51 protein-coding genes, 1 pseudogene and 1 riboswitch (2 of these 53 running past the window's edge) are annotated in these 57051 nt (G+C 67.5%); of the genes and pseudogenes, 33 read left to right on the forward strand and 19 right to left on the reverse strand.

The window, feature by feature from the left end:
* From VGN62_RS06580 to VGN62_RS06615, 8 genes and pseudogenes are all read left to right on the forward strand, one after another.
* Window positions 1–209, forward strand: partial view of a class I SAM-dependent methyltransferase gene (locus tag VGN62_RS06580; protein ID WP_327452037.1) — the end only. It extends 529 nt beyond the left edge of the window; 209 of the gene's 738 nt are visible here — the last part of the coding sequence; the start codon falls outside the window, past its left edge; it ends in the stop codon at window positions 207–209.
* 133 nt (window positions 210–342) lie between these two features.
* Entirely contained in the window at window positions 343–1887 is a 1545-nt protein-coding gene (gene ubiB / locus VGN62_RS06585; RefSeq protein ID WP_327452039.1) for a 2-polyprenylphenol 6-hydroxylase, read from the forward strand.
* Window positions 1888–1976: 89 nt separating this feature from the next.
* Window positions 1977–3710, forward strand: a complete 1734-nt coding sequence (locus VGN62_RS06590; protein WP_327452041.1) for a hypothetical protein — start codon at window positions 1977–1979, stop codon at window positions 3708–3710.
* A 62-nt stretch (window positions 3711–3772) separates the two neighbouring features.
* Entirely contained in the window at window positions 3773–5035 is a 1263-nt protein-coding gene (gene coaBC / locus VGN62_RS06595; protein WP_327452043.1) for a bifunctional phosphopantothenoylcysteine decarboxylase/phosphopantothenate--cysteine ligase CoaBC, read from the forward strand.
* Window positions 5013–5459, forward strand: a pseudogene (gene dut / locus VGN62_RS06600) (dUTP diphosphatase); the annotation flags it as partial. The gene coaBC and the pseudogene dut, both read left to right, overlap by 23 nt.
* 99 nt (window positions 5460–5558) lie before the next feature.
* Window positions 5559–5900: a hypothetical protein gene (locus VGN62_RS06605; protein ID WP_327452045.1), complete on the forward strand. Its 342-nt coding sequence runs from the start codon at window positions 5559–5561 to the stop codon at window positions 5898–5900.
* Window positions 5897–6649 (forward strand): HesA/MoeB/ThiF family protein, encoded by a 753-nt coding sequence (locus VGN62_RS06610; RefSeq protein ID WP_327452047.1) that lies wholly within the window; start codon window positions 5897–5899, stop codon window positions 6647–6649. The genes VGN62_RS06605 and VGN62_RS06610 overlap by 4 nt, the downstream gene beginning before the upstream one ends.
* Window positions 6628–7002, forward strand: coding sequence for a DsrE family protein (locus VGN62_RS06615; protein ID WP_327452049.1), 375 nt, complete (start codon window positions 6628–6630; stop codon window positions 7000–7002). The genes VGN62_RS06610 and VGN62_RS06615 overlap by 22 nt, the downstream gene beginning before the upstream one ends.
* A gap of 9 nt (window positions 7003–7011) precedes the next feature.
* Here VGN62_RS06615 and VGN62_RS06620 read toward each other — a convergent pair whose 3' ends face one another.
* The 7 genes from VGN62_RS06620 to VGN62_RS06650 form a co-directional block, all read right to left on the reverse strand.
* Window positions 7012–7731 carry a class I SAM-dependent methyltransferase gene (locus VGN62_RS06620; protein ID WP_327452051.1) on the reverse strand — a complete coding sequence of 240 codons (720 nt, stop codon included), beginning with the start codon at window positions 7729–7731 and terminating at the stop codon, window positions 7012–7014.
* Window positions 7731–8858, reverse strand: a complete 1128-nt coding sequence (prfB, locus tag VGN62_RS06625; protein ID WP_327452054.1) for a peptide chain release factor 2 — start codon at window positions 8856–8858, stop codon at window positions 7731–7733. The genes VGN62_RS06620 and prfB overlap by 1 nt, the downstream gene beginning before the upstream one ends.
* A 73-nt stretch (window positions 8859–8931) precedes the next feature.
* Window positions 8932–11448 (reverse strand): penicillin-binding protein 1A, encoded by a 2517-nt coding sequence (locus tag VGN62_RS06630; protein WP_327452056.1) that lies wholly within the window; start codon window positions 11446–11448, stop codon window positions 8932–8934.
* Between the two features lie 62 nt (window positions 11449–11510).
* Window positions 11511–12134, reverse strand: a complete 624-nt coding sequence (locus VGN62_RS06635; RefSeq protein WP_327452059.1) for a TetR/AcrR family transcriptional regulator — start codon at window positions 12132–12134, stop codon at window positions 11511–11513.
* Window positions 12131–13276 carry a DSD1 family PLP-dependent enzyme gene (locus tag VGN62_RS06640; RefSeq protein ID WP_327452061.1) on the reverse strand — a complete coding sequence of 382 codons (1146 nt, stop codon included), beginning with the start codon at window positions 13274–13276 and terminating at the stop codon, window positions 12131–12133. Before VGN62_RS06640 ends, VGN62_RS06635 begins: the two co-directional genes overlap by 4 nt.
* On the reverse strand, window positions 13273–14526 hold the full coding sequence (locus VGN62_RS06645) for a D-arabinono-1,4-lactone oxidase (protein WP_327452063.1): 1254 nt from the start codon (window positions 14524–14526) through the stop codon (window positions 13273–13275). Before VGN62_RS06645 ends, VGN62_RS06640 begins: the two co-directional genes overlap by 4 nt.
* A 74-nt stretch (window positions 14527–14600) precedes the next feature.
* Complete coding sequence (locus VGN62_RS06650) at window positions 14601–15659, reverse strand: N-acetylmuramoyl-L-alanine amidase family protein (RefSeq protein WP_414713251.1); 1059 nt, start codon at window positions 15657–15659, stop codon at window positions 14601–14603.
* Between the two features lie 568 nt (window positions 15660–16227).
* Here VGN62_RS06650 and VGN62_RS06655 point away from each other — a divergent pair.
* The 7 genes from VGN62_RS06655 (at window position 16228) to VGN62_RS06685 (ending at window position 30171) form a co-directional block, all read left to right on the forward strand.
* Window positions 16228–18891: a ribonuclease E/G gene (locus VGN62_RS06655; protein ID WP_327452067.1), complete on the forward strand. Its 2664-nt coding sequence runs from the start codon at window positions 16228–16230 to the stop codon at window positions 18889–18891.
* Window positions 18892–19063: 172 nt separating this feature from the next.
* A complete protein-coding gene (locus VGN62_RS06660) occupies window positions 19064–20467 on the forward strand; it encodes a M48 family metalloprotease (RefSeq protein WP_327452070.1) in 1404 nt (467 codons plus the stop codon).
* Window positions 20468–20521: 54 nt separating this feature from the next.
* Window positions 20522–22144 carry a thioredoxin domain-containing protein gene (locus tag VGN62_RS06665; RefSeq protein ID WP_327452072.1) on the forward strand — a complete coding sequence of 541 codons (1623 nt, stop codon included), beginning with the start codon at window positions 20522–20524 and terminating at the stop codon, window positions 22142–22144.
* Window positions 22145–22155: 11 nt separating this feature from the next.
* A complete protein-coding gene (locus VGN62_RS06670) occupies window positions 22156–23970 on the forward strand; it encodes a tetratricopeptide repeat-containing sulfotransferase family protein (RefSeq protein WP_327452074.1) in 1815 nt (604 codons plus the stop codon).
* Window positions 23971–24111: 141 nt separating this feature from the next.
* The gene (locus VGN62_RS06675; RefSeq protein WP_327452076.1) at window positions 24112–26586 is read left to right on the forward strand and encodes a TonB-dependent receptor; all 2475 of its coding nucleotides are present in this window, start codon (window positions 24112–24114) and stop codon (window positions 26584–26586) included.
* Window positions 26587–26590: 4 nt separating this feature from the next.
* Window positions 26591–27919 carry an APC family permease gene (locus VGN62_RS06680; protein ID WP_327452078.1) on the forward strand — a complete coding sequence of 443 codons (1329 nt, stop codon included), beginning with the start codon at window positions 26591–26593 and terminating at the stop codon, window positions 27917–27919.
* Between the two features lie 251 nt (window positions 27920–28170).
* Window positions 28171–30171 (forward strand): ATP-binding protein, encoded by a 2001-nt coding sequence (locus VGN62_RS06685; RefSeq protein ID WP_327452080.1) that lies wholly within the window; start codon window positions 28171–28173, stop codon window positions 30169–30171.
* Here VGN62_RS06685 and VGN62_RS06690 read toward each other — a convergent pair.
* From VGN62_RS06690 to VGN62_RS06700, 3 genes are read right to left on the reverse strand one after another with little or no spacing between them, the layout of a single operon-like run.
* Window positions 30133–31737: an NAD(P)/FAD-dependent oxidoreductase gene (locus tag VGN62_RS06690; RefSeq protein WP_327452082.1), complete on the reverse strand. Its 1605-nt coding sequence runs from the start codon at window positions 31735–31737 to the stop codon at window positions 30133–30135. The genes VGN62_RS06685 and VGN62_RS06690 overlap by 39 nt on opposite strands.
* Window positions 31734–32954: an FAD-dependent oxidoreductase gene (locus tag VGN62_RS06695; RefSeq protein ID WP_327452084.1), complete on the reverse strand. Its 1221-nt coding sequence runs from the start codon at window positions 32952–32954 to the stop codon at window positions 31734–31736. Before VGN62_RS06695 ends, VGN62_RS06690 begins: the two co-directional genes overlap by 4 nt.
* Window positions 32951–34117 carry an aromatic ring-hydroxylating dioxygenase subunit alpha gene (locus VGN62_RS06700; protein WP_327452086.1) on the reverse strand — a complete coding sequence of 389 codons (1167 nt, stop codon included), beginning with the start codon at window positions 34115–34117 and terminating at the stop codon, window positions 32951–32953. Before VGN62_RS06700 ends, VGN62_RS06695 begins: the two co-directional genes overlap by 4 nt.
* A 33-nt stretch (window positions 34118–34150) precedes the next feature.
* Between VGN62_RS06700 and VGN62_RS06705 the strand changes: the two genes are divergently transcribed.
* Window positions 34151–34747 (forward strand): TetR/AcrR family transcriptional regulator, encoded by a 597-nt coding sequence (locus tag VGN62_RS06705; RefSeq protein WP_327452088.1) that lies wholly within the window; start codon window positions 34151–34153, stop codon window positions 34745–34747.
* On the opposite strand, the gene VGN62_RS06710 is transcribed toward VGN62_RS06705, so the two are convergent.
* Complete coding sequence (locus VGN62_RS06710; RefSeq protein ID WP_327452090.1) at window positions 34739–35128, reverse strand: cupin domain-containing protein; 390 nt, start codon at window positions 35126–35128, stop codon at window positions 34739–34741. The two genes, VGN62_RS06705 and VGN62_RS06710, sit on opposite strands and share 9 nt — an antisense overlap.
* Window positions 35129–35201: 73 nt before the next feature.
* Window positions 35202–35936, reverse strand: coding sequence for an SDR family oxidoreductase (locus tag VGN62_RS06715; protein ID WP_327452092.1), 735 nt, complete (start codon window positions 35934–35936; stop codon window positions 35202–35204).
* Window positions 35937–36099: 163 nt separating this feature from the next.
* Between VGN62_RS06715 and VGN62_RS06720 the strand changes: the two genes are divergently transcribed.
* Complete coding sequence (locus tag VGN62_RS06720) at window positions 36100–36999, forward strand: AraC family transcriptional regulator (protein WP_327452094.1); 900 nt, start codon at window positions 36100–36102, stop codon at window positions 36997–36999.
* 9 nt (window positions 37000–37008) lie between these two features.
* Here VGN62_RS06720 and VGN62_RS06725 read toward each other — a convergent pair whose 3' ends face one another.
* The 3 genes from VGN62_RS06725 to dapB form a co-directional block, all read right to left on the reverse strand.
* Window positions 37009–38379, reverse strand: coding sequence for a M20/M25/M40 family metallo-hydrolase (locus VGN62_RS06725; RefSeq protein WP_327452096.1), 1371 nt, complete (start codon window positions 38377–38379; stop codon window positions 37009–37011).
* 66 nt (window positions 38380–38445) lie between these two features.
* Complete coding sequence (gene nth / locus VGN62_RS06730) at window positions 38446–39105, reverse strand: endonuclease III (protein ID WP_327452098.1); 660 nt, start codon at window positions 39103–39105, stop codon at window positions 38446–38448.
* A gap of 4 nt (window positions 39106–39109) precedes the next feature.
* Complete coding sequence (gene dapB / locus VGN62_RS06735) at window positions 39110–39838, reverse strand: 4-hydroxy-tetrahydrodipicolinate reductase (protein WP_327452099.1); 729 nt, start codon at window positions 39836–39838, stop codon at window positions 39110–39112.
* An 84-nt stretch (window positions 39839–39922) separates the two neighbouring features.
* Between dapB and VGN62_RS06740 the strand changes: the two genes are divergently transcribed.
* The gene (locus VGN62_RS06740; RefSeq protein ID WP_327452100.1) at window positions 39923–40624 is read left to right on the forward strand and encodes an NAD-dependent deacylase; all 702 of its coding nucleotides are present in this window, start codon (window positions 39923–39925) and stop codon (window positions 40622–40624) included.
* On the opposite strand, the gene tadA is transcribed toward VGN62_RS06740, so the two are convergent.
* Window positions 40621–41076, reverse strand: a complete 456-nt coding sequence (gene tadA / locus VGN62_RS06745; RefSeq protein WP_327452101.1) for a tRNA adenosine(34) deaminase TadA — start codon at window positions 41074–41076, stop codon at window positions 40621–40623. The two genes, VGN62_RS06740 and tadA, sit on opposite strands and share 4 nt — an antisense overlap.
* Window positions 41077–41215: 139 nt before the next feature.
* On the opposite strand from tadA, the gene rpmB reads away from it, so the two are divergent.
* Complete coding sequence (rpmB, locus tag VGN62_RS06750) at window positions 41216–41509, forward strand: 50S ribosomal protein L28 (protein ID WP_093509717.1); 294 nt, start codon at window positions 41216–41218, stop codon at window positions 41507–41509.
* Between the two features lie 36 nt (window positions 41510–41545).
* Here the strand turns inward: rpmB and VGN62_RS06755 are convergent, their stop codons facing one another.
* The gene (locus VGN62_RS06755; protein ID WP_327452103.1) at window positions 41546–42544 is read right to left on the reverse strand and encodes an esterase-like activity of phytase family protein; all 999 of its coding nucleotides are present in this window, start codon (window positions 42542–42544) and stop codon (window positions 41546–41548) included.
* A gap of 161 nt (window positions 42545–42705) precedes the next feature.
* Between VGN62_RS06755 and VGN62_RS06760 the strand changes: the two genes are divergently transcribed.
* The 14 genes from VGN62_RS06760 to cobU all read left to right on the forward strand — a co-directional run bounded on the left by VGN62_RS06760 (window position 42706) and on the right by cobU (window position 56038).
* Window positions 42706–43107: a glycine zipper 2TM domain-containing protein gene (locus VGN62_RS06760; RefSeq protein WP_327452104.1), complete on the forward strand. Its 402-nt coding sequence runs from the start codon at window positions 42706–42708 to the stop codon at window positions 43105–43107.
* Window positions 43108–43298: 191 nt separating this feature from the next.
* A complete protein-coding gene (locus VGN62_RS06765) occupies window positions 43299–44390 on the forward strand; it encodes a Ppx/GppA family phosphatase (protein ID WP_414713252.1) in 1092 nt (363 codons plus the stop codon).
* Window positions 44387–45097: an RlmE family RNA methyltransferase gene (locus tag VGN62_RS06770; RefSeq protein ID WP_327452108.1), complete on the forward strand. Its 711-nt coding sequence runs from the start codon at window positions 44387–44389 to the stop codon at window positions 45095–45097. The genes VGN62_RS06765 and VGN62_RS06770 overlap by 4 nt, the downstream gene beginning before the upstream one ends.
* A 34-nt stretch (window positions 45098–45131) precedes the next feature.
* Window positions 45132–46601 carry a S41 family peptidase gene (locus VGN62_RS06775; protein ID WP_327452110.1) on the forward strand — a complete coding sequence of 490 codons (1470 nt, stop codon included), beginning with the start codon at window positions 45132–45134 and terminating at the stop codon, window positions 46599–46601.
* Window positions 46602–46653: 52 nt separating this feature from the next.
* A riboswitch (cobalamin riboswitch) is annotated at window positions 46654–46837 on the forward strand.
* A 142-nt stretch (window positions 46838–46979) separates the two neighbouring features.
* On the forward strand, window positions 46980–48938 hold the full coding sequence (locus VGN62_RS06780) for a TonB-dependent receptor plug domain-containing protein (protein WP_327452112.1): 1959 nt from the start codon (window positions 46980–46982) through the stop codon (window positions 48936–48938).
* Window positions 48938–49480 (forward strand): hypothetical protein, encoded by a 543-nt coding sequence (locus tag VGN62_RS06785; protein WP_327452114.1) that lies wholly within the window; start codon window positions 48938–48940, stop codon window positions 49478–49480. The genes VGN62_RS06780 and VGN62_RS06785 overlap by 1 nt, the downstream gene beginning before the upstream one ends.
* On the forward strand, window positions 49480–49887 hold the full coding sequence (locus tag VGN62_RS06790) for a DUF1636 domain-containing protein (protein ID WP_327452116.1): 408 nt from the start codon (window positions 49480–49482) through the stop codon (window positions 49885–49887). The genes VGN62_RS06785 and VGN62_RS06790 overlap by 1 nt, the downstream gene beginning before the upstream one ends.
* Window positions 49884–50900, forward strand: coding sequence for a nicotinate-nucleotide--dimethylbenzimidazole phosphoribosyltransferase (gene cobT, locus VGN62_RS06795; RefSeq protein WP_327452118.1), 1017 nt, complete (start codon window positions 49884–49886; stop codon window positions 50898–50900). The genes VGN62_RS06790 and cobT overlap by 4 nt, the downstream gene beginning before the upstream one ends.
* The gene (locus VGN62_RS06800) at window positions 50897–51466 is read left to right on the forward strand and encodes a histidine phosphatase family protein (protein WP_327452120.1); all 570 of its coding nucleotides are present in this window, start codon (window positions 50897–50899) and stop codon (window positions 51464–51466) included. Before cobT ends, VGN62_RS06800 begins: the two co-directional genes overlap by 4 nt.
* Window positions 51463–52182 (forward strand): adenosylcobinamide-GDP ribazoletransferase, encoded by a 720-nt coding sequence (locus VGN62_RS06805; protein WP_327452122.1) that lies wholly within the window; start codon window positions 51463–51465, stop codon window positions 52180–52182. Before VGN62_RS06800 ends, VGN62_RS06805 begins: the two co-directional genes overlap by 4 nt.
* The gene (locus VGN62_RS06810; RefSeq protein ID WP_327452124.1) at window positions 52179–53147 is read left to right on the forward strand and encodes an aminotransferase class I/II-fold pyridoxal phosphate-dependent enzyme; all 969 of its coding nucleotides are present in this window, start codon (window positions 52179–52181) and stop codon (window positions 53145–53147) included. Before VGN62_RS06805 ends, VGN62_RS06810 begins: the two co-directional genes overlap by 4 nt.
* A complete protein-coding gene (cbiB, locus tag VGN62_RS06815; protein WP_327452126.1) occupies window positions 53140–54078 on the forward strand; it encodes an adenosylcobinamide-phosphate synthase CbiB in 939 nt (312 codons plus the stop codon). The genes VGN62_RS06810 and cbiB overlap by 8 nt, the downstream gene beginning before the upstream one ends.
* On the forward strand, window positions 54066–55523 hold the full coding sequence (locus VGN62_RS06820; RefSeq protein WP_327452128.1) for a cobyric acid synthase: 1458 nt from the start codon (window positions 54066–54068) through the stop codon (window positions 55521–55523). Before cbiB ends, VGN62_RS06820 begins: the two co-directional genes overlap by 13 nt.
* Entirely contained in the window at window positions 55520–56038 is a 519-nt protein-coding gene (cobU, locus tag VGN62_RS06825) for a bifunctional adenosylcobinamide kinase/adenosylcobinamide-phosphate guanylyltransferase (protein ID WP_327452130.1), read from the forward strand. Before VGN62_RS06820 ends, cobU begins: the two co-directional genes overlap by 4 nt.
* Here cobU and VGN62_RS06830 read toward each other — a convergent pair.
* Both VGN62_RS06830 and VGN62_RS06835 read right to left on the reverse strand, forming a co-directional pair.
* Complete coding sequence (locus VGN62_RS06830; RefSeq protein ID WP_327452132.1) at window positions 56019–56423, reverse strand: PRC-barrel domain containing protein; 405 nt, start codon at window positions 56421–56423, stop codon at window positions 56019–56021. The genes cobU and VGN62_RS06830 overlap by 20 nt on opposite strands.
* A gap of 99 nt (window positions 56424–56522) precedes the next feature.
* Window positions 56523–57051, reverse strand: the 3' portion of a protein-coding gene (locus tag VGN62_RS06835; RefSeq protein WP_327452134.1) for a hypothetical protein. 74 nt of this gene lie beyond the right edge of the window; 529 of the gene's 603 nt are visible here — the last part of the coding sequence; its start codon lies off the right edge, out of view; its stop codon occupies window positions 56523–56525.

Below are 57051 nucleotides of genomic sequence, written 5' to 3' on the forward strand. Positions count from 1 at the left end.
ATGATGCCTATTCGCATCATCTGGTGCCCAAGCTCGGCAAGCTGATCGCCGATGACGAAGACAGCTATCGTTACCTGATCGAATCGATCCGCCGTTTCCCGCCGATGCCCAAATTCGCGGCGATGATCCGCGACGCGGGCTTTACCGCGGTGAAGGTCGAACCGATCCTCGGCGGGCTGGTCGCGATCCACAGCGGGTGGAAAGCGTGAGCATGCGACAGCATGCGAGCGCCCCCTCGCAGGGCGCTCAGAGTCACGTGCCTCTGAACGCGACCCACCACGGCAACGCAGTACGCTGGGTTCCCGCTTTCGCGGGGTTGACGACGTGGGGAGCGGTGGCCGAGTGACCCGACCCGTCACCCATATCGTCCGCCTGCTGAAGTGGGGGCGTATCCTCGCACGCCACGGCGCGCTGCGCGGGATCGAGAGTGCGCCGACGACCCCGCCGGGGGTCAAGCGCCTGTGCCGGATCGCGCGCTTCGGCACGATCCAGCCGAAAATCCCCGATTACGCCACCGCCTTCCAGGCGATCGGCCCCGCCGCGGTCAAGCTCGGCCAGACGCTCGCGACGCGCCCCGACCTTGTCGGCGAAGAGGCGGCGCGCAACCTGCTGAGCCTGCAGGACGCGCTCGCGCCCGTCGCGTTCGAGCGTATCAAACAGGAAATCGAGGCGGTCTTCGAAGTCCCGCTCGAAAGCCTCTACAGCGAATTCGACCCCGAACCCGTCGGCTCGGCGTCGATCGCGCAGGTCCACCGCGCGGTCACGACCGACGGCCGCACGGTCGCGGTCAAGGTGCGCCGCCCCGGCATCGACAAGCAGTTCGCGCGCGACATCGAAACCTATGAATGGGCGGCCGCGCATCTCGAAGCGCTCGGCGGCGAAGCGACGCGGCTGCGCCCGCGGCAAGTGATCGCCAATTTCCGCCGCTGGACCTTGCGCGAACTCGACCTCAGGCGCGAGGCCGCCTCGGCATCCGAACTCGCCGACGCGATGGTCGGGGTGCCGACTTACGAGGTGCCCGCGATCGATTGGGACCGCACCGCGAGCCGCGTGATGACGATGAGCTGGATCGACGGCATCAAGATCTCGCACCGCGACCGGCTGATCGCGGCGGGGCACGACATGGAGGCTTTGTCGGCGAACCTCGTCAACGCCTTCCTGCGGCAGGCGATCGCCGAGGGATTCTTCCACGCCGACATGCACCAGGGCAATTTGTTCGTGAAGGCCGACGGAACGATCGCCGCGGTCGATTTCGGCATCATGGGCCGGATCAACCGGCAGGCGCGCTACTGGCTCGCCGAAATCCTCTATGGGCTGACCACCGGCAATTACCGCCGCGTCGCCGAAATCCATTTCGAGGCGCAATATGTGCCCGCCTATCACAGCGTCGAGGAATTCGCGACGGCGCTGCGCGCGGTCGGCGAGCCGATGCGCGGCAAGCCGGTGAGCGAACTCAGCGTCGGACAGATGCTCGACGGGCTGTTCGCGATCACGCGCGATTTCGACATGCAGACGCAGCCGCACCTGCTGCTGCTCCAGAAGACGATGGTTATGGTCGAGGGCGTCGCGACGATGCTCAATCCCAAGATCAATATGTGGAACGTCTCCGGCCCGTTCGTCAGCGAATGGATCCGCGACGAGCTCGGCCCCGAGGCCGCGCTTGCCGACGGTTTGCGCGAACAGGGCAAGACGCTGGCGCTGATCCCCGACATCATCCGCCGCCTCGACGCGCAATTGCCGAAGCCGGGCGGCGCGCCGCCCGCGCCGCCGCTGCCCGACATTCCGCTGATGTGGGACAAGGGCGAACGCAAGCGCTGGTGGCGTTATGCGCTGACCGCGCTGGCGGGCGCCGCCGCCGGTGTCGGCGCGATGTGGTGGCTCGCCTGAATCGGTCCATTTTTGACGCATCGATCCTATCGGAGCCGATGATCACGCCCTAGTCCCTCTATTTCATGGGGCAAACATCGGGGGGTGTTATGGCAGGATGGACGCGCACGTCTGTGCGATCGGGGTTGTTGGCAGCGGGCACGAGCCTGGCATGTGCGGCATGGACAACGCCGGTCGGTGCACAGCCCGCCCCGCCAGCGCCCGCCGAAAATGCATCCGTATCGCTCGAGGCGCAGATCGCCGAACTGCGCAAGGCCGCCGAGCAGGCGCGCAAGGATGCGAAGGCAGCCGAAGAATCCGCGGCGAAGGCGGAGGCGCTGATCCGCGACCTGCTCGATCGGCAATCGGGATCATCCCCGCGCCCGGTCGAAACCGCGCAGGCCGATATCGCGCAATGCGCCAAGCCGGTGCCGCCGAGCCAATTGTCGTCGTCGCCCTATCTCGATTGCGATCACAGTTTCCGCGACTATGTCGAGCGCACCGACGCCAAGGAAGACCAGCTCCTCGGGCATCTGGCGACGAAAACCAAGGGGCCGGACGGGAAGGAGGTTTGGCGCACCGGCGGCCCGCCGCCCCGAAGCCTCGGAAGCTCGACCGGCAACTTCCGGGGCGCGATCACCGCCTCGAAAAAGGGCACGAACGTCAGCCTGGTCAACGATTTCCCGCTCAGCCGCCTGAAGGAGGACGACGAAGAGGGGAATCTGCGCGCGATCACGCGGACGCTTTCGCTCGGCGCGAGCGCGACCTTCGACGAGGATAATGGCGGCTATATCGGCGACTTCTCCGACCTGTCCGACAAGCCGCTGGGCCTGTCGCTGGGCTTCAGCATGCAATATTATCCATGGCGGCCGAAGTCCTCCGAAAAGAAGGACGAAGCGACGCTCGCGACGCTGGGCAAGGAGAAGGTTGCGGCGCTCGTCGCGCTGTGCCGGGCCGATCAGAAGAAAACGGCCGACGACGCGAAACTCCAGGCGGAAATTTTCGATCCGGAACGGGCGGACAGCGGGGCAACAAGCGCCGGTGCCGACGATCCGTGCCGCTACGAAAATTTGCTGCGCTGGGCATTCGCGACGAAAAAGCATGGCGCCTTCAAGCGGCCGGACGCGATCGACGCCTATAATGCCGGTTTCTGGATTACCCCCGGCAAGGAGGAACTCCCCGAGTTCGGCTTCGGCCTGTCGGGCGAATTCACGCGCCAGCGCTTTTCCTTCATCGACCCCGCGGGCTTTGCGCCCTCCGTGCTGCTGCCTGCGACGAATCCGCCCTTGCTCTCGACGCTGAAGTTCGAAACGCTCGGCGGGGACAGGAAGGTGACCTATGACTGGTCGCTCAACGGATATGTCTTTTATCACTGGCCCGTCGACCTGCGCCTGCTCGACGGCCTGACACTCATCCCGCGCGCCAAATTCGGTCGAAAATGGAGCATCGCCAAGGCGGCGAAGGATATCGAATTCTGCACGATCGACCCGCCGCTGGCCGGCAGCGTACCGGTCGCGGGGGCGAACAACCGGAAATGCGAGAAGTTCAACATCTTGCCGCCCTCGCGCGATTCGGGGTTCGAACTGGGTGCGGAAGTCCGGACGCGCATTCCGCTGACGCGCCTGCACCGCTATCTGCCCGAAATCGGCCTCGCCCCCTCCTTCACCTATAGCGAGATCGAAGATCGCTATAAGGCGGTCGCGCCTTTCTATGTCGCCTTCGACAAGGAAAACGGATTGAATGGCGGCTTGCAGCTCTCCCACGAATGGGGCGGCGGCGAGGACAAGGCGACGGTGATTTCGATCTTCTATTCGACCCCCTTCACGCTCGCGGGCAACAAATAGCCGATCGTGTCGCGGCGAACAGGGCCTAGTCGGCGGGGCTTTTTCACGCCATATGCAGGCGCGTGACCAAGCCTCGCATCCTGCTCATCGTCGGCGGCGGTATCGCAGCCTATAAATCGATCGAACTCGTCCGCCTGCTCCGCAAGGCGGGGTACATCGTCCGCTGCGTGATCACGCGCGCGGGCGAGCAGTTCGTGACCCCGCTGACGCTCGCGGCACTCAGCGAAAACAAGGCGTACACCAATCTCTTCGACCTCAAGGACGAGGTCGAGATGGGGCATATCCAGCTGAGCCGCGAGGCCGACCTCGTCGTCGTCGCGCCCGCAACCGCCGACCTGCTGGCGAAGATGGCCGCGGGTATCGCCGACGACCTTGCAACGACGCTGCTGCTCGCGACCGACAAGCCGGTGCTCGCCGCGCCCGCGATGAATGTGCGCATGTGGCTGCACGCCGCGACCCGCCGCAACGTCGCGACGCTGCGCGGCGACGGCGTCACGGTGATGGAGCCCGACGAGGGCGAGATGGCGTGCGGCGAATATGGCCCCGGCCGCCTGCCCGAACCCGAAGCGATCAAGGCCGCGATCGATGCGGCGCTTGCGAGCGCACCCGCACCGGTTCCGTTGACCGGCCAGCCCGATTTCGCGCCCGCGAACCATCGCCCGCTGTTCGGGCGCCGGATCCTCGTCACCGCGGGGCCGACGCACGAGCCGATCGATCCGGTGCGCTATATCGCCAACCGGTCGAGCGGGAAGCAGGGCTTTGCGATCGCGGCCGCCGCCGCCGCCGCCGGCGCCGAGGTGCTGCTGGTTGCGGGACCGGTCGACCTGCCCACCCCGCCCGGCGTGATTCGCGTCGATGTCGAGACCGCGGTCGAAATGGCGGCCGAGGTTGCAGAGGGCCTGCCCGTCGATGCCGCGATCATGGTCGCCGCGGTCGCCGACTGGCGCGCCGCCGACACCGCACCGCAAAAGATCAAAAAGGACGGCAGCGGACAGGTCCCGCCGCTCGCCCTCGCCGAAAATCCCGACATTCTGGCGACGGTCGCTCAAAGCCCCGACCGACCGCCGCTGCTGATCGGCTTTGCCGCCGAAACCAACGACGTCATCGCGCATGCGCAGGCGAAGCTCGTGCGCAAGGGCTGCGACTGGATCGTCGCCAACGACGTCGCCGCCGACCCGATGGGGGGCGCGAACAACCGGGTGCATATCGTTAGCAAAGACGGCGTAGACAGCTGGGACCGGCTGCCCAAGGACGCCGTCGCCCGCAAATTGATGGAAAAGATCGCCGATGAGCTCGACACAAATGCACCCCTTGAAAGAGATTGAAATCGCCATCCAGCGGCTGCCCAACGGCGGCGGCCTGCCCCTGCCCGCCTATGCGAGCGACGGCGCGGCGGGGATGGATGTCGTCGCGGCCGAGACGTTGACGCTCCGTCCCGGTGCGCGCCATGCGGTCGCAACGGGCTTCGCGATGGCGATCCCGGCGGGTTACGAGGTGCAGGTGCGCCCGCGTTCGGGCCTCGCGCTCAAGCACGGAATCACCTGCCTCAACACGCCGGGTACGATCGACAGCGACTATCGCGGCGAAGTGAAGGTGATCCTCGCCAATCTGTCCGAGGATAATTTCGAGATCGCGCGCGGCGACCGCATCGCGCAGCTTGTCCCCGCGCCCGTCCAGCGCGCCACCTTTGCCGAGGTCGAAACGCTCGACGAGACCGCGCGCGGCGCGGGCGGTTTCGGCTCGACCGGGGTTGCGAGCGCGAGCGGTGAAGAGGTGCCCGACGACGATTCCGTGCCCGACAATGTCGGATCGCTGTCCGCCATGAAGATACGGCAGCCGGGCGAATAGGTGGCGGTCGGCGTCGCCGTTCTGTTGCTCGCCGGATCGGTTCCGATCAAGGTCGAGCGGCCGTTCAACGACGCGGCCGCCCAGGAGAGATTCGTCGCGCGGCTGTCCGACCCGCTCGCCTTGCACGAAGACCGGCGGTGCGGTGATTATAATATGATGATCGGGATCACCCTGCCCCCGAAGGCTGCGCCACGCGACATCAGGATAGAGGCGCCCGACTGTGCATGGGAACGCGTCATCCATGTCAGAAAGTGGCTGCAAACAGCGCCGCGGACCTACTTCAAGCCTGTCCGTCACACCACGCGATATCGGTTCCGCGTTGCGATGCGGCTGCCACAATGAGCCTGAGCGACGCCGAACTCGACCGGTACGCGCGCCAGATCATCCTGCCGGCGTTCGGCGGCGCCGGGCAGGCGAAGCTGAAGAGCGCGCATGTCGCGATCATCGGCGCGGGCGGGATCGGCTGTCCGGCGATCACCTATCTGGCCGCGGCGGGCGTCGGCAAGCTGACGATCATCGACCATGACGTGATCGAGCTGTCGAACCTGCACCGCCAGCCGCTGTTCACCGATGCCGATATCGGCGCGCGCAAGGCCGATGTCGCGGCCGATGCGGCGCGGCGGATCAACCCGCATGTCGAGGCGGTCGCGGTCGCCGAACGGCTCGACGATGCGAACGCCGAAGCGCTGCTGTCGGACGCAAGCCTGATCCTCGACGGCTGCGACAATTTCGATACGCGGCTCGCGGTGAACCGCGCCGCGGTCGCGCTGCACGTCCCGCTGCTCAGCGCGGCGATCGGCGCGTTCGAGGGGCAGGTCGCGCTTTACGAAGGCTGGAGAGCGGGACAGGCCTGCTACGCCTGCCTCGTCGGCGGCGATCCAGACCGCGAGGGGATCAATTGCGCCGAAACGGGCGTGATGGGTGCGCTCGCGGGGATGGTCGGCACGATGGCGGCGCTGGAGGCGGTGCGCGCACTGACCGGCTGGGGCGCGCCGTTGACGGGCCGCCTCGCCATCGTCGACATGCTCGAGCGGCGCTGGCGCGAAGTCGGCGTGCCCGAGGATCCCGAATGCCCGATATGCCGAGCCTGAACATCATCGTCGCGGTCGCCGAAGGGCGGCGGCTATATGCCGCGCTCGAGGCCGGAATGGCGGCGGCGGCGCTCGGCCGCGCGGTGCGTATCTTCCTGCAGGGCGAGGCGGCGGCGCTGCTCCGCGATCCGGTCGCCTTCGCGGGCGACGAGGCGCGCCGCGCGGCGGGGCAGCCCGACCTCGCCTGGCTTGTCGAGGAAGCGATCGCGATGGAGGTCGCGCTGTTCGTGTGCCAGTCGGGCATGGCGCTCGTCGGCATCGCGGCGACCGAACTGGTGCCGCATGTCCGCGCCGCCGGGCTCGTCAGCTTCCTCGCCGAGGTGAGCGCCGAGGACCGGCTGATCGTCTATTAGGACCGGAACTCAGGGATTGTCGCACACCTTGATCGCGTCCGCCTCGGGACGCTTCCCCTCGGGCGCGAAGCGCGCGAGATAGCCGCCGGCATGCTGCTTGTCGTCGTAGGAGACGAGCTTGTAGCCCACCGCCTCAAACTCGCAGACGAGCAGGCGGAACGGCGTGCCGTGCTGCGCGATCGGCCGGTCGCCGTCGACGACGATCACCTGCCCGCCCTTGCGCAGCGCCGGGCGCAGCCGCCACAGGAAAGCATAAGGCTCGCCGATCTCGTGATACATATGGACCATGAAGACGCGGTCGAAGCTCGCCGCGGGCAGGCGCGGATCGTCGACCGCGCCAAGCTTCAGCGAGACATTGTCGAGCCGTTCGCGCGCGACGCGGTCGGCCAGCCGTTCGATCACCTCGGGAATGATGTCCTGCGCGAGCACACGACCGCCCGCGCCGACCCGCTGCGCGAGGCGCACGGTGTAATAGCCGTCACCCGCGCCGATGTCGGCGACGGTCATGTTCGGGCGGACGTCGGCGGAGTCCATGACGTCCTCGGCCTCGTTGACGCGGTCGCGCGCTTCCTCGGTCGACCATTTGGTCGAGACGGTCGGCGCCACCGGCCGGTCGGCGGGCGGAAATTCGCGTGCGGTCTCGGTGCGGTCGCTGTCATCGTCCCACGGCGCATCGCAGCCGGCCAGCAGCGGCAGGAGCGCCAGCAGGACGACCGCGGCGCGCTTCATCAGTCGATGTCCTCCACCTCGACCTTTTCGCCCGTCACCTTCTGCGACAGCGCCGCCGCCATGAAGGGATCGAGCGCGCCGTCGAGCACATCACCCGGCGCGGTCGAGGTCACCCCGGTGCGGAGGTCCTTCACCAGCTGATAGGGCTGGAGGACATAGGAGCGAATCTGGTGGCCCCAGCCGATCTCGGTCTTCGCCTGATATTCTCCGCTCGCCGCCGCCTCGCGCTTCTGAAGCTCGGCCTCGTACATCCGTGCCTTCAGCATCCCCATCGCGGTCGCGCGGTTCTTGTGCTGCGAACGGTCGTTCTGGCTCGCGACGACGATGCCGGTCGGGATGTGCGTGATGCGCACCGCCGAATCGGTCGTGTTGACGTGCTGGCCGCCCGCGCCCGAGGCGCGATAGGTATCGATCTTGAGGTCGCCTTCGTTGATCTCGATCTCGATATTGTCGTCGATCACCGGATAGACCCACACCGACGAGAAGCTGGTGTGGCGGCGCGCCGAACTGTCATAGGGCGAGATACGAACGAGGCGGTGGACGCCGCTTTCGGTCTTCGCATAGCCATAGGCATTCTCGCCCTTCACCAGCATCGTCGCCGACTTGATTCCCGCCTGTTCGCCCGCCTGATATTCGACCAGCTCGACCTTCATCCGGCGTTTTTCGGCCCAGCGCATATACATGCGCTGAAGCATTTCGGCCCAGTCCTGGCTTTCGGTGCCGCCGGCGCCGGCATGGACTTCGATGTAGCAGTCGTTGGCGTCGGCTTCGCCCGCGAGCAGCGCCTTGATCTTGTCTTCCTCGGCGCGTTCGGCAAGCGCGGCGAGCGACGCGACGGCCTCGTCGACCATCGCCTCGTCGCCTTCCATCTCGGCGAGTTCGATCAGTTCGGCGGTGTCGGCGCATTCGGTTTCGATCGCGCGCGTCGCGGTGATCGCCTCGTCGAGCCGGCGGCGCTCGCGCATCACTTCCTGCGCCGCCTTCGCGTCGTTCCACAGCGTCGGGTCTTCGACCTTCGCATTGAGTTCGTCGAGCCGCCGCACCGCGCGGTCCCAGTCGAGGAAGCGGCGCAGCAGCGCCAGCGCGGCGCCAATCTTGTCGATATGATCCTGCGCTTCGGCGCGCATGTCCTTGCTCCTGAAATATGTTGATCCCGCCCTTACGGCCAGAAAGGCCGCAGGGGAAGGCGGTGCCGCGCCGTCAGATGATGCCGCCGCGGTCGTCGAGGAAGTCGCTGTCGGTGCGTCCCGACGTCCCCTTCTGCGTCGGCGCGCTCTGCCGCTTCGGCGCCTTGATCGGCTTGATTTCGTCTTCGCGGATCGTCCGGCGCGGTTCGCTTTCGGGCTTGAACGCCTCCCAGATGATCGACGCCTTGGGATCGGTGCCCGGCCAGGCGCCATAGACGCGGCGGCCCGACTGGCGGTCGATGCGCACCATGCGCACGCCCTTCGGCGCCGAGAAGGGGATCGGCTGGCGATCGGCGAGCGCGGCGAGCGCGAAATCCTTGAAGATCGGCGCCGCATAGCTGCCGCCCTGCGCATAGCCGCCCATGCTGCGCGGCTGGTCAAAGCCGATATACATGCCGGCGACGACGTCGGGGGTGCCGCCGACGAACCAGACGTCGTTCGGGCCCGAAGTCGTGCCCGTCTTGCCGAACAAAGGCACGTCGAGATCGCGCAGCCGCACCGCGGTGCCACGCTGGACGACGCCTTCGAGCATATGGACGACCTGATAGGCGGTGATCGGGTCCATCAGCTGTTTGCCCGAGCGCGCGAAGCGCGGCATCGGCCGGCCGTCCCAATCCTTCTTGTTGCAGCCCTCGCACGGCCGCCAATTCTTCGGAAAGATCACCTTGCCGCGGCGGTCCTGCGCGTAATCGATCACGCGCGGTTTCAGCTCGCGGCCATGGTTGGCGAGCATCGCGTATGCATTGGTGATTCTTTCGACCGTCGTCGACCCGGCGCCGAGCGCGGTCGACAGATAGGGTTCATGCTTGCCGATCCCCATCGTGCTGATCATGTCGACCACCGGCTCCATGCCGACCTGACTCGCCGCGCGCACCGTCATCAGGTTGCGCGACTGTTCGAGGCCCCAGCGCATCGTATGTTCGCCCGACCCGCCCGCACCGCCGAAGTTGCGGAAGCATTTGTTGCCGAAGCGCGCGCCCTGATAGACGCAGAACGGCCCATCGACGATCATCGTCGCGGGGGTCATGCCATTGTCGAGCGCGGCGGCGTAAACGAAGGGCTTGATCGTCGAACCCGGCTGGCGTTCGGCCTGCGTCGCGCGGTTGAACGGCGAGAGGCGGACGTCGAAGCCGCCCTGCATCGCATAGATACGGCCCGAATGCGGGCTTTCGACGACCATCCCGCCCGAAACCTCGGGAATATTGCGCAGCGCGTAGCCGCTGCCGCCGGTCGATTTGACTGCGATCAGGTCGCCCGGGCGCATCGCCGAAAAGGCGCTGCCGCCGGTCTTGCGATAGCCCATCGTCGCCGCGCTCGCGGGCAGCGTGCCGGTGTCGCCGTTGGCAAAACCGATGCGCGCGGCGCCCGCCGATTTGGAAATGACAGTGGCGACGCGCCAATTGTCGTAATCGATGCCGATAAAGCTCGACGCGAGGCGGCTCTGCCACTGGTCGTCGGCCTCGATCGTCGCGATCGGCCCCGACCAGCCCTTGCCCGCATCATAGCGCTGGAGCCCCTTGCGCAGTGCCATCGTCGCGCCATCTTGCATCTTGCCGTCATAAGGCGTGCGGACCCAGAGGCCACCGGCATAGACGCTGAGCGGGCCATCCTCGGCGGTCTCGCCGAACTCGGCGATCAGCTGGCGCCGCACCTCTTCCATATAATAGCCGCCGACCTGTGCGATCGCGGTGTTGCCCGTGTTGGTCAGGCCGAGCGGCATCGCGCGCGCGGCGTCGCGCTGCGCGGCCGTGATCCAGCCGTTGCTCTCCATCGACCCGAGCACGAAATTACGCCGCGCCAGCGCCTCGCGCTCGAAGCGGGCGCGGCCGTATTTCTCGGGCGCCTTCGGCAGGATCGCGAGGAAAGCCATTTCGTGGAGCTGGAGCTGGTCGACATCCTTGTCGAAATAGGCGCGGCTCGCCGCCTGCACCCCGAAGCTGCGGCGGCCGAGCGGGATTTCGTTGAGATAGAGCTCGAGAATCTGTTCCTTGGTCAGCGCACTTTCGATGCGCATCGCGAGAATCGCCTCGCGTACCTTGCGGCGATAGCTGAGTTCGTTGGTCAGCAGCAGGTTCTTCGCGACCTGCTGGGTTATCGTCGAGGCGCCGACGGGACGGCCGCTGCTCGTCAAATTGGTGATGATCGCGGTCGCGATGCCCGGATAGTCGATGCCGCCGTGGCTGAAGAAGGTCTTGTCCTCGGCCGCGAGGAAGCTGCGCACCAAAAGCTGCGGATATTCGCTATATTCGAGCTGGACGCGGCGTTCGCGCGCATAGCTGTGCACCGGCTTGCCCTCGCCGTCGCGGACCATCGTCGGCAGCGGCGGTTCATAATCGCGAAGCTGGTCGACCGAGGGCAGGTCGCGCGCAAAAATCGCCCAGATCAGCACTATGCCGAGCAGCCCCGCGAGCAGGAGGTAGCCGAGCCAACGGAACCAGCGCCGCGCCCACATGTCGCGGAACCAGGCGATGACGGCATTGCCGTCGCGGCGGAGGCGAAGGCGGAAATCGGGCGGACTGTCGGCGGCCATATGTTTCCGCCTCTAAAGCCTGACTCGCCGAAAGGGAAGTATGGTTGCGGCGAGGTGCACGACTAGTCGGCGGCGGTCAGGTCGAGCAGCGCCGCGCGCAGCATCGATGCAACTCCGGCGAGCACGGCGTCGGCCGAAACACGGTCCTCTTCATACAGCATCTCGTCGGCCGCAAAGCCGAGTTCGACCGCGAGACGGAGGCGCAGCCACAGCGTTTCCCAGTCGATCCGGGGAAGGTGCGGCGCGCAGGCATCGACGAGGCGGCCGGTGACATGGCGGTGCGATTCGAGCCGGATGTGGACGAGGCGCGGCGTCGCGTGGAGCGCGCGCAATATCCACACCGCACCCGGTTCGGCGCGCGTCGCCGCAGCGTTTTCTGCAAGCAGCTCGCCGATATGATCGGCCATCGCAGCGATCCCGCCGGACGCGTGGCGCGCGAGCCAGCCGTCGAGCACCGCATTCTGGCGCTCCATCAGCCGCCGCCCGAGCGCTTCGAGCACCGCATATTTGTCGCCGAAATAGCGATAGAGCGCCGGCGGGCTCAGCCCGGCGCGCGCCGCGATCATGTTGGTCGAGATGCGCTCGATCCCGACCTCGGCGAGCAATTCGCCCGCGACGTCGAGCAGGCGGCCCTGCGTTTGATGCGCGCGCGCCTGCTGCGGCGGACGGCGCCCGGCGAGCGTCACCGCGCGGCGCCGCGCGCGCTCACCGGCCAGATGTCGACGAGCGTGTCGCCCGCGACGACGTGGTAGAAATCATAGAGGTTCACCGTCGGGTCGCAGTGCGGCACGGTCAGGCTGACCGGATCGCCGGGCTGGAGTTCGGTCCCGATGCCCGGCGCGATCAGCGCGGCATGTTCGTCGCCCATGAAGGCAAAGAAGGCGGTTTCGGGCGCGCCGCGCTGCACCACCGCGACGCCGCCGTCGGTCGAGAGCGATTTATAGCCCGAATCGATGGTGACGAGACCGCTGTGGTTCGCGCTGACGACGCGCGCGTCGACGCTCAGCGACACCTCGAACGGCGCTTCGCCGCCGTCCGCGATCTCGCAATCGAGATATTGCTTGTCCATGAAGACATAGCTGCCCGCCTGCAATTCGGTGAACACGCCGAGGTCGAGGTCGATCCGGTGGGTGCCGGTGCCCGATCCGGTGACGATGCCGGGCGTGAAACCCGCATCGGAAAGCGCGGCGATCACCTCCTGCAAATAGGCGGTGCGCTCGACGATCGCGGCGCGGCGGTCGGCGTAGCTTTCGATATGCTGCTGCGACCCGCAGTAGAATTGCACGCCGCGATAGTCGAGGTTCGGCGATGCGGCGATCGTCTTCGCGAGCGCGACCGCCGCCTCGGCCGATGCGACGCCGGTGCGCGCGATGCCGGGGTCGATGTCGATGATCACATCGAGCCTCGCTCCGGCGGCCGCCAGCGCCGCATCGAGACGCCCGGCGACGTCGACATGATCGACCACCGCCATCAGCCCCTCCGCCGCCGCCGCGAGCGCCGCGAGGCGATCAACCGCTGCGGGCGCCGCGACGGGCGAGGTGATGAGGATGCCGGTCACGCCGCCCGCGGCGAGCACCTCGGCCTCGCCGATCTTGGCGCAGCAGACGCCGACCGCGCCTGCGGCGATCTGGCGCCTCGCGATATCGACGCTTTTGTGCGTTTTCGCGTGGGGGCGGAGCGCGACGCCATGCCCCGCGACGAGCGCCGCCATTGCCGCGATATTGCGGTCGAGCGCTCCCACATCGAGGACGAGCACGGGGGTGTTGAGGTCGGCGCGCGAGCCCTGCCGGCCGATCAGATGGTCGTGCAATTCACGGTCGGTGGTCATGCGAACAGGCTCTCCATATGCGCGTTGAGGAATTTACCGTGCGGGTCGGCGGCGCGGCGCACCGCAATATAGCGCCCCGCCATCGGGTAAAGCGCCGCGACGTCGGCGCGGTCCAATGTGTGGCGTTTCGCCCAATGCGGGCGCCCGCCCGCGCCGCGGAAGATGGCCTCGGCATCGGCGAACAGCGCCGCCCACGGTATCTTCGCATATTGGTGCATCGAAATCGCCGCGACCGGCCCCGCGTTCATCGGGCTCATCCAGATATCGTCGGCCGCGACGGTGCGATATTCGAAGGGAAAGGTCACGGGCAGGCGTTTCCGCCGGATCCAGCCCACCACCTCTTCCAACGCCTGCAGCCCGACGCTGCGCGGCATTTCATATTCCATTTCCTCGAACCGCAGCGTGCGGTCGGACGGGAAGATGCGGTGCGCGGGGCCACGGCGTCGCCCTGAAATCCCGCTCTTCATCATCAGCCGCTGGAGGAAGGGCGTCAGGAACGGCAGGCGCGCCGAGATGTCGAGGATGCGGCGGAAGGTCGCCTCCTCCATGTCGGTCGTCGTGGGGGGCGGGTCGCACGGGCCGCACGGATCGAGCGTTTTCAGGATCACATCGTCGCTGTGCGGGAAGAACCAGAATTCGATATGCCGGTGCTGCTGCGCCAGATCGTCGTAGCTTTCGCAGATTTCGGCCCAGCGGCGTTTCTCGATCCGTTCGGCGAGGTGGAAGGCGGGGACGACCGCGACCTCGATTTCGGTCGCGACGCCGAACAGCCCGAGCGACAGGCGCTGCGCCTGATAGAGGTCGGGGTTCGTCGTCGCATCGCACCAGTGCGTTTCGCCATCGGCGCCGACAAGCGCGAATCCGCGCGCAAAAGTCGCGAGCGAGCCGAGATCGACGCCCGTGCCATGCGTGCCCGTCGCCATCGCGCCGGCCAGCGATTGCGGATTGACGTCGCCCTGGTTGGCGAGCGCCAGCCCCTCCTCCCACAGCGCCGCGGTCAGCCGCCGGATGCTCCACCCCGCGGGGATGCGCGCGGTGCGGCGATCGGCGGCGATATGGATCGTGCCCGCCATGTTGTCGAGGCTGACGATCAGCTCGCCCGATTCGCACAGCGGCATGAAACTGTGCCCGGCGCCGGTGACGCGCAGCCGGTTCGCGCTGCGAACGAGCGCCGCCAGTTCGTCGACGCTTTGCGGACGCGCGACCTCGGCCGCCGCGGTGACACTTCCCGACCAGTTGCTCCAGCCCATGCCGCTCTCCCTGTGCGGCGAAGCTGTCGCTGCACAGAAAGTTAGTCAAGACTACATTTTGGCCGCCGGGCGTGTCAGCGCGCCGTGATCCGCCGCGCGAAGTGGATCTGCACCGCGTCACGCACCCCGCGCGCGACCTTCTTCTGCCCTGCGGGCGACGCGAGGAACTCCGCGTCGCCCTTGTTCGAGATAAAGCCCGTTTCGAACAGCACCGACGGCGTGTCGGGTGCTTTGAGCACCACGAAGGAGGCGAAACGATGCGCATGGGTGCGGAACGTCACCGCCTCGCCCGCCTCGCGCTGGAGCAGCCGGGCAAAGTCGGACGCGGTATTCATCGTCTCGCGCTGGGTCAGGTCGAGCAGGATCGACGACACGTCGCCGCTGTGCGCGCCGAGGTCGACACCGTTGATGATATTCGCCTTATTCTCGCGCGCCGCAAGCCGCGCCGCCTCGCGGTCCGAGGCAACTTCGGACAGCGTGTAGACCGACGCCCCGCTCGCGTCGCGGTTCTCGGCGGCGTCGGCGTGGACCGAAATGAACAGGTCGGCCTTCAACCGCCGCGCGATGCCGAAGCGTTCTTCGAGCACGAGAAAGCGGTCGTCGGCGCGTGTCAGGGCGACGCGCACGCGCCCCGAGGCGAGCAAATCGGCGCGGATCGCGCGGGCGAGCGCCAGCGTGATATCCTTTTCGCGGGCACCGCTGTGCGGGCTGATCGCGCCGGGATCGTGCCCGCCATGCCCGGCATCGATCACGACGAGCGGCAGGCGGCTGTCCGCCGGTCCTTCGATCCGCGGCAGAGTCACCGACGGTTTCGGCTTTCCGATCGGGACTGTGACGCTATAGCGCTTCCCGGGCCGCCTGGCGCGGAAATCCGCGGACGGCTGGCGTTCGGCGCGCGCGCCGCGCGTGACGCGTTCGAACGCTTCCGCCGAACCGGCGGCCAGAAGGCGCTCTTCCGCACCCGAATCGCGAGCCGCGACCGGTCCCGCCAGCGCCGCCGACGGAATCCCGATCATGCCAAGCAGGACGAGCAGGTGGCCCATGCGGCGTCTATGCCGCCCGCAATGCGCGATGGTCCAGCGCTTATTGAAAAACACGCGCCCCGCGGCGGCAGAATGTCGTGAACCGGGCATTAGCCACCGCACACGAGCGCCCCTCCGCCGGCAAGCTTCGCCCGCGATTCAATCGGTTTCACGATGATGATATTCTTGCAACAGCGCGCCGCCATCCCATCTTTGCACCGTGGTTGTGGTTGCCGTCGGCCCGTGCCGATGCTAGCACGCCCTCACTGACGGTGTCGTTCCCGGTGCCGTCCGGCCTTTTGAGGGGAAGGCCTGCTCCGCGAAACCGCGGAACATGGCCGCCTTGGCGCCGGACATACGGGGAAGGGCGACCTGCCGTCAGTCCACCCGGTTGACCGGACAGTCGGGGCGTGCGCATCACGCCCGCCCTGCCCGCCCGCTCATCCCGTAACAGGTTGATGCCGCATGAGGCTTGCCATGCCCTCTTTGGATCCCGACGCGGGCGCTTTCGCCCCGGCCGTCGCCGGATTTGAAGACCGCATGCGCGTCCACGACCGGACGCAGGCCCTTTTCGGCAATAACGTCTTTTATCCTTTCACCCGTATCCGCCGTGGCCTTTCCTCGGGGAGGGTCGCGGGATTTTTTGAGGGCGCGCCGAGGCGCGCTTGGAGTGTATCTAATGACCACGCGCATGTTGATCGACGCGCGGCACCGGGAAGAAACCCGGGTCGCCGTCACCAAGGGAAACCGCATCGAGGAGTTTGATTTCGAGTCCGCCGAGCACAAGCAGCTCAAGGGCAATATCTATCTGGCCAAGGTAACCCGTGTCGAACCGTCGCTTCAGGCGGCGTTCGTCGAATATGGCGGCAATCGCCACGGCTTCCTCGCGTTCAGCGAAATCCACCCCGATTATTACCAGATTCCGAAGGAAGACCGCGACGCGCTGCTGCGCGAAGAGGCCGAACATGCCGCCGCCGCCGCGCAGCGCGCCGAGGAAGACCTCGACGAGCTCGAAGGCGATGTCGCCGACGTCGAATATCATGACGAAGACGAAAATGGCGATGCCCCTGCCCCCGAAACCATCGGCGAAGACGCCGATGGCGACGAGGAAGAGGCTGCCGAAAACGGCGACGCCGAGGATGGCGAGAGCGAAGAAGGCGCCGAGGAAGGCAAGGATGGCCGCGGCGACCGCAAGCGCCGCGGGCGTGACAGCCGCAAGGGCGGCCGGGGCCGCGGACGCGGGCGCCGCAACGACGACGAGGACGGCGAAAGCCGCATGTCGCTGCGCCGCCGCTACAAGATCCAGGACGTCATCCGTCGCCGCCAGGTGATGCTGGTCCAGGTCGTCAAGGAAGAACGCGGCAACAAGGGCGCCGCGCTCACCACCTATCTGTCGCTCGCCGGCCGCTATTGCGTGCTGATGCCGAACACGATGCACGGCGGCGGGATCAGCCGCAAGATTTCGAACGGCGCCGATCGCCGCAAGCTGAAGGCGATGATCGACGAACTCGCGCTGCCGCCGACGATGGGCTGCATCGTGCGCACTGCCGGGATGAGCCGCACCAAGGTCGAGATCAAGCGCGACTTCGACTATCTCGCACGCCTGTGGGACGAGATTCGCGAGAATACGCTGGGCAGCTCGGCACCGGCGCTGATCCATTCGGACAGCGACCTCGTCAAGCGCGCGATCCGCGACATCTATCACAAGGACATCGAGGAAGTGCTCGTCGAGGGCGACGAGGGCTACAAGGCCGCGAAGCAGTTCATGAAACTGCTGATGCCGAGCCATGCACGCCGCGTGAAGCAATATGCCGATCCCGTCTCGCTCTATCAGCGCTACGGCGTCGAGGACCAGCTCGCCGGGATGCTCAATCCCGTCGTCCAATTGAAATCGGGCGGTTATCTGGTGATCAACCCGACCGAGGCCCTGGTGTCGATCGACATCAACTCGGGCCGGTCGACGCGCGAGCATAATATCGAGCAGACCGCGCTCAGCACCAACCTCGAGGCCGCGGCCGAAATCGCGCGCCAGCTCCGCCTGCGCGACATGGCAGGCCTTGTCGTGATCGACTTTATCGACATGGATCATGGCTCGAACGTCCGTAAGGTCGAACGCGCGATGAAGGATGCGCTGAAGAACGACCGCGCGCGCATCCAGGTCGGCCGCATCTCGGGCTTCGGCCTGATGGAAATGAGCCGCCAGCGCCTGCGCACCGGCGTGCTCGAAGCCTCGACGCGCCCGTGCCCGCATTGCGAGGGCACCGGCCTCGTCCGCACCGCCTCGTCGGCGGGCCTCAGCGCGCTGCGCCTGATCGAAGAGGAAGCCGCACGCGGCAAGGGCAACAAGATCACCCTGCGCGCGAGCCAGGAAGCGACCTTCTACCTCCTCAACGAAAAGCGCCGCGAACTGCGCGAAATCGAGGAACTCTACGGCGTCACGGTCGAAATCCTGCCCGACGGCGAAACCGAAGGTGCGCGCATGGCGGTCGAGGTCAGCGGCCCGCCGCCGATCGCGCGGCGCAGCTTCGCCCCGATCGCGCCGATCGAAGACGATGACGACGATTATCCCGAGGACGAGGAAGAAGAAGCTGAAGAAGAGGCGGCCGACGAACGCCCCGCGCGTTCGCGTGACCGCGAAGAAGGCGCCCGTGAGGACGGCGAAGGCGATGGTGAGGGCCGCAAGCGCCGCCGCCGCCGCCGCCGTGGCCGCCGTGGCCGCCGCGACGACGAGGGCAATGAAATCGTCGAAGGCAGCGACAGCGAGGACGACCGCGAAGGCGACAGCGCCGAGGCCGACGAAGGCGAAACCGCGCCGGTCGAGGTGGTCGAGGCTGCCCCCGAGGCGGACGCCGAAGAAGCCGAAGCCAAGCCGCGCCGCCGCCGGGGTGGCCGTGGCCGCAAGAAGGCCGATACGGTAGAAACCGCCGACGAGACCGCAGCCGAGGCGGAAGCCGCACCGGTAGAGGCGGTCGAAGCCGTCGAAGCGGTCGCCGAAGAAGCCCCGGTCGCCGAGGAAAAGCCGAAGCGCAAGCGCGCGCCGCGCAAGACCAAGGCTGCGGCCGCCGCCGAAGCCGCGGCAGCAGAAGCCGAGACGGTCGTGGCCGAAGCTCCGGTCGAAGCCGCAGCGGCTGAAGCCGAAGCCCCCGCCGCCGAAGCCGAACCCGCCAAGCCCGCGCCGAAGAAGCGCGCCAGCCGGGCGAAAAAGGCCGTCGCTGCCGAAGCCGCTCCGGAAGCCGCCGCCACGCGCGAGGCCGAACCGGTTGCCGCGAACGGCGACGAGGAAGGCGAAAGCCCCGACGGCGAACCGCGCCGCGGCTGGTGGCAACGCACCTTCGGCAATTGATCGTGCAAGCCGATCTGGCGGCAATCGATCGTGCAAGCCGATCGGGTGGCAATTGATCGGCGGCAACTGATCGCAGAATTCGCAAGCTGACCTTGCGTCCGCGCGCACTGGCCCCCAATAAGCCCATATGGCTTCACTTGGGGTTCAGGCGCGCGGCGCAAGAGAGGCGGGGATGACCGCTTTCCCGCCGCAGACCGTGTCCGGGGTGCAAAGGCTGCGCCCGATTTTCCGTATCCTGCTGACATTGCTCGCGATGTTCGCCATCGCGATGCGCCCGGCGATGGCGCAGTCGATCCTGCGCGACGCCGAAACCGAAGCCCTGTTCCAGGACATGATGGATCCGCTGCTCGTCGCCGCGGGGCTCCAGCCCGGACAGGTGCGCGTCCATTTGCTCGGCGATCGCAGCATCAACGCCTTTGTCGCGGGCAGCCAGGACATTTACGTCTTCAGCGGGCTGATCGAGGCCGCCGACAGCGCCGAAGAGGTGCAGGGCGTGCTCGCGCACGAACTCGGCCATGTGATGGGCGGCCACGCGATCCGCGTGAACGAGGGCGCGAAAACCGCGACCGGCATCTCGCTGCTCAGCCTGCTGCTCGGCGCCGCGGCGATCGCGGCGGGTGCGGGCGAGGCCGGCATGGGCGTGATGATGGCAGGCCAGCAGGCCGCGCTCGGCAAGTTCCTCGCCTTCAGCCGCGTGCAGGAATCGACCGCCGACGCCGCCGGCGCGCAATATCTGTCGAAAGCGGGGATCAGCGGCCGCGGCAGCCTGGCCTTCTTCAAGAAATTGCAGAATCTCGAATTCCGCTATGCCGTGAAGCAGGACGACGATCAGGCCTATGGCCGCACCCACCCGATGTCGGGCGACCGTATCCAGGCGCTGCGCGAGGTCTATGTGATCGACCCCGCGTGGAACAAGCCCGCCGACCCCGCAATCGAAAAGCGATTCCAGCGCATCAAGGCCAAGCTGTCGGGCTATATGACCGAGCCCGAGCGGACGCTGCGCAAATTCCCCGAAAGCAACACCAGCATCCCGGCGCGCTATGCCCGCGCCTATGCCTGGCACAAGAGCGCCTATCCGCAGAAAGCGCTGGCCGAGGTCGAAGGGCTGCTCGCGACCAATCCGAACGATCCCTATTTCCTCGAACTCGAAGGCCAGGTCCTGCTCGAATCGGGGCGGCCGAAGGAGGCGATCCCCGCGCTGCGCAAGGCGGTCGCCCAGTCGCGGTCGCAGCCGTTGATCAGCGCGACGCTGGGCCACGCGCTGATCGCGACCGAGGATCCGGGCAATTTCGCCGAAGCCGAAGAGGTGCTTAAAACCGCGGTGGCGCTCGACAACCAGAACCCGTTCGCCTGGTACCAGCTCGGGATCGTCTATGCGAACAAGGGCGATCAGGCGCGCGCGGCGCTCGCCTCGGCCGAACGCTACAGTTTGGAGGGTGGACAGTCGGGGCTCGCGCTGCGTAATGCCGAAGCCGCGATGCAGGGCCTGCCCCAGGGGTCGCCCGACTGGATCCGTGCACAGGATATTTCGCTGGTCGCTCGCGCCGAGGTGGAACGCGAGCGCAAACGGCGTTAGATTCAATCGAGATAAAGCGGGAACCGCATCGCCAATGATGCGCAAGGGCAACAAGTGACTGATAGAAAAGACGATTATTACCAGCCGTGGCTGCGCGACCCCGCGCCGACGCCGGGGGCAGCGCCGCTGCCGCCCGCGGCGCCCGACGAGGGATTGGCGAAACCGCGCGAAACGCCGCCCATCGGCATCGACGTGTCGCGCTATCCCGCGCAGGACGCGCCCGCGCGCAAACCCGTGGTCACATCGGACCAGATCGGCGCCGCCGCCGCCGGGCTGTGGCGCGCACTGCGCACCGGCAGCAGCGCCTTTGCCGAATGGACGATCCGCGTCGGCGAACGCGCCGACATCCCCGCGCGCGTCGAGGCGATGGAAATCCCGCGCCGCTCGCGCGAGCTTGCCGCGAAAACCGGCGCCCTGACCGCGCGTACCGCGCGCGCGGCGGGACGCGGATCGGCGCAGGCGGGCCGCGCCGCGGCCAAGGCGAGCGGCGAGGCGTGGGACAAGATGGCGCTCGGCGACAAGGCACGAAAGCTGTCGAGCGAGGCCGGGCGCGGGCTTGGCGAAGTCGCGGAAAAGACCAAGGCCGGGGTCGTCGATATCGCCAAGGCGAGCGGCGAAAGCCTGCGCGACGGCATCGGTGATGCCGCCAGCAAGCTGCGCCCAGCGCCGCGCGAGGAGCTGGCGCCGCCGCCTTCGGGGCTCGAACAATTGCTCGCACGCGAAGAGGCGGAGGCGAAAGCAGCGGCGGTAGCAAGCGCCGCGCCGGACCTGCCGCTGTTCGCGGGCGACGCGGCGATCCCGGCTGTAGCGAAGCCGGCGCCCGCGGGCGCCGCATATGCCATGGAAGGCGACGACCGTTCGCCGGTCGCGCAGCCACCGAAAAAGACCGCGGGCGCCAAAGCCATGGCGTCGCAGCGCTTGCCACGCATCGAGGGGACCGGGATGGAAGGCGTTTTCACGCGTAAATGGGGCCTGGCGCTCGGCGGCCTCTTGCTGCTTGCCGCCGTATTCTGGCTCGGCGGCCGCCTCGGCGGCGGGATGAGCAAGGGCGAGGTCGAGACCATCGTTGCCGACTATATCAAGGCGAACCCGCAGCTCATTCCAGAGGCGCTCGAAGCGCAGCGCGGGCGCGAAGTCGCCAAGGCGATCGACGCGATCCGCCCCGCACTCGAAAAACCCTATGCGGGCGCGTGGGCGGGCAACGCCGACGGCGACGTCACTTTGGTCGTGTTCACCGACTATGCGTGCGGTTTCTGCCGCGCGAGCGTGCCCGACGTCGACCGGCTGATCCGCGAGGACAAGCGCCTGAAAGTCGTGTTCCGCGAACTGCCGATCATCGCACCGCAGAGCCGCGATGCCGCGATCATGGCGCTCGCCGCCGCGCGGCAGGGCAAATATGACGCCTTCCACCACGCGATGTTCGCGGCGGGCTCGCTCGACAAGGCGGCGATCGCGGCAGCGGCCGAGAAGGTCGGCGTCGTCACCGACGGCACCGCCGACGCGACCGCGAACGAAGCGCTGTTCCAGCGTGAACTCGACAGCAACCTCGCGATCGCGACCCAGCTGCAGCTCAACGCCACCCCGACGTGGATCGTCGGCAACCAGCTGTTCCAGGGGCAGATCGGTTACGACGGGCTGAAACAGGCCGTCGCGAAGGCCCGCGCGGCGAAAAGCTGAACGGCGCGGGCATGGCGACCGTCTCGCACGATGAAGCGCTCGCCAACGCCCGCCGCCTGCTGAACGGCGAACCGGCTGCCGCGCTCGCGCAGGCGCAGGCGATTATCGACGCCGTCCCCACCTCGGCGGCGGCGCACCGCCTTTCCGCCCATGCCTTGCGCGCGCTGGGCCGCGAGGAAGCGGCGCAGGCGGCCTCGCTTGCGGCGGTCGGAGCGACGATCCACGACGAGGCGATGGTCGACGCGGCGCTCGCGCTCGCCGAGGACCGGCTTCCCGACGCCGAGGCGGCGCTCCGCCAGCGGCTGCGCGAGGATGCAACCGATGTCGCGGCGATCCGTATGCTCGCCGAGGTCGCCGGGCGCATCGGGCGCTATGACGATGCCGAAAAATTGCTGTCGCGCGCGTTGCAGCTCGCGCCTGGCTTCGGCGCCGCGCGCGCCAATCTCGCGACCGTCTATTACAAGCAGAACCGCTTCGCCGAAGCCGCCGCGACGCTCGAAGCGGTGCTGGGCGACGATCCCGACAATCCCGCGCACGCGAACCTGCGCGCCGCCGCGCTCGGGCGCATCGGCGGCTATGACGAGGCGCTTGCGCTCTATGAGGAGCTGACGCGCCGCTTTCCCGACCATGCCAAGCTGTGGATGAGCCATGGTCATATGCTCAAGACCGTGGGGCGGCAGGACGACAGCATCGCCTCCTATCGCCGCGCGCTCGCTGCCGATCCGGGGCTTGGCGAAATCTGGTGGAGCCTCGCGAACCTCAAGACCATCCGCTTCGACGTCGAAGATCGCGCCGCGATGGAAACCGCGCTGATTGCCGCCGAACCCGAAGGCGACGCGCGCGCCGACGACCGGCTGCACCTGCATTTCGCGCTCGGCAAGGCGTATGACGATGTGGCCGAGCATGAGCCGGCCTTTCGCCATTATGCCGCGGGCAACGCGATCCGGTCCGCCCAGCTCGGCTATCGGTCCGCCGAAACAAGCGCGATGGTCGACGCGATCATCGCCGCCTGTACGCCCGAATTTTTCGCGGCGCGCGCGGGCGTCGGCGACCCGGCACCCGATCCGGTCTTCATCCTCGGCATGCCGCGCGCCGGGTCGACGCTGATCGAACAGATCCTCAGCTGCCATTCGGCGATCGAGGGCACGATGGAATTGCCCGATATCCCCGCGCTCGCGCTCGGCCTCGGCCGCGAGGCGTATGACGACGGCCGCCGCTGGATCGAGGCGCTGGCCGAAACGCCGCCCGCGCGGCTCGCCGAACTCGGCGCGGCCTTCCTCCAGCGCACCGCGGTGCAGCGCAAGACCGCCAAGCCCTTCTATATCGACAAATTGCCGAACAACTGGCTTTACACCGCCTTCATCCGCCTGATCCTGCCGAATGCGAAGATCATCGACGCGCGGCGCCATCCGCTCGATTGCTGTTTTTCGAACTTCCGCCAGCATTATGCGCGGGGGCAGGCGTTCAGCTACGGCCTCGCCGACGTCGGCGGCTACTACCGCGACTATGTCCGGTTGATGGCGCATATCGACGCGGTGCAACCGGGCCGCGTCCACCGCGTGATCCACGAAGCCTTGCTCGACGATCCCGAGGCCGAAGTACGCGCGATGCTCGCCTTTCTGAACCAGCCCTTCGAAGAGGCGTGTCTGGCCTTCCACGCCAGCGCGCGCGCGGTGCGCACCGCGTCGAGCGAACAGGTGCGCAAGCCGATCAATCGCGACGGCGTCGGCCAGTGGCAACCCTATGCGGCCTGGCTCGACCCGCTCGAGCACGCGCTCGGCCCGGTCCTCGGCGCCTATCCGGCCGCTCCCGCCGATTTCGGCTGAACGGCGCGCGACAAAACGTTGCCTTTGGGCAACAGCGGACGACATTTTCGACCAGCGACTGCGCCGCCGCGCCAACAATGCTTGCGCTTGCGCGATGCTGCGTCATGCTCCGTCACAGGACTGTCATGTGAGGGGGATTCCATGCGGAAACTATCGGCAGCATTGACCAAAAGCGGCGCTTTCCTGCTTGGCAGCACGATCTTGTGCACGTCGGGAACCGCGCTGGCCCAGCAAAGCAACACCAACGACGACCGCGACATCGTCGTCACCGCGTCGAAGCGCGAACAGAATCTGCAGGATGTGCCGCTCGCGATCACCGCGATCGGGACCGAGCGGCTCGACGAGCTGCAGGTCAAGGAATTCCAGGACGTCGTCAAATTCCTGCCGTCGGTGACAATCCAGACCGCCGCGCCGGGGTTCAGCCAGGTCTATTTCCGCGGCGTCGCGTCGGGCGAGAATGCCAACCATTCGGCGTCGCTGCCGACCGTCGGCACCTATCTCGACGAAATGCCGATCACGACGATCCAGGGCGCGCTCGACATCCACGCCTATGATCTCGCACGCGTCGAGGCACTCGCGGGGCCGCAGGGCACGCTCTATGGCGCGAGTTCGATGGCGGGCACGATCAAGCTCGTCACCAACCAGCCCGACACCAGCGGCACCTATGGCGAGGTCGGGGTCGAGCTCAACAATGTCGCGCACGGCGATTTCGGCGGCGTCGTCGAGGGTTTCATCAACGCCCCGCTCGGCGAGCGCGCGGCGCTGCGCCTCGTCGGCTGGTACCGCCACGACGCGGGTTATATCGACAATATCCCGGGCAGCCGCACCTATCGCATCTGGCAACCGACCGACACCGACGGCGATGGCGAGAATGACACGCTCGTCGATGCACCCGGCGACGACATCACCCAGACCAACGCCGATCTGGCGAAGAAGAATTATAACGACGCCGACACCTATGGCGCGCGCCTCGCGCTCGGCATCGATCTCGACGACGACTGGACATTGCGCCCGACGATCATGGGCCAGATCCAGAAGACCAACGGCAGCTTTGCGCAGGAGCGGTCGAATTCGGTCACCGGCAAGCTGCAGACGGTCCAGTACAATCCCGAATCGTCGAAGGACAAATGGCTGCAGGCCGCGCTGACGATCGAGGGCAAGCTCGGCAACTGGGACCTGACCGTCACCGGCGGCCACCTCCGCCGCAAGACCGATGTCCAGAGCGACTATTCGGACTACGCCTATTTCTATGACGCGCTCGCCGGATCGGCGGTCTATCTCTATGACAATGCCGGCGACCAGATCAGCCCCAACCAGTATATCAGGGGCATCGACCGGTACCGCCGCAATTTCTTCGAGGCGCGCGTCGCCGCGCCCGCCGATGCCCGCATCCGCTTCATCGGCGGCCTCTTCTGGCAGCGCCAGAAGCATAATATCGAACAGCATTATATCATCGACGACCTGTCCGACGACCTCGAGGTCCCCGGCACCGTCGACAATATCTGGCTGACCAAGCAAATCCGCGTCGACCGCGACTATGCCGCGTTCGGCGAAATCAGCTTCGACATCACCGACAAGCTGACGCTGACCGGCGGCGGCCGCGTGTACAAGTTCGACAACAGCCTCGTCGGCTTTTTCGGGTACAACAACCCCGGTTTCAGCAGCAATCCGGTCTATGCGTGCCAGGGGCCGCCGGTGGTCGACGGGTCGCCGTGCACCAACCTCGATAAAAGGACGAAGAAGACCGACTTCATCCACAAGCTCAACCTGACCTACAAGTTCAACGACGATGCGCTCGTCTATGCGACCTGGTCGCGCGGTTTCCGCCCCGGCGGCATCAACCGGCGCGGCTCGCTGCCGCCTTACGGGTCGGATACGCTCGACAATTACGAATTCGGGTGGAAAACGAGCTGGGGGCCGGTGCGCTTCAACGGCGCTGTCTATCAGCAGGACTGGAACGACATCCAGCTCTCCTTCCTCGGGCTCAACGGGCTCAGCGAAATCCGCAACGCGGGCGTCGCGCGCATTCGCGGCATCGAACTCGACCTCGGTTACCGGCAGAACGGCTTCTCGATCAACGCGGGGATGAGCTATAATGATGCCGAGATCCGCCGCGATTTCTGCGCCATCGCCAATCCCGAGTTCGATTGCTCGCTCGATGCCGACCTCGACGGAAGCGGTGCGATCGACGATGATAGCGAAATCAACGCGACGCTGGCGCCGAAGAGCACCAGCCTGCCCGTCACGCCGAAGTTCAAGGGCAATATCGTCGCCCGCTATGAATTCCCGGTCGGCGACCTCAACGCGCATGTCCAGTTTGCGGTCAATCATATCGGCAAGCGGCGCAGCGATCTTCGCACGCAGGAAAATAGCATCAAGGGGATGTTCGACGCCTATACGACCGCCGACGTCAGCGTCGGGGTGAAGGGCGAAAGCTGGAAGGCGGAGGTCTTCGCGACCAATTTGTTCGACAGCAACGGCACTATCAATGCCGGCGTCCAGTGCCTCGAAACCACTTGCGGCGATCCCGACGGCGTGACTCCGAACGGCGGTGTCTTCTACGACACGGTCGTGCGGCCGCGACTGATCGGGGTCAAGGTCAGCAAGGAATTCTGACCGGGTGACCGATGTGACAACCAACAACGAAAGGCCGGGCCAAAAGCTCGGCCTTTTGATGTGCATCGCGCTCGGCATGGGCAATATGATCGGGTCGGGGGTCTTCCTGCTCCCGCGCGACCTCGCGCCGCTCGGCTGGAATGCGATCATCGGCTGGGGCGTCTCGATCGCGGGCACGCTCTGCCTCGCGGTCGTGTTCGCGCGGCTGGCGAGGCGATTGCCCGAAGGCTGTGCCGCCTTCACCTATGGCGCCGCGGCGTTCGGCCCCGGTACGGGCTTCATCGTCGCATGGAGTTACTGGATCAGCTGCTGGACCGTCGTCGCAACGCTCGCGGTCGCGGCGATCAGCAATATGTCGATCCTGATGCCATGGCTCGCCGACAAGGGCGCCCTGCCCGCGTGGATCGCGATCGGCTGCATCTGGTTCTTCACCTTGGTCAACCTGTTCGGCGTCCGCCGCGCCGGCGGGGCGCAGCTCCTGACGCTCGGGCTCAAGCTGATTCCGGTTATCGGTGCGGTGCTCGTCGGTGTCTGGGCGCTCGGGACCGGCGCGGCGCCCCCACCGACAATGGCGGGCACCGAGCCGGTCAGCCTGTCCGGCGTCAGCGCGGCCGCGACGCTGACGCTGTTCGCGCTGCTCGGTTTCGAAAGCGCGTGCGTCGTCAGCGACCGCGTCAAGGATCCCGAACGCACGATCCCGCGCGCGACGGTCATCGCGGCGGCGGCGGTCGGCCTGCTCTACCTCCTGTCGTGCACGACGGTGACGCTGATGGTGCCGCTCGACGTGCTGCACGACTCGAACGCCGCCTATGCGACCTTTTTCGGCCGCCTCGTCAGCCCGGAAGCGGGCGACGTGGTGGCGCTGTTCGCGGCGATCGCCGCGCTCGGCGCGCTCAACGGCTTCGTGCTGCTCCAGGGCGACATCCCGCGCGACCTCGCACACCGGCGCCTGCTCCCAGCGGCCTTCGCGCGCGACAACAAGTTCGCGTCGCCGTGGATCACCCAGATCGTGTCGAGCGGGCTCGCGAGCCTGATCGTTTACGCCAATTATTCGCGCGGGCTCGCCGACCTGTTCGCCTTCATGGTCAAGGTAACGACCTCGACCGCGATCATCCTCTATATCGTCGGCGCCGCGTCGGCGCTGCTCCTCGAGCGGCAGGGCACGATCAAGGTCTCGGCGGGCTTCGCCGCCGCGACGATCATCGGCTTCGTTTATAGCTGCTGGGCCTTTTACGGCGCCGGGCTCGAGGCAAGCCTTTGGAGCCTGCTGATGACCGCCGCGGGCCTGCCGATCTACCTACTCATGCGGCAACGAGGCGCCGCCACCGCCTGACGGCCTTGCGAAATTGCGCGAAATGGCCTAACGGCCGCCCCCACCTGCCCGGATATGGGCTTATCGGAGACGTAACGTGTCGGACCGCCAGAACTACCAGGGCTTGATACCCTGCGGCGTCCGCCCGCTGTCGTAGCGCGTTTTTCCTGACGCGGTGCGCCCGCTGGCGGCGCCGCATCCCCTCAATCCCGCCATATTGATTTTCGCCGGCAGGCGCAGTGCGTCTGCGCGCCGGCCGCAGGCAAATATTCATGTTGCACGACAGTCATTGGGCTCGCGCGCTCGCGCGGGCCATCGCGCTCGATCATCCGGGCAGAAGCAAGGCCGGGCGCGCGCTGTTCGGCTGGGCCCGAACGCGCGCAAGCCAGTTCGGGATGATCGAAAAGGAAATCGATCGCGCCATGCTGCTCGCGGGTCCGCAAGTAGCACCCGAAGGCGCGGTCGAGGAGGACAGCCTTGTGAAGGCGAACCGGCTGGCCGACGCGCTCGACCTCGCCGCCGAAGAGCGTGCGCTGTTGCTGCTCGCGACGGCGATGGAGCGCGGCCCGCTGACGCGCAGCCTTGCCAAGCTCGTCGAGAGCGAGGCGCTCGACATGGAGGCGCTGGTGAGCGCGCTCACCGGCTTCGCGCCGCACGCGATCCGCGGCGCCGAGGTGGTGCGGCTCGATCTCGTCGCGCGCTGGACCAGCAAGGAAGGCAAGGTCGAATTCGGGCTTTGCTGGTCGTTCGAGCGCCTGCTCGACGCGCGGCCCGAGCAGCATGACAGCCTGATCGACGGCCTGCTCGGCCGGCGCCAGACGGCGCGCCACGCGCTCGCCGCCTTCCCGGCGCAACAGCATGATGCCGAACTGGCGCTGGCGTTGCTCGGCGGTGCGCTCGCGAACGGCGCGCGCGGGATCAACATCCTGATTCACGGCCCGCCCGGCACGGGAAAGACCGAGCTCGCGCGTACGCTCGCCGCGACGCTTGGCGAGCCGCTCCACGCGGTGGGCGAAGCCGACAGCGACGGCGAAGAGCCGAGCCGCTTCGACCGCCTCGCTGCGCTGCGGCTGGCGCTGCGCACGCTCGAAAAGCGCGGGCGCGCGCTGCTGCTGTTCGACGAGATGGAGGATATGCTCGGCGACACGCGCATCGAGCAGGGCGGCCGCGTGCGTAAGCGCGCGGGGTCGAAGCTGTTCGTCAACCGGTTGATCGAGGACAATGTCGTCCCCGTGATCTGGACCTCGAACTGCATCGCCGACCTCGACCCCGCGATCCTGCGCCGCTTCAGCCTGTCGATCCGCATGGATTTCCCCGGACAGGGCCACAGCCCGGCGATGCTCGCGCGCGTCAGCGCCGAGGAGCAGGTCGCAGTCGACCCCGCGCTGCAGGCGCTCGCGGTGCGCGCGCCCGAAACCGCGTCGCTGTTCCGCGTCGCGGCGCGCGCGGCGGCGCTTGCCGGCGATCCCGAAGCCGCGAACCGCTTTGCGGGTTCGATCCTCGGCGCGATGCGCGGCGAGGCGGTAGAGGCGCGCGCGCCGCGGGCGTTCGACGAGAGCTTGCTCGCCGCCGACACCGACCTCCCCGCGCTGTTCGCACGGCTCGCCGGGGCGGACGCGCCCGCCGACTTCTCGCTGCTGCTTACCGGACCGCCGGGAACGGGCAAGACCGAGGCAGTGCAGGCGCTCGCGCGCCGGCTCGGGCGGCCGCTGCACGTCAAGCGCGCGTCGGACCTGATGTCGAAATGGGTGGGCGAAACCGAAAAGGCGATCGCCACGGCCTTTGCCGACGCGAAGCGGCAGGGGGCGATGCTCTTCTTCGACGAGGTCGACTCCCTCCTCGCCGATCGCGGGGGCGCGACGCGCGGCTGGGAGGTGAGCCAGGTCAACGAGCTTCTGACGTGGATGGAGGATCATCCGCTGCCCTTCGCCGCGGCGACCAACCATGCGGCGAAGCTCGACCCGGCGTCGGCGCGGCGCTTCGTATTCAAGGTCGAAATGCGGTGGCTCGACGAGGCGCGCGCGCGGCGGGCGTTCGCGCATTTCTTCGGGCGCGAAGCCCCGGGGACGCTCGACCGGCTCGATGGGCTGACCCTCGGCGACTTTGCGGTCGTCGCGCGTCAGGCGCGTTTCCTCGGCACGCTCGACGATGCGGCGCTGCTCGACCGGCTGCGGCGCGAGCGGGCGGCGCGTCCCGCGATGCCGCAGGCGATCGGTTTCGGCGCGGTACCGGCGCTAGCGCCACCGGGGCGCGAAGAAACCCCGGTCGCGTAGGATCACCTCGGCAGCATTGTGCCCCGGCGCGCCGGTCACACCGCCGCCGGGGTGCGTCCCCGCGCCGCACATGTAGAGCCCCTTCACCGGCCCGCGGTAACCGCCGTTGCCGAGCACCGGGCGCGCGGCCCAAAGCTGGTCGAGGCTCATATTGCCGTGCATGATGTCGCCGCCGACGAGCCCGAACTTGCGTTCGAGGCCCTTGGGCGACAGGCGCGTCTGCGCGACGATGCTCGCGCGGAACCCCGGCGCGTGCTTTTCGACGGTATCGATGATGCAGTCGGCAGCGGCTTCCTCCTCGTCGTCCCAGTCGCGTCCGTCCGGAAGCTCGGGCGCGAATTGCTGGCAGAAGAGGCTGGCGACGTGCTGCCCCGGCGGCGCGAGGCTGTCGTCGACGGTCGACGGGATCAGCATCTCGACGATCGGCGCCTTCGACCAGCCATGCTGTTTTGCGTCGAGGAAGGCGCGGTCCATATAGTCGAGCGTCGGCGCGAGGATGATCCCCGACTGGTGATGCTCGCCGGGTTCGGGAAGGCAGGTGAATTTCGGGAGCTCGCTGAGCGCGACATTCATGCGGAACGTGCCGCTGCCCGCCTTGAAGCCCTTGATGCGGCGCTGGAAATCGGCAGGCAGGTCGCTCGCGTCCATCATCCGCTCGTAGAGCAGCTTCGGTCCGACATTGGCGATCACCCGAGCGGCTGCGATTTCCTCGCCGCCGACGAGCTTCACGCCGACCGCCTTGCCGCCGTCGACGAGCACCTTGTCGACGGGGCTTTCGAGGCTGATCTCGACCCCCATGTCGCGGCAAACCTTTGCCATGATCTCGGTGATCTTGCCCATCCCGCCGACGCTGTGGCCCCACGCGCCTTTCTTGCCGTTCACTTCGCCGAAGACGTGATGGAGAAGCACATAAGCACTGCCCGGCGTATCGGGGCTGGCATAATTGCCGACCACCGCATCAAAGCCGAACGCGGCCTTGACCGCCTCGCTTTCGAACCAGCTGTCGAGCATCGTGCGCGCCGACTTGGTGAAGAGGTCGAGCACGTCGCGCTGCTGCTCAAGGCTCAGCCCCGCGAAGCGCCGCCCCTGCCGCGCGCCGTCGAGCAAGGTGCGCAGACCCTCGCCGACGTTCGGCGGCACGCGCAGCGCAAGGTCGCGGAGCAGTTCGGCGACATTTTCGAGCGCGTCATAATAGGCCGGCAGCACCTCGGCGTCGCGCGCGCTGAACTTGCGGAACTCGGCCTGCGTGCGTTCGAGCCCGCCGCCGAGCTTGAGGTAACCGCCATCCTCCTGCGGCAGGAAATTGCTGATCGGCCGCTCGATCACGCGGTAGCCATGATCGGCGAGCTTCATGTCGGCGATCACCTTCGGCTGGAGCAGGCTGACCGTGTAGCTCGCGACCGAATTGCGAAACCCCGGCGCGAATTCTTCGGTCACCGCGGCGCCGCCGACAACGTCGCGCGCCTCGACGATCCGCACTTTCAGCCCCGCCTTCGCGAGATAGAAGGCGCAGACGAGGCCGTTGTGGCCGGCGCCGATAATCAGCGCGTCATAGGCTTTGGTCATGGAAACTCTTTCGCAAGCGGGGACTGGACATGCTGACGGCCGAACCCAAGGCCGAGGACCCGGCCCGGAATGCGGCGCAGCAGCGGAATGGAATCGAGCAGGCGCACCGCGAGGGGCACGCGGGTGATCTGACCGCGGAGCATCGGTTCGATGACGCGCTGGTGCGCGAAGCGCTGGAGCCCCTGCATCCGCGTGGTCGGTTTCCAGCGGCGTTCCTGCACCTTCGTCAGCAGCGGATCAGGGTCGGCGCCGGCGGCGAGCGGCGCGGCGAGGATATTCGCCGCCGCGACGGCGTCCTGCACCGCGAGGTTGATCCCGACGCCGCCGACGGGCGACATGGCGTGCGCAGCGTCGCCGATCGCGAGCAGGCCGGGACGCGACCAGCGCGTCAGCCGGTCGAGCGCGACCGAGAGCAATTTCACATCGTCGAAGCTCTGGATCGCATCGATTCCGGCAGCGAGGCCGGGCGCGATCGCGACGATCTCATCCCGGAACGCCACGATGCCCCGCGCCTCGATCGGCGCGAAACCGCCCTTTTCGATGATCCGTGCGCATTGCCAATAATCGCCGCGCGGGATCGCGACGACCATCCCGACCTTGTCGATCGTGCCAAGCGCGACTTCGGACATATCCATGCCTGCGGGAACCGGGATGCGGAACCAGAGCACGTCCATCGGCGCGCCGAGATCTTCGAGCGGCAATTCGGCGGCCTCGCGCAGCACCGAGCGGCGCCCGTCGGCGGCGATGACGAGCCGGGCGGGCAAGGTTTCGCCGCTCGCGAGCGTCACGCCGCTGACGCGGCCCGCGTCGCCATAGGTAAGCCCGGTCGCCTCGGTCGACATGCGCAGGTCGAAGGCCGGATAGCGCTTCCCCTGCCCGGCAATGAAATCGAGCAAATCCCATTGCGGCATCATCGCGACGAAGCGCGCCGCGACGGGCAGATGCTTCATCGTCGCGATCGTATAGCGCCCGCCCAGCAGGTTGAGCGTCATCGTGTCGATCGCGGCGTGCGGTTCCTTCAGCAGCTCACCCAGAAGCCCGATCTCGTTGAACAGCTCGAGCGTCGAGGGATGCACCGTGTCACCGCGGAAATCGCGGAGGAAGTCGGCGTGCTTTTCGAGCACGGTGACGCGCACCCCGGCACGCGCGAAGAGCAGCCCCGCGACCATGCCGGCGGGTCCACCGCCGACGATCACCACGGGCGCGCTGTCGTTCAAGCGCGGCTCCATCCCGCCTTCGGCGCCCGCTCCAGCCGCGCTTCGGGGATCAGGTTGCGCATCCGCGAACAGAAATGCTTGAGGCACACTTCCTTGTCGCTGAGCGGCCCCATGGTGAAGCTTTTCGACTGCATCCCCTGCTGAACGCGGGTGATCAGTTCGGTGTCCTCGGCGTTGACCTGGCGGTTGATGCGCCAGTTCAAATAGCGCGCGGCCTTCATCTCGCGGCGCTCATCGGGCAGCACGTAGCTGATTTCGCGGATCAGGCACGTCGTCGGCCCCGTCGGCAGCCACTGCATGAAATCGACCTGATCGGGATAGATGTCGAAGGCGACGTTCGGCCACAGCTTGAAATAGAGCCAGTGCCGCTGGTTCGCCTCCGGCAGGTGCGGCACCGAAGGCAGCAGCCGCTGGTACATGCGTTCGGACCAGTTGACCGATGGCCGGTCGATCAAATCGCCCCACATGCGGTCGACATTATCCTCGGCCTCGACGCCATAGCTTTTGCCGAACAGGCGCGTCAGGCCAGGGTGCGCGACGGGAATGTGAAGGCCGTCGGAATAATTGTCGCCGACATTCTTCCAGTTGACCTCGCGCGGGCGCAGCGTGACGCGGCCGAGCGCGCCGAGTTCCTCGAAGCGATAGGGCGCAACCTGCGTCTCATAGGGCGCCATCATCGAGGCGACCGACGGGCCGCCATCGTCTTCGAGCCGCACGAACCAGAAACCGTGCCATTGTTCGAGGCCGACGGGCACGAGACCCGCCTTGCCCTTGTCGAGCGTCGGATAGCTCGCACTGTCGGGCACGCCGGTCAGCCGGCCGTCGAGCTCGTAGGTCCAGGCATGATAGGGACAGACGAGCTTCTTCGCGCAGCCCGCCGCGCCATCGACGAGGCGCGAGCCGCGGTGGCGGCAGACATTGGTGAAGGCGCGCACATTCCGGTCGGTGCCGCGCACCAGGATCACGCTCTCGCCGCAATAGTCGATGCTGTGCCAGTCACCGGGGTTCGGAATGTCGCTGTCGTGGCACACGACCTGCCAGCTCGGACGGAAAATCCGTTCCATTTCCGCCGCGTAGAAATCGGGATCGCTGTATGTCCATGCCGGCAGCGACCAGCCGTCGAGCGGGTCGATGTTCGAATCGCGAAGCGGTGCAGTTGCCATATTCCTGTCCTTGTTATACATACGTATAACAATATGACCGCCGCTCGCCAAGCCTTTACGCGCGAAAGCGCCGACGCCCGCCGGGCGGACCTGATCGAGGCGACTGCGGCGGTGCTCGCCGAACAGGGGCTGGCGGGGACGAATGTCCGCGCCATCTGTGCGAAGGCGGGGGTATCACCCGGCCTTTTGCGTCACTATTTCGATGGCATAAACGATCTGGTCGCGGCGACTTATGCGGCGACGAGCGACCGGATGGATGCGATTTTCGCCGCCGCGGTCACGGGCGCGGGACCCGATCCACGCGCCCGGCTGATGGCGTATCTCACCGCGAGCTTCCGCCCGCCGGTGACCGACCCCGAACTGCTCGGCGCATGGACCGCCTTTTGGGCACTCGCCCGCAGCGATGCACGGATGGCCGCGATCCACGCGACAAGCTACGCGGGCTATCGCGCAAGGCTCGGAGAGCTGCTTGATGCGTGCGGCGCTGCCGATGCCGGGCGGCTCGCCATCATGCTGACCGCGATGGTCGACGGGCTCTGGCTCGAACTGTCGCTCGACGCCGAAAGTTTCGGCGCCGAGGCGGCGGTTCAGATGGTCGAGCGCGCGGTGGAGGCGCTGCTCTCAGCTTAGAGCGGGCGATGCTCGGTCGTATCGCCGGGGGGTCAGGAACAGGAGTTCGCCGGGTTCGTGGATCACCATCCGGTGCCACACGCCCTGGGCGACGACGACGCTTTTTCCCGGGGTAAGCGCAACGACCCGTTCGCCACTGTCTTCGTCGAGGACGACATCGAATCGCCCCGACAGCAAGGTCAGCACCTCGTCGCCGTCGGGATGCCTTTCCCAGCCCGTGCTTTCGCGCATAGCGATGCCGCCGATATAGATGCCGCGATAGAGGCCGAAGCTGCGGAAGAGCGGTTGCGAAGGCAGACCGCGCCTGCCGGTCGCCCAACGCGCCAGACGCGTCAGCCCTGTTACGGCTCGGACCGCCGCGCGGCGCAACATTATCTGCATGGCCTTCTCCCCGCCTCCCCTTACCAAGTGCGAACGATTCGCAAAAGAGGAGGCGGAGAAGGGTTAGAAGCGATCAGAAGCTGCCCTTCACGGGGCGCACGATGATCTCGCTGACGTCGACATCCACGGGCTGTTCGACCGCAAAGCGGATTGCGCGGGCGATCGCGTCGGGCGTGATCGCGATGCTGCGAAATTCGGCCATCGCGGCGGCACTGCCCGGATCGGTGATGTCATGGCCGAGCTCGGATTCGACGACGCCGGGCGATATGATCGTCGCGCGCACGTCCTGATGTTCCTGCCGGATGCCGTCTGTGATCGCCCAGACCGCGAATTTGGTCGCGCAATAGACCGCGCCGGTGGGCACGACATAATGGGCGCCAAGCGAGGCAACGTTGACGAAATGGCCCGAACCCTGCGCGGTGAAGCCGGGGAGCGCCGCCGCAATGCCGTTCAGGACGCCGCGAATGTTGACGTCGATCATCGCGTCCCAATTCTGCACCTCCAGCGCCGCGAGCGGCGACAGCGGCATGATGCCGGCATTGTTGATCAGCACGTCGACGCGGCCGAAGCGCGCGATGGCGTGATCGACAAACGCCCGCATGTCGTCGCGGCTGGTGACGTCGAGCGCACGAAATTCGGCAGTGCCGCCCGCGACAACGATTTCGGCGGCGAGCGCTTCGAGCCGGTCGGTGCGGCGTGCGCCGAGGAGCAGTTTCGCGCCGGTGGCGGCAAGTTCGCGCGCCGTCGCGGCGCCGATACCGCTGCTCGCGCCGGTGATCAGGATGACTTTATCGGTAGTGGCGGTCATGATCGTCTCCATCAAAGCCGGTCGGCCCTCTGCCGTCCGTCGACCGGCTTTTGGACCCATCCGGCCGGGAGGCGGTAGAACGGGCCTCCGCGATGATTGCACGATCCTCCGGATGAGATGCTTTGTGCTTGCTGGGAGGCGGCGAGACTGCAAGACCAGAATCATGACAATACTCAGAGAAATGCAGTCGATCCTGCTTCGACACCGCCCGACCGACGGGATTCACCCCTGCTCGCTTCCGCGTGTGTCACTTGTCCGTAGCTCCGAGCCGAGCGAGCCCATGCCCGTCGTGTACGAACCGTCGCTTTGCCTCGCAGTCAGCGGACGCAAGCGGGTGCTGCTGGGCGATGCGAGCTTCATCTACGACAGCGCGCAGTTCCTGGTAGTGTCGGTCGACCTGCCGGTGAGCGGCATGGTCGTCGATGCCAGCGCCGACCACCCCTATCTGTGCCTGAAGCTCGATCTCGACGTTGCAGTGCTCGGCGAATTGCTGCTCGCGCACGATGCCCGCGTGCCGCGAAGCGACCATGCGCCGCCGATCGCGGTCGGGAACACCGACGCGGGCCTGCTCGACGCCGCGCTCCGGCTATTGCGGCTGCTCGACACGCCGGACGATATTGCAGCGCTGGCGCCGCTCGCCGAGCGCGAGATATTGTACCGGCTGCTGACCGGATCGCAGGGCGCGATGCTGCGTCATATTGCGACCGCCGACACGCGGCTGCACCAGATCAGCCGCGCGGTGGCGTGGATCAAGGACCATTATGCCGGCGCGTTCAGCATCGACCATCTGGCGGGGCTGGCGGGGATGAGCCCGTCGTCCTTCCATGAACATTTCAAGAGCGTGACGCGCTTCAGCCCGCTGCAATATCGCACCCGGCTGCGCCTGCTCGAGGCGCGGCGGCTGATGGTGTCGGACGCGATGGACGCAGCAAGTGCGGGCTTCCACGTCGGATATGAAAGCCCGTCGCAGTTCAACCGCGATTACAGCCGCACCTTCGGCCTGCCGCCGCTGCGCGACGCCGCGCGGCTGCGCGCGGCGCCGGAGTTCGGATTGTCGGCTTAGGGCCGGCTCCTATTTGGACAGATCGCGCAGCAGGCTGTCCCAATGCGCGAGCGCGGGGGCGATCGCATCGACGGGCGCGCGTTCGTTGAGCCCATGCGCGAAGCTGTCGCTCGCCTTGGAAAACAGCCCCGCGACGCCATAGCTCGGCACGCCCTGGATGCGGAAATGATAGGAGTCGGTCGCGCCCGCGCTCATCGACGGGATGATCGGCAGGCCCGGCGCGCGCGCGTGGACCGCCTTCGTCACCGCCGCCATGACGTCGGGACGCAAGGGTGATGCATCGCTCGCACTGGCGTCGGGATCGGTATTCACCTTGATCGCGGGGTCGGCGATGATCTTCTCGAGTTCGGCACGCACCGTTTCGACCGCGACGCCGGGGAAGATACGGCAGTTGATGTTCGCGGTGGCGCGCTGCGGCAGCGCGTTTTCGGCGTGGCCGCCCTTGACCAATGTCGGCACGCAGGTGGTCCCGATCTGCCCGACATATTCGGGGTCCGAGCGGATCTTCGCGATCGCCGCCGGATCGGCGGGGTTGGCGGCAAAGGCCTTGAGCGCCGCGCCGATATCGCCGCCGACCTGATCGGCGACGATCGGCATGCCAACCTTCGTCAGCTCGTTCTGCTGCGGCGTGAATCGATAGGCACCGACCTTGGCGAGCGCGGTCGACAGCTGGACGATCGCATTGGTGTCCGACGGACGCGAGCTGTGGCCGCCGGGATTGGTGACCTCGAGCGTGAAGTCGGCATAGGTTTTCTCGCCCGCCTGCAGCCCGTAATATTTGGGCTTGCCGTCCTCGCCGATCGTCCCGCCGCCGCCATCGCCATTGAGTGCGAATTCGGCGCCCTTATACTTCGCTGCGAGCGCGCGCGTCGTCGTCATCGAGGTTTCCTCGTCGCCCGACAGCAGCAGGATGATCGAGCGCTTGGGCTTGAAGCCGTCCTTCTTGAGCTGCGCCATCGTCGCGACCATCATCGATACGTCGAACTTGTTGTCCTCCGACCCGCGGCCGAAAATATAGCCATTCTCCTCGACCGGCACGAAGGGGTCGCGCGTCCAGTCCTTGGGGTCGGCCTCAACGACGTCCATATGGCCGAGCAGGACGATCGGCTTCGCCTTCGTCGTCCCGTGCAGCGTCGCGGCAAAGGTCGCGGTTTCGCCGATCGGGGTGATTTCGATATCGCTGTCGGCATAGCCCGCGGCCTTGAGCACGCCCGCATAATAGGCCGCAAGCTTGGGCACCTGTCCGCGGCCCTCGACGGTCGGGATCGCGATACTGTCCTTCAGGATTTTCTTCGCCGTCTCGGTATCGGCCGGCTTGGCGTGGGCGGGCGCAGCGGCGAGCAGGGCGGCGGAAGCAAGAAACGCGGAAACAAGGCGCATATTTTCGACCCTCTTTTTTGAACGGCTGTGTTCAATCGGTTCGCGCCGCGCTTGTCGAGCGGAATTTCAGGCCGCCACCCTTTTGGCCTTCGGCGCCGGGGTCTTCGGCTTGTAGCGGCACAGGTCATCGACCGGGCAGCGCCAGCATTCAGGCGTGCGCGCCTTGCAGATATAGCGGCCGTGGAGGATCAGCCAGTGGTGTGCGCCGACGCGAAAGGGCGCGGGCGTCTCCTTCTCGAGCTTCTTCTCGACCGCGAGCACCGTCTTGCCCGGCGCGAGGCCGGTGCGGTTGCCGACGCGGAAGATATGCGTGTCGACGGCGAAGGTCTCCGCCCCGAAGGCACAGTTCATCACGACATTGGCGGTCTTGCGCCCGACGCCGGGCAATTCGACGAGCGTGTCGCGGTCGGCGGGCACCTCGCCGCCGAAATCGCGCACGAGGATTTCGCTGAGCGCGATGACATTCTTCGCCTTCGCGTTGAACAGCCCGATCGTCTTGATGTGCTGCTTCAACCCCTCTTCGCCGAGGTCGACCATCTGCTGCGGCGTCTTCACTTGCTGGAAAAGAAGCCGCGTCGCCTTGTTCACCCCGACGTCGGTCGCCTGCGCCGACAGCACGACCGCGACAAGCAATTGATAGGTGTTGCCGAACTCCAGCTCGGTCTCGGGACTCGGGTTGAGTTCGGCGAGACGGCGGTAGAATTCGAACATGTCGGCTTTCTTCATGCGGTCACGACAGCCCCAGCACCTGCGGCATCGTATAGCGGTCGGGCTTCTGGCGGAGCAGCCACAGCGCCGCGCGCACCGCCCCGCGCGCGAAGATCATGCGGTTTTCGGCGCGGTGCGCGAGGGTGATCATCTCCTCGGGACCCGCGAAGATCACGTCATGGTCGCCCGCGACGGTGCCGCCGCGCAGGCTCGCAAAGCCGATCTTGCCATGGCCGCGCGCACCGGTCACGCCGTCGCGGCCGCGCTCGGAGCATGTCGCGAGGTTGATCCCACGTCCCTCGGCCGCCGCCTGCCCCAGCAGCAGCGCGGTACCGCTCGGCGCGTCGACCTTCATCCGGTGGTGCATCTCGACGATCTCGATATCATATTCGGGGTCGAGCCGCGCCGCCGCCTCGCGCACCAGATGCGCGAGCAGGGTGACGCCGAGCGAGGTGTTGCCCGTCTGGAGCACCGCGATGTCGCGTGCCGCATCGTCGATCAGATAATGATGGCGCTCCTCGAGCCCCGTCGTACCGATGACGATCGGCTTGCGCGCCGCGACACAGGCGTCGAGCGTCGCTTCGAGCGCTGCGGGCGACGAAAAATCGACGAGCACGTCGCTCTCGCTCGCGAGCTCCACGACATTGCCGCCGCGGTCGACGCCGCAATGGCGCTGCCCCGCTTCGGATATGGCGGCGGCGAGCGCAACGCCCATCCGCCCTTCGCTGCCAATAATGCCGATGCTGGTCATGGCTTGCCTTTCCTGCCCCCGTCATGCTGAACGCTGTCGTTCGCCTAGCGGCTGGCGCCCCCGAATCAAGAAGAACAGGATAGCATGTCCCCGATCCAGAATATCGTCATCCTGACCGGCGCCGGGGTTTCGGCCGAAAGCGGCATCGACACATTTCGCGACGGCGGCGGCCTGTGGGAGCAGCACCGCGTCGAGGATGTCGCGACGCCCGAGGCCTTTGCGCGCGACCCCGACCTTGTCCTGCGCTTTTACGACATGCGCCGCGAAGCGATCCAGACCAAGGCGCCCAATGCGGCGCACGAAGCGCTGGCGCGGCTCGACGCGGCGTGGCCGGGCGAATTGCTGATCGTCACGCAGAATGTCGACGACCTCCACGAACGCGCGGGCGCGAAGCGGCTGATCCACATGCACGGCGAACATCTCAATGCCTGGTGCACCGCATGCGACACGCGGAGCCCGTGGACGGGACCGCTGCTCGATCGCCCCGCGTGCAGCGCGTGCGGCATGGTCGGATATCTGCGCCCCGACATCGTCTGGTTCGGCGAGATGCCGTACCGGATGGACGATATCTACCACGCGCTGAACCGTGCCGACCTGTTCGTCTCGATCGGGACGTCGGGCGCGGTCTATCCCGCCGCCGGCTTCGTGCGCGAGGCGCGCGCCGCGGGCGCGCGGACGCTCGAACTCAATATGGAGCCGAGCCAGGGCAGCCACTGGTTCGACGAGGCACGCCATGGCCCCGCGACACGGCTGGTGCCGCAGTGGGTCGAGGAAATGATCGGTTAGCGACGCGCCGAGAAGAAGTCGCGAAGCAGTGCGGCGGCTTCGCTTTCGCCGATCCCGTCATAGACTTCGGGCCGATGATGGATCGTCGGCTGCGCGAAGGTCCGCGGCCCGTGGACGACCGCGCCACCCTTCGGATCTTCGGCGCCATAATAGAGGCGCGCGATCCGGGCATGCGCGATCGCGCCGGCGCACATCGCGCAGGGTTCGAGCGTGACATAGAGGTCGCACCCGTCGAGCCGCTCGTTGCCGAGCTTTGCCGCCGCGATGCGAATCGCGACGATTTCGGCATGTGCGGTCGGATCGTGCGATTCGCGTGGGCGGTTATGCCCCTCCGCGATAATCGCGCCGTCCTTGACGATCACCGCGCCGACGGGCACTTCGCCCCATTCGGCGGCGATACGCGCGAGATCGAGCGCGCGGCGCATAGGTTCGGGGAGCGGGAACGAGGGCATAAAAGCGCCCTATTCGCTTGACGAATCTCCGGCAAGCCGATAAGCGCGCGCCTTTCCCGGCTCACTCCGGTCCTGTTCTACCCGTTTTGCGGGAAGTGCCCGGACGCCGATCCGAATTTTTTTGACGAGGACGAAGACGATGTCGCGCATCTGCGAACTGACCGGCAAGGGCCGCCAGGTTGGCCACAATGTCAGCCACGCCAACAACAAGACCAAGCGCACCTTCCTGCCGAACCTGCAGAATGTGACTTTGCTGTCGGACGCGCTCGGCAAGGGCGTGAAGCTGCGCGTGTCGACCCACGGCCTGCGCACCGTCGAGCATAATGGCGGCCTCGACAACTGGCTGCTCAAGGCCGGCGACGACCAGCTGTCGGCTGGCGCACGCAAGGTGAAGAAGGAAGTCGCAAAGAAGCTGGCCGAAAAGGCCGCTTAAGCGCTTTCGAATCGCTGACGCAATCAGGCGGCCGGGTTACCGGGCCGCCTTTTTGCTGTCCGGCGCCTTTTTGGGCGGCAGGTCGGCCAGCTCGAACTGGAGCAGCAGGCTGCGCTGCCAGACATTGAAATTATCGTCGGCGACGAGCCAGAGGAAGGTGCTGCCGTCCTCGACCGAGATCGCCGCGCCTTCGTAATTTTCGGCGAGCGGCCGCGGCACGCGCCCGATCGTTCGCGCGCGCACGACGGCGCCGGCCTTTATGTCCGCCGGGTCGACGACAGCAAGGATCGTCGTGAAAACAGGATTGAAGCCGAGCCGCCGGTGCACGAGCAGGATTCGCCCGTCGGGCAGCGCAGCGGCGTCGCTGACCAGCCCGCGCCCCGCCGAATCGTAAAAGAAGCGAATCGGAGCCGGGCCGGGCGCCGCCGGATCGCCGGTGTAGATCAACCCTTCGCGGCCGCGCGGGTCGTCGTCGGCATCCTCCGAAAAGATAACCGTCCGCCCATCGGCGAGCCGCACCATCGCCTCGGGCCCGCGATTGCGGGGCCAGCGTGGCTTGGGCAAGGGACGGCGCGATTCGATTTGCGAAAGCCCCGCGTCGAGACGCCAGACCTCGTTGACCACCTCCAGCGCGACCCAGATCTTGCCGCTGGCCGCGTCGATGAACATCGCCTCGGTATCGGCCGCCGCCTTGCGCGCCGGACGGCCGTCGATCGTCGGCAGTGCGCGGATCGACACGCCCGAAACCGCCCCGCGCGAATCGAGCGACAGGCGCGTCGCATAGCCATTGTCGCCGATCAGCAGGAACCGCCCCGGCGCGGTGCGGGCAATCGCCGAAAAACCCCCGAAACGGTCGTGCGGACTGACGAGGCGCCAGCCGCGCACAAAGCGCATGGAACCGCCCGTTTCGGGCGCGAAGACCAGCGCGCGCGCCGCAGCGCTCTGGGTCAGATCTTCCTGCGGATAGCGGATCACGGCGCCGGGTACCGGGCCGACGGCAAGGAAGATCAAGGCGGCGAGGAGCAGGCGGCGCATCGCCGCGGGGTTAGGGCGCCGCCGACCGAAAGAAAAGCGGTTCACCGCAGAAAGCTGAACATTGGCCAACAACCATGTTCAGGCTTCGCTCAATGCGAATCGGGCAAAACCGTTTCATCGACAAAGCCCAGTCGGGCCGAAGACGACGAAGGAGAACGACAATGAAAAAGATGGTGACCCTCTCGATCGCCGCCCTGATGTCCACCGCGACGCTGGGCATGGCGGCTCCCGCCGCGGCGCAGAACGGCTATTACGACCGGGACGGCTATTCGAGCTATTACAGCGGCTATGATCGCGACGACCGTCGCTATGACCGCCGCGACTATCGCCGCGACAACCGCCGCGATTATCGCAACGACCGCCGCTACTACCGTGGCGACCGCCGCAACTATCGCCAGTGCGACAAGGGCACCGGCGGCACCGTGATCGGTGCGATCGCGGGCGGCCTTGCCGGTCATGAAATCGCCGGTCGCGGCGACCGCACGGTCGGCACGATCATCGGCGGCGCCGTCGGCGCCATCGCGGGCCGCGCGATCGACAAGGGGAATGACGGCTGCCGTTAAGAGGCAGTCCCGACCCCCAACAATTTCCTCTCCCCCTTTCACCCCGTCCGGCCCCGCGCCGGGCGGGGTTTTCTTTGCGCCCTGCCGCCGCGGGAGGAGAAGCTTGCCATAAAGGCCGGGGAAGCCTAGGTTTGCCGCCAAGTGCACGCTCGCGGTTTTGCGGGCGCGTGAGCAGACAGGTAATAATAGCCATGCGGCAAATGGCAGCGCCATCGAGGCGACCGCCGCGGCCCGGCCCGGCGGTAAAAGGACGAAATAAGGCGGGCGGCGATGCGCGCCCGATGCCGGTCAACCGGCCGCGCAGCTATGCCGCGATCGACCTTGGCACCAACAATTGCCGGCTTTTGATCGCGCGCCCGCAAAATGGCGAGCTTGTCGTCATCGATGCCTTTTCGCGCATCGTCCGGCTCGGCGAAGGCCTGCACGGCACCGGGAAGATCAGCGATGCGGCGATGGACCGCACCGTCGCGGCGCTCGCAATCTGCGCCGACAAGCTGCGCCGTCGTCACGTTTCGCTGTCGCGCGCGGTCGCGACCGAAGCATGCCGCCGCGCGACCAATGGCGAGGAACTCGCCGAGCGCGTCCGCCGCGAAACCGGCATCGTCCTCGACATCATTTCGGCCGCCGAAGAGGCGCGCCTTGCCGTCCTCGGCTGCCATAACCTGATGGAGCCCGGCGACGGCCCGGCGCTGATCTTCGATATCGGCGGCGGCTCGACCGAGCTGATGCACGTCGACGTGTCCGACCATGACGTCAAGATTCACGATTGGATCAGCGTGCCGTGGGGCGTCGTGTCGCTGACCGAGCACGCCCCGCTGCCCGAGGACAGCCTTGCCGGGCGCCAGGCCGCCTATGCGCATATGCGCGAAGTGACGCGCGAGGCCTTTTCCGCCTTTGCCGGGCGCGCCGAACGCTTCGCGGGCCAGCCGCTGCGCCTGCTCGGAACCAGCGGCACGGTGACCACGCTCGCCAGCGTTTTCCTCGACCTGCCGCGCTACGACCGTCGCGCGGTCGACGGGCTCGTCGTCCCGTCGGACGCGATGCGCGACATCAGCCGACGCCTTGCCGACGCGAGCATCGCCGACCGCGCCGAGATCGCGTGCATCGGCCGCGAGCGCGCCGACCTCGTCGTCGCCGGATGCGCGATCCTCGAAAGCATCATCGACCTGTGGCCCGCGGCGCGCGTCGGTGTTGCCGACCGCGGCATCCGCGAGGGCATATTGCGCTGCCTCGCGGTGCAGGGCCGCGACATTCCGGTCACCCGCCGCGAGTATCGCAAATGAGCGGCGGCGGCGGAAAAGGTGGCGGCGGCCGGGGCGGCCTGCACGTGCGCGTCAAGACCGCACGCAAGCGCAGCGTGTCGTCGACGCGCTGGCTGCAACGCCAGCTCAACGACCCCTATGTCCGCCGCGCACAGGCCGAAGGCTATCGCTCGCGCGCCGCGTACAAGCTGATCGAGCTCGACGACAAGTTCGGTTTCCTCAAGAAAGCGCGCGCGGTCGTCGACCTGGGCATCACGCCCGGCGGCTGGTCGCAGGTTGTGCGCAAGGCGAACCCGCGCGCGCGCGTCGCGGGGATCGACCTGCTCCACTGCGAACCGATCGAGGGCGTCGCGATCCTCGAGATGGATTTCATGGACGATGCCGCGCCCGACGCGCTGATCGAGGCGCTCGGCAGCGCCCCCGATCTGGTGATTTCGGACATGGCGGCGAACACCGTGGGCCATCCGCAGACCGACCACCTCCGCACGATCGGGCTGGCCGAGACCGCCGCCGATTTCGCGGTGCAGAATTTGCTGCCCGGCGGCGCCTTTGTCGCCAAGGTGTTCGCTGGCGGCGCCGATCGCGAACTGCTGACTTTACTCAAACGTCATTTTTCGACGGTAAAGCACGCCAAGCCGCCGGCGAGCCGCAAGGGATCGCCCGAACTTTATGTGATCGCGCAAGGCTTCAAGGGCCGCGGCGACGGGGCGGAAGCGCAGACGGAATAGCACGCGAATGGGTCGTATCCGGGGGAGAATATTGATGGGCAAGTCGAGGCAGTCGGTCGCGGCCGTGACGCTGGCGGCGCTGATGCTGGCATCGTGCGGCGGAGGCGGCGAAGGCAGCCTCGGAAGCGGCGGCCCGGTCACCGTTCCGCCCACCCCGACCCCGACGCCGACCCCGACCGCCAACTGCGGCCTTTCCGCACGTCAGTCCTTCGCCAAGGCGGTGATCGACGAATGGTATCTGTTCCCGAACGACGTCGCGAGCGGGGTCAATCCGGCGAACCACGGCACCGTCCAATCCTATATCGACGCGCTCGTTGCGCCCGCGCGGGCGCTGAACAAGGACCGTTTCTTCACCTACATCACCTCGATCGCCGAGGAGAACGCCTTCTACGCCAACGGATCGAGCGCCGGTTTCGGCGTTCGCCTCGCCTATGACGCGGTGAACCAGCGGATCGTCATCGCCGAGGCCTATGAAGGCGCCCCCGCCTTTGCCGCAGGCATCGATCGCGGAACCGCGATCGTCGGGATCGGCACGACCGCCGGCACTGTGCGCAGCGTATCGAGCATCGTCGCGTCCGAAGGGACCGCGGGGCTCTCCACCGCGCTCGGCCCGAACGACCCGGGCGTGAGCCGCGTGCTGCGCATCACCGACGCCGCCGGCACGCGCGACGTCACGGTGGCCAAGGCCGACTATTCGCTCGACCCCGTTTCCGACCGCTATGGCGCAAAGATCATCAACGAGGGCGGGCGGAATTACGGTTATATCAACCTGCGCACCTTCATCTCGTCCGCCGACCCGCAACTTCGCACGGCGTTCCTGAATTTCCGGAACCAGGGCGTGACCGACGTCATCATCGACTTCCGCTACAATGGCGGCGGGCTCGTTTCGACCGCCGGGCTGATGGGCGACCTGCTCGGGCGCAATCGCACGTCGAGCGAGGTTTTCTCGCAGATGGTCTTCCGGCCGTCGAAGGCGTCGGCGAACAATGAAACGCGCTATTTCGCGGCGCAACCCGAATCGATCGCACCGACACGCATCGCCTTCATCGGCACCGGATCGACCGCATCGGCGAGCGAGCTGGTGATCAATTCGATGCTGCCCTATCTCGGTACCAACATGACGCTCGTCGGCGCCAACACCTATGGCAAGCCCGTCGGCCAGATCGCGCTCGATCGCGCCGAATGCGACGACCGGATGCGCGTGGTCGCCTTTGCGACCGCCAATTCGGCCGGCGCCAGCGACTATTATGACGGGTTGGCGCCGAAGATCGCGAACAGCTGCGCCGCGAACGACGACCTGAGCCTGCCGCTCGGCGATCCCCGCGAAGCATCGGTGCGCGCGGCGATCGGCTTCCTTTCGGGCACTGCCTGTACCACGCGCATCGCCGACGCGAGCGCCGGCGCAGCAGCGCGCAGCAGCCGCTCGCTGGCGCCCGAGCGGCCCGCAATGCTGATGGCCGACCGCCCGAACGCAGCGCAGCGCGACCTGCCGGGGCTGTTCTGACGAACGCCCTGCTGCATCGCAGCAATTGACCGCGCCCCGGAAATCGGGCTAACGGCCGCGGCAAGCGACAGGTTCCCCGGCGACGGGGACGAAGAGGGAACGGGAAAACCCCGGCTGCCCCTGCAACTGTACGCGGCGAGCCATCGGCCACTTGCCATTGGGATTCCGGTCCCGAGAAGGCGGCCGACCGGCGCTGACCCGCAAGCCAGGAGACCTGCCCGTCGCCGTCGTCTTTCGACCGGACAGGGTGTGCCGGGCGGACGGGGGTGAACCCGCATGACGACAAAGTTGGCTGCGCATGGGCGCGGGCGATGGCGTGCGTCCCCGGGACAACCGCATCGACCGTGCGCGTGGGCTGCCTTGTCGATGGGGTACCCAATGTTCAAAGTGATTTTCCGAAGTTCGATCTGCCTTGCCGCCGTCGCGGCCTCCTCCGCCGCGGCCGCCGACGAAGCGACGACCGCGCACGCCGTCGCCGCCGATGGCGACAGCATCATCGTCACCGCAACGCGCGCGCCGCTGACGCTCGACGAGGTGCCCTCGTCGATCGCGGTGCTCGACAAGGAAGCGATCGACCGCGCGCAGGACATCGGCGTGACCGAACTCCTGCTCCGCACGCCGGGCATCAGCATCTCGCGCAACGGCGGGTACGGCACGTCGACCTCGCTGCGTATCCGCGGCGCCGAATCCGAGCATAGCGTCGTCGTCATCGACGGGGTGAAGCTCAACGACCCGTCCTCGACCGGCGGCGGCTTCAACTTCACCAATTTGCTCGCGGGCGACATTTCGCGCATCGAGGTGCTGCGCGGGCCGCAGTCGATCCTGTGGGGCAGCCAGGCGATCGGCGGCGTGGTCAATGTCGTGACCGCCTCGCCCGAAAAGAGCCTCGAAGGCAGCTTCGATCTCGAGGCCGGATCGCGCGAGACGGTGAACGCGCGCGCCGCCATCGGCGGCCGCACTGGCCCCCTGAGCTGGCGCATCGGCGGCCAACGCTTCACCACCGAAGGCATTTCGTCGCACGCCAAGGCGTTCGGCGGGGTCGAGCGCGACGGCTATCGCAACCACAGCGTGTCGGGCCGCGCCGAACTGGCGCTTGCCGACAATGTCAGCGTCGATGTGCGCGGCTATTATTCGAGCGGCCGCGTCGAATTCGACGGGTTCAACGTCGACAGCAACGACTATGGGCTCAACAAGGAGTTCGTCGGCTATGCGGGGCTCAATTTCGACCTCGCGGGCGGGCGCTTCCGCAACCGCGTCGCTTACGCCTATACCGACACCAACCGCGACAATTTCAACCCCGACCGCGCGCGTCCGCAGAGCTTCGAGGCCGACGGCAAGAACAAGCGCTGGGAATATCAGGGCAGCTTCGATTTTACCGACCGCATCACCGCGATCTTCGGGGCGGAGAATGAGCGGTCGGATTTCCGCAGCCGTTCGCCCGCGGCCTCGCTCGCCACGCCGCTGCCCGCCTTCGCGCGCGGCAAGGCCGAGCTGACGAGCGTCTATGGCCAGCTCAGCGTTGAGCCGGTGGACGGCCTCACGCTCAACGGCGGCGTCCGCTACGACGATCACGACAGCTTTGGCAGCCAGACGCTGTTCGCTGCGGGCGGCGTGTGGCGCCTGTCGACCGGTACGGTGCTGCGCGCGAGCTATGGCGAAGGATTCAAGGCGCCGTCACTCTACCAGCAGTTCAGCGAATATGGGAATGTCGGGCTCGACCCCGAAGAGGCGCATGGCTGGGAAGCGGGCATCGAACAATATCTGTTCGACCGCAAATTCGTCGTCGGCGCGACCTGGTTCGACCGCAAGACGAAAAACCAGATCATCTACAACAGCTGTTCGTCGACCACGACCAACCCGATGTGTTTCGTGCCGGGCGACCCGACGACGCGGCGTTTCGGCTATTATTCGAACGTCGCGCGCAGCGAGGCGCACGGCGTCGAAGCCACCGCCGCACTGACCCTCGGCGCGCTGAAGCTCGATGGCAATTACAGCTGGATCGTCGCCGAGGATCGGTCGCCGGGTACCGCCAATTTCGGCAAATGGCTGCCGCGCCGTCCGCGCAACACCGCCAATGCCTCGGCAAGCTATGGCTTCGACTTCGGGCTCGAACTCGGTGCGGCGGTGCGCTGGTCGGGCAAAAGCTATGACAATGCGAGCAACGCCCAGCGGCTCGACGACTATACGCTCGTCGACCTGCGCGCCGAGTTCGCGCTGTCGGACGAAGTGAAGCTCTTCGCGCGCGCCGAGAATATCTTCGACGAGCAATATATGACCGCGTTCCGCTATGGCTCGCTCGGCCGCAGCATCTACGCCGGTATCAGGGGGCGCTTCTGATGGCGGTACTGTCGCAGCGCGGCGCGTCGGCGCTCTGGGTGTCGTTGCTGACGGCGGCGAGCACGGTGACGACGCTCGCGCTGGGCTGCGCGACGCCCTTTCCGTCGCTCGCGGCGCTCGCGGCGGTGCATATGCGCCGCCGCGACGGCATCCTGTTGATGCTGCTGGCGTGGGTGGCGAGCCAGTTCGTCGGCTTCTTCCTGCTCGGTTATCCGCGCGACGGAAGCACGCTCGCGTGGGGCGTCGGGCTCGGCACCGCGGCGGTGGGATCTGCGCTCGCCAGCCATGCGGCGTTGCAGGCGCTCCCCTACCGTTCGGTCGCGGCGCGGCTCGGCCTCGCCTATGCAGCGGGGTTCTCCGCGTTCAAGGCGATTATCCTCGTCTGGGCGCTCTTCCTCGGCGGGCTGCACACCGCAATGGCGCCCGACCTCCTCGCCGAACAGTTCGTGCGGAACGGCGCGATCCTGATCGGGCTCTACGCCCTGTATCGCGCGCTCGTCGCGATCGGGGTCCCGGCGCCGCCGAAAGCGGCAGCCGCCTGATGCTGACGCGCGTCGACCCGGGTCCGGCGGTTGTGGTGTGCAACACTTGCCGCCACAGCCGCACGTCCCGGGACGACGCGACAGGCGTGCGCGGTGGCGCGCGGCTGGTCGCGGCGCTGAAACAGCTCAAGCAGGACGAACCGCGCTACGCGAGCATCGCGGTGCAGGAAATGGCGTGCCTCTTCGCGTGCCAGGATCATTGCACCGTTCACCTGCGCGCACCCGACAAGGTCGGATATGTCCTTGGTCGGTTCACCGGCGACGAGGCGTCGGCGCGCGCCATTCTCGACTATGCGGTCCACTATGCCGCGAGCGAGCATGGCCGCGTCCCCTTTTCGCTTTGGCCCGAAGGGGTCAAAGGGCATTTCATCACGCGCACCCCGCCACCAGGATTTGTCGCCGAATGACCAGCTTTGCCTCCGCCCATGCCTTCGAACTCGCGCTCGCGAACTTGCGCCAACCCGATGACGCAGCCGCCAGCGACGCACGGACGCGGCAAGGCGAACTGACCAAACCCGCCGGCTCGCTGGGACGGCTCGAGGAACTGGCGGTCTTCTTCGCCGGCTGGCAGGGCAAGGCGCGGCCGAAAATTTCCCGCGCGCGCGCGGCGATCTTCGCGGGCAACCATGGCGTCACCGTCCATGGCGTCAGCGCCTTTCCGCCGAGCGTCACCGCGCAGATGGTCGCCAATTTCGCGGCCGGCGGCGCCGCGATCAACGCGCTGTCGGACGCCGCGGGGCTGGAGCTTTCCGTCGTTGCGCTCGACCTCGACCGGCCGACCGCCGATTTCACCGTCGATGCGGCGATGAGCGAGGCCGAATGCCTCGACGCGCTGAACCGCGGCGCCGCGGTCGTCGACGCCGACCTCGACCTCATCGTGCTGGGCGAGATGGGCATCGGCAATTCGACCGCCGCCGCCGCGCTCTGCGCGCGCAGCCTTGGCGGCAGCGCGGCCGATTGGGCGGGGCCGGGCACGGGGATCGACGGCCATGGCGTCGCGCGCAAGGCGGTGGTGATCGACCGGGCGATTGCTTTCCACGCGGACGCCCCACGCACGGCGTTCGAGACGCTACGCCGCGTCGGCGGACGCGAGATCGCCGCGATCGCGGGCGCGATCCTGCGCGCGCGCCAGCTCCGCATTCCGGTGCTGCTCGACGGCTTCATCTGCACCTCGGCGATCGCACCCCTCGCCGCCGACAATCCCGCGATCGCCGATCATTGCCTCGCGGGTCATTGCTCGGCCGAACCGGGGCACAAGCGCCTGCTGGGTCGGCTCGGCCTCGACCCGCTGCTGGCGCTCGACATGCGGCTCGGCGAAGGCAGCGGCGCGGCAGTCGCCACGAACATCGTCCGCAGCGCGCTCGCCGCGCACGACAGGATGGCGACTTTCGCCGAGGCTGCGGTTTCGGCATCGCTGTGAGCGGCTTCGCGCTCCACCTGCTGCGGCACGGCGCGCCCGAAACCCCGGGACTGTTGATGGGCCGCACCGACGGGGTCCCGACGGCCGACGGCATCGCGGCCTGCGTCACACAAGCCGCCGATCTCGGCATCGAAAAACTCGTCGCCTCGGATCTTCGGCGCAGCCGCGCGGCCGGCGAAGCGATCGGCGCCGCGACGGGCGTCGCGCTTTCGGTCGATCCGCGCTGGCGCGAACTCGATTTCGGCGACTGGGACGGCAAGGCGGCGAGCACGCTCGACTCCGGCGCGCTCAGCCGCTTCTGGGACGATCCCGACGCAAACCCGCCGCCGGGCGGCGAGCGCTGGTCGGCGCTCACCGCGCGCATCTCCGCCGCCATCGCCGACCTATCTCCCCTCCCCACCCTCATCGTCACCCATGGCGGCGCGATGCGTGCCGCGCTCCACATGCTGTGCGGGTTCGACCAGCGCCAGCTTTGGGCGTTCGACCTCCCTTATGCGTCGCTGCTTTCGCTCCGTGTCTGGCCGGGCGAACGGCCGGGCGCGCAGATTGCGGGGCTCTATCCATGAAGGGCCTCATCGTCGCGATTCAGTTTCTGACGCGCCTGCCGACGCCGCGCTTGACGGTGTCGAGCGACGAGTTCGCGGCGTCGATGCGCTGGTTTCCCGCCGTCGGGCTGATCGTCGGCGCGCTCGTCGCCGGCGCGGGCTGGGCGGGCGCGCGGATCGATCCATGGACGGGCGCGCTCACTGCGCTCGTCCTGTGGGTCGCGGTCACCGGCGCGCTCCACCTCGACGGGCTTGGCGATATCGCTGACGCAAGCGGCGCGGCGCATAAGGACCGCGAGCGGCTGCTCACGGTTCTCGGCGACCCGCATGCCGGAAGCTTCGCGGTGGTAGCGATTGCGCTGCAGCTGATGGCCAAGCTCGTGCTGCTCCACGCGCTGCTCGACCGGCAGGCATTCGTCGCCATCGCGCTCATACCCTTTGCCGCGCGGATCGGCCCGCTCGTCTGGTCGCGCGCGCTTCCCGACCTCCACGCCGGGCTCGGCTCGCGATTCCGCAACGCCGTGCGCCCGCTCGATTTCCTGATCTGGGGCCTCGCGCTCATCGCAGCAGCATGGGCTTCGCCGTCGCTGCTCGTCGCGCCGCTCGTTTTCCTCCTCTGGGGCTGGTGGCTCTCGCGCAAGATCGGCGGGATTTCGGGCGACGGGCACGGCGCGGGGATCGAGATCGGCGAAAGCCTGCTGCTCGCCGCGGCGTTGCTGCTGGCGCATCTCGCATGAGTAACCCCTGGACCTGGCACGGTGGGGGGCTCGAAGCCGCGAAACATCGTTTCGGCGGTGATAACTGGATCGACCTGTCGACGGGGATCAACCCGCACCCCTGGCCGGATGCCGCGAGCATGGAATTCGACTGGCAGCGACTGCCCGACACGCAGGATCTCGCGCGGCTCGAAGCCGTTGCTGCCGGCCATTTCGGCGTCGATGCGCGCCACGTCTGCGCGGTGCCGGGGACCGAGATCGGGCTGCGGCTCGTCGGTGCGCTGGTCGATGGACCCGCGCAACATGTCGCCCCCGGCTATCGCACGCATGGTGCGATGGTCGCGGGTAGCGCGGCGGTCACCTGGCCCGACGCAGGTGATCCCGCGGGCCACCTGATCCTCGCCAATCCGAATAATCCCGACGGCCGCGCCCTCGCCGCCGGCGCGATGCACGACCTGCTCGAACGCCGCACCGGCTGGCTGCTGGTGGATGAAGCCTTTGCCGACGCCGACCCGGCATCGAGCATCGCGGCGTCGGTGGGCGACACTCGGCGGCTCGTGGTCTTCCGCTCGTTCGGCAAATTCTTCGGCCTTGCCGGGGTACGGCTCGGCTTCGTCCTCGCCCCTTCGGCTCTTGTCGCGGCGCTGCGCGAGCGGCTGGGGGCGTGGCCCTTGTCGGCAGCGGCGATCGCGATCGGCACCGCTGCCTATGCCGACGCCGGCTGGATCGCTGCGGCGCGGCAGCGCCTTGGCGAAGACGCGGCAGCACTCGACACAATGATGGTTCGCCGGGGCCATCGTCCGGTGGGCGCCTGCCCGCTCTTTCGCCTGATCGAGGTCGACGATGCGCATGCGCTGTTCGAGCGGCTCGCCCGGCGCGCGATCCTGACCCGTCCCTTCGCCGACCAGCCGCGCTGGCTGCGCCTCGGCCTTCCGGCCGATGCCGATGCGCTGGCCCGCCTCGACGCGGCGCTCGCCGATGGCTGAACCCGTCGCGCTTACCGCGCTCGCGCTCGACGCGGCGTTCGGATGGCCGAGGCGCTTCTACGAACGCTTCGGCCATCCGGTCGGGCTGTTCGCGCGCATCATCGGCGCTTGCGAAGCGCGGTGGAACCGGCACGAATATCGCTTCGCGGCGCGGCGCGCGCTCGGTATCGTGACCCTGCTCATCCTGCTTCTCGTCGCGGCGGGTCTGGGCTGGACCGCGCAATATCTGCTGCTCGCCGCCTTCGGCGCGTGGGGCTGGATCGGTGTCGCGATCCTCGCCTGGCCTGCGCTCGCGCAGCGCAGCCTGTTCGACCATGTCCGCGCGGTCGTGGAGCGGATCGACGCAGGGGACCTGCCGGGCGCGCGGTCCGCCGTCGGCATGATCGTCGGCCGCGACACCGCGACGCTCGCCGAAGCCGGCGTGGCGCGCGCGGCGATCGAAAGCCTCGCCGAAAGCTTTTGCGACGGCGTCGCGGCGCCGCTGTTCTGGCTCCTCCTCCTCGGCCTGCCCGGCGTCTGGGCCTATAAGGCGGCGAACACCGCCGACAGCCTGATCGGCCACCGCGAAGAGCGCTGGCGCGCCTTCGGCTGGCCCGCCGCGCGGACCGACGATTTCGCCAACTGGATTCCGGCGCGGCTGTCGGGCGCGTTGATCTGCCTCGCGGGCGGGCGCGGGTGGCGCATCCTGTGGCGCGACGCGCGCAAACATGCTTCGCCCAACGCGGGCTGGCCCGAGGCAGCGATGGCGGGCGCGCTGGGGCTTCGGCTCGCGGGGCCGATCGCCTATGACGGGGTGATGCACGACAAGCCTTGGATCGGAGACGGCGGCAGCGACGCGGGCGGCGAGGAAATCGACCGCGCGCTCGCCGTCTATGTGCGCGCCTGCCTGCTCCTGTGGCTGATCGCGGGAGCCGCGCTGTGGCTGCGCTGATGCTACAGGGCACCGGGTCCGACGTCGGCAAGTCGGTGCTCGTCGCCGCGCTGTGCCGCGCACTGACCCATCGCGGCCTTCGCGTCCGGCCGTTCAAGCCGCAGAATATGTCGAACAATGCCGCGGTCACCGTCGACGGCGGCGAAATCGGGCGCGCGCAGGCGCTGCAGGCGATCGCGTGCCGGACGGAGCCGCACAGCGACGTGAACCCGGTGCTGCTGAAACCGCAGGCCGACCGCACCTCGCAGCTCATCGTCCACGGCCGCGTGCGCGGCACGCTCGGCAGCGGCAATTTCCGCGAAGCACGCGGCGCGCTGATGACCGAAGTGCTCGAAAGCTATCACCGGCTGCGCGCGGAATGCGACATTATGATCGTCGAGGGCGCGGGGTCGCCCGCCGAGATCAATTTGCGCGCGGGCGATATCGCGAACATGGGCTTCGCGCGCGCCGCGAACGTCCCCGTCATATTGATCGGCGATATCGACCGCGGCGGCGTGATCGCCTCGCTCGTCGGGACGCGCGCGGTGATCGATACGCAAGACGCCGCGATGATCCGCGGCTTCCTGATCAACAAGTTCCGCGGCGACCCCGCGCTGTTCGACGACGGTTATCGCGCGATCGAGGCGCGCAGCGGCTGGCCCGGCTTCGGCGTCATCCCCTGGCTGAAGGCCGCCGCGCGCCTGCCGAGCGAGGATGCGGTGATCCTCGAACGCCCCGCCGACCCGCGCGAGGGGCGCAAGCTGATCGCCTGCCCTATCGTGCCGCGCATCTCGAATTTCGACGATCTCGACCCGCTGAAGCTCGAACCCGGGGTCGAACTGATGATGGTGCCGCCGGGCCGGCCGATCCCTGCCGAGGCCGCAGTCGTCGTCCTGCCGGGTTCGAAAGCGACGATCGCCGACATGGCGGCGCTCCGCGCCGAAGGCTGGGATATCGACATCCTCGCGCATCATCGGCGCGGCGGCCTGATCGTGGGCCTCTGCGGCGGGTACCAGATGCTCGGTCGACGGATCGCCGATCCGCTCGGACTCGAAGGCGCGCCAGCCGAGATCGACGGCCTCGGCCTGCTCGACGTCGAAACGACGCTCTCACCGGCAAAGACGCTGCGCCATGTGCGCGGCACCGCGCTCGGTGCGGCGATGGAGGGATATGAAATGCATATGGGCGAAACCACGGGCCCAGGCATCGAGCGGTCTTTCGCGCGGCTCGACGACGGCACGCACGACGGCGCGATCGATCCGGGCGGCCATGTGTTCGGATCTTATCTGCACGGCCTGTTCGCATCGTCCGGCATGCGGCGCGCGATGCTCGCGCGGATCGGCGTCGCGGGCGGCGGGCGCGACTATGCCGCCGACGTCGATGCCGCGCTCGATGCGATCGCCGCCGAATTCGCCGAACATGCCGACATCGACGGGCTGCTGCGGGTCGCGGAGGCGGGCGCATGACCGCGCTGTTCGTGATCGGCGGCGCGCGGTCAGGGAAGAGCCGCTATGCGCAAGCCCGCGCCGAGGCCATGGGGGGAAGCCTCGTCTTCGTCGCGACCGCCGAAGCGTTCGACGACGAGATGCACGCGCGCATTGCGCAGCACCGCGCCGACCGCGACGCGCGCTGGCGCACCGTCGAGGCGCCGCGCGACCTCGCCGCCGCGATCGGTGCGCTGGACGATGGCCGGGCGGTGGTGCTCGTCGATTGCCTCACGCTCTGGACGTCGAACCTGTTGCTCGCCGATGCCGACATCCCCGCTGCGGCGGCCGAACTCTGCGCCGCGATCGGCCGTTTCAAGGGATCGCTGATCCTCGTCGCCAATGAAGTCGGGCTGGGCATCGTCCCCGACAATGCGCTCGCCCGGCAGTTCCGCGATGCGGCGGGACAGCTCAACCAGGCGGTCGCCGCATCGGCGGACGAAGTCGTGCTGCTCACCGCCGGGCTCCCCCTCACGCTCAAGGCGCGGGAAGCTTGACCTCGGGCAAGGCGGCGAGTTCGGCCTTGGTCATCGTCGTCGACAGGTCGGTGTCATCGCCGCGCACGAGCGTCTTGAGACCCGCGACCGGGACATGGACGAAGCGGTCGGGATGGCTGTCCTCGATTTCGACCAGCAGCCGGTCGACCGTGCCGCCCGCATCCCTGACCACCGCGGCGACGTCGCCCAGTTCGGTGCCGTCGCTGCCGATCAGTTCGGCATCGAGGAGCTGCGCTTCGCTGAGGCCGAGGGCTACGGGAGCGGGCCCCGCGGCGATCGCACTCTTCTCGGCGGTGCGCTCCATCTTGTCCTCGGCGGCATCATTCTTGTCGGTACACGCCGCGACGAGCGCCAGCGGCACGAGCGGGAGAAAGAGATTTCGCATCCTGTTTTCCTTTCACAATCACCGGGTCAACGTGCGACCCCAAAGGTGGTTGCCCGCCGGAAGACCCCGATTTCGCGGGATCGATCGATGCATCCCCGCCTATCGGGCGTGTCGCGCGATCTTGCAGCTGATCCGCGCCGCCTTCGCCTTCATCACAAGCTGCCGGCCCGCGTCGCGTTCGACGGCGACGAAGGGACGCCACGACGACGCCCCCGGCGCCACCGCGACGAGATGCACACGGCCTCCGGTGTCGCGCAGCACGATTGCGGGCGGGTAGCGCTCGACCGTCAGATCTTCAGCACCGCCCGCGCCGCTGCACTGCGCCTTCGCGGCGTTCGCCGCGCCGGGACCGCGAAGCACCCGCAATATCGCAAGGCGCTCGGCAAAGGCACCGGCGACACAGGCGCGTCCGTCGGACTGGAACGCACAAAGCGCGCGGCGCCGCACCCAGTCCGCCTGCGGCTCGATCCGGTCGGGGTCGAACCCGGCGAACGACACCCGCGACAACAAGCCGTTCATCTCGCTATTGGCCGCGCCGAGGTCGCGATCGTCGCAGATCATCGTGTCGATCGCATAGACGGGGCGCGCGCAATCGATGACCGGTTGGTCGGGCGGCGGCGGCACCGCC

Source organism: Sphingopyxis sp. (assembly GCF_035998905.1).
Lineage (GTDB): Bacteria > Pseudomonadota > Alphaproteobacteria > Sphingomonadales > Sphingomonadaceae > Sphingopyxis.

Coding starts and splice junctions, on each gene's coding strand:
- VGN62_RS06590 (WP_327452041.1), top strand. CDS start 1,977: ATGGCAGGATGGACGCGCACGTCTGTGCGATCGGGGTTGTTGGCAGCG.
- VGN62_RS06610 (WP_327452047.1), top strand. CDS start 5,897: ATGAGCCTGAGCGACGCCGAACTCGACCGGTACGCGCGCCAGATCATC.
- VGN62_RS06615 (WP_327452049.1), top strand. CDS start 6,628: ATGCCCGATATGCCGAGCCTGAACATCATCGTCGCGGTCGCCGAAGGG.
- VGN62_RS06620 (WP_327452051.1), bottom strand. CDS start 7,731: ATGAAGCGCGCCGCGGTCGTCCTGCTGGCGCTCCTGCCGCTGCTGGCC.
- prfB (WP_327452054.1), bottom strand. CDS start 8,858: ATGCGCGCCGAAGCGCAGGATCATATCGACAAGATTGGCGCCGCGCTG.
- VGN62_RS06630 (WP_327452056.1), bottom strand. CDS start 11,448: ATGGCCGCCGACAGTCCGCCCGATTTCCGCCTTCGCCTCCGCCGCGAC.
- VGN62_RS06640 (WP_327452061.1), bottom strand. CDS start 13,276: ATGACCACCGACCGTGAATTGCACGACCATCTGATCGGCCGGCAGGGC.
- VGN62_RS06645 (WP_327452063.1), bottom strand. CDS start 14,526: ATGGGCTGGAGCAACTGGTCGGGAAGTGTCACCGCGGCGGCCGAGGTC.
- VGN62_RS06650 (WP_414713251.1), bottom strand. CDS start 15,659: ATGCCCGGTTCACGACATTCTGCCGCCGCGGGGCGCGTGTTTTTCAAT.
- VGN62_RS06655 (WP_327452067.1), top strand. CDS start 16,228: ATGACCACGCGCATGTTGATCGACGCGCGGCACCGGGAAGAAACCCGG.
- VGN62_RS06660 (WP_327452070.1), top strand. CDS start 19,064: ATGACCGCTTTCCCGCCGCAGACCGTGTCCGGGGTGCAAAGGCTGCGC.
- VGN62_RS06670 (WP_327452074.1), top strand. CDS start 22,156: ATGGCGACCGTCTCGCACGATGAAGCGCTCGCCAACGCCCGCCGCCTG.
- VGN62_RS06675 (WP_327452076.1), top strand. CDS start 24,112: ATGCGGAAACTATCGGCAGCATTGACCAAAAGCGGCGCTTTCCTGCTT.
- VGN62_RS06685 (WP_327452080.1), top strand. CDS start 28,171: ATGTTGCACGACAGTCATTGGGCTCGCGCGCTCGCGCGGGCCATCGCG.
- VGN62_RS06690 (WP_327452082.1), bottom strand. CDS start 31,737: ATGACCAAAGCCTATGACGCGCTGATTATCGGCGCCGGCCACAACGGC.
- VGN62_RS06700 (WP_327452086.1), bottom strand. CDS start 34,117: ATGGCAACTGCACCGCTTCGCGATTCGAACATCGACCCGCTCGACGGC.
- VGN62_RS06705 (WP_327452088.1), top strand. CDS start 34,151: ATGACCGCCGCTCGCCAAGCCTTTACGCGCGAAAGCGCCGACGCCCGC.
- VGN62_RS06710 (WP_327452090.1), bottom strand. CDS start 35,128: ATGCAGATAATGTTGCGCCGCGCGGCGGTCCGAGCCGTAACAGGGCTG.
- VGN62_RS06715 (WP_327452092.1), bottom strand. CDS start 35,936: ATGACCGCCACTACCGATAAAGTCATCCTGATCACCGGCGCGAGCAGC.
- VGN62_RS06720 (WP_327452094.1), top strand. CDS start 36,100: ATGACAATACTCAGAGAAATGCAGTCGATCCTGCTTCGACACCGCCCG.
- VGN62_RS06725 (WP_327452096.1), bottom strand. CDS start 38,379: ATGCGCCTTGTTTCCGCGTTTCTTGCTTCCGCCGCCCTGCTCGCCGCT.
- nth (WP_327452098.1), bottom strand. CDS start 39,105: ATGAAGAAAGCCGACATGTTCGAATTCTACCGCCGTCTCGCCGAACTC.
- dapB (WP_327452099.1), bottom strand. CDS start 39,838: ATGACCAGCATCGGCATTATTGGCAGCGAAGGGCGGATGGGCGTTGCG.
- VGN62_RS06740 (WP_327452100.1), top strand. CDS start 39,923: ATGTCCCCGATCCAGAATATCGTCATCCTGACCGGCGCCGGGGTTTCG.
- tadA (WP_327452101.1), bottom strand. CDS start 41,076: ATGCCCTCGTTCCCGCTCCCCGAACCTATGCGCCGCGCGCTCGATCTC.
- rpmB (WP_093509717.1), top strand. CDS start 41,216: ATGTCGCGCATCTGCGAACTGACCGGCAAGGGCCGCCAGGTTGGCCAC.
- VGN62_RS06755 (WP_327452103.1), bottom strand. CDS start 42,544: ATGCGCCGCCTGCTCCTCGCCGCCTTGATCTTCCTTGCCGTCGGCCCG.
- VGN62_RS06760 (WP_327452104.1), top strand. CDS start 42,706: ATGAAAAAGATGGTGACCCTCTCGATCGCCGCCCTGATGTCCACCGCG.
- VGN62_RS06765 (WP_414713252.1), top strand. CDS start 43,299: ATGCGGCAAATGGCAGCGCCATCGAGGCGACCGCCGCGGCCCGGCCCG.
- VGN62_RS06770 (WP_327452108.1), top strand. CDS start 44,387: ATGAGCGGCGGCGGCGGAAAAGGTGGCGGCGGCCGGGGCGGCCTGCAC.
- VGN62_RS06775 (WP_327452110.1), top strand. CDS start 45,132: ATGGGCAAGTCGAGGCAGTCGGTCGCGGCCGTGACGCTGGCGGCGCTG.
- VGN62_RS06780 (WP_327452112.1), top strand. CDS start 46,980: ATGTTCAAAGTGATTTTCCGAAGTTCGATCTGCCTTGCCGCCGTCGCG.
- VGN62_RS06785 (WP_327452114.1), top strand. CDS start 48,938: ATGGCGGTACTGTCGCAGCGCGGCGCGTCGGCGCTCTGGGTGTCGTTG.
- VGN62_RS06790 (WP_327452116.1), top strand. CDS start 49,480: ATGCTGACGCGCGTCGACCCGGGTCCGGCGGTTGTGGTGTGCAACACT.
- cobT (WP_327452118.1), top strand. CDS start 49,884: ATGACCAGCTTTGCCTCCGCCCATGCCTTCGAACTCGCGCTCGCGAAC.
- VGN62_RS06805 (WP_327452122.1), top strand. CDS start 51,463: ATGAAGGGCCTCATCGTCGCGATTCAGTTTCTGACGCGCCTGCCGACG.
- VGN62_RS06810 (WP_327452124.1), top strand. CDS start 52,179: ATGAGTAACCCCTGGACCTGGCACGGTGGGGGGCTCGAAGCCGCGAAA.
- cbiB (WP_327452126.1), top strand. CDS start 53,140: ATGGCTGAACCCGTCGCGCTTACCGCGCTCGCGCTCGACGCGGCGTTC.
- cobU (WP_327452130.1), top strand. CDS start 55,520: ATGACCGCGCTGTTCGTGATCGGCGGCGCGCGGTCAGGGAAGAGCCGC.
- VGN62_RS06830 (WP_327452132.1), bottom strand. CDS start 56,423: ATGCGAAATCTCTTTCTCCCGCTCGTGCCGCTGGCGCTCGTCGCGGCG.